Below are 57,671 nucleotides of genomic sequence, written 5' to 3' on the forward strand. Positions count from 1 at the left end.
AGGTATTGGTGCCCGTGAGCGTGATCAAGCCACTGCCGCTCTGGGCGAATTTACCGATGCCACTGATGTCGTTGTCTACCACCAAAGCATCGCTGCGATTGAAGACCAACGCTGCATTGTTGATGACCTTGCCGCTACCCAGCGTGCCCGTGGTGCCGCCGCCGCCCACCTGCAGCGTGCCGGAGCTGATGGTGGTGTCGGTGTAGGTGTTGTCGGCGGTGAGCATCACAAGACCGCCCGTCTTGGTCAGTGCGTGACCCGATATCACACCACCCAGGTTGAGGAGAACGCCTGGGGTCACGTCGACCGTTCCGCCGCGCGTCCCCAGGTTCACGGCACGGGCGCTGCTGATGCCTGCGGTGTTTGCCAAAGTGCCGCCATCGAGCGTCAGGGTGCCGGTGACCGCCCCGAGGTTGTCATCTGAAGAAATCACCAACGTGCCACCGCTCACCGTGGTACCTCCGGTGTAGCTGTTGGCACCGGTCAGCAGGGTGGTGCCCGCTGCCTGGTTGACCGCACCGGCGCCGGTGATCTGGGTGCCGAAGATGTACGCCGGATCGGTGTGGTTGAAATTCAAACTACCGCTGCCCGCACCGAAGCGCAGTTCGCTGGCTTCCAGCGTGCCAGCTGCTACCGCTGCGTTACCCATCGGGGCACCGATGTTCACCGCGCCTGCGGCCATAGCATTCCGTGCGACTTCAACCAAACCGCTGCCATTTCTGGCTGACACCTTGCCGCCATGCTGCACGGTCAAGGTACCCGTGCCAGCCAAGCCGATGTAAAGCTGATCGTCGTTGTTCCAAGTGGAGCCCATACCACTCACAGAGACACTGCCATTGGAGCCTTCGCGATAGCCGATCATCACGTTGCCACTGTTGCTGACGGTGCCTCCGTTGGCGACGGACACGGTTCCACTGCCGGATACGCCGACTTGGAGGTGATCATTAATCCATGTGGCTCCGTTACCCGTTACCGCGACGCTGCCGGTGGAGTTGGCGGCATTGCCAATAAACCCCACGGTACTGCTGACCATGCCGCCGTCTTTCACGATCAAGGTGCCGGTGCCAGACTCTCCGATAGCTAATTGGCTGCTGTTGGTCCAGATGGCGCCTTTGCCGCTCACCGTGGCACTGCCGATGGAGTTGGTATATGAACCGAGGATCCCGTGACTATTACTGACCACACCGCCATCGGCCACGGTCAGGGTGCCCTTACCGCGCAAGCCGACGTAAAGGTAGCCGCTGTTGACCCAGGTGGCGTCTTTGCCGCTCACCGTGGCGCTGCCGATGGAGTTGGGGTTTGTACCGACGAGCCCGCGGCTGCTACTGACCTTACCGCCGTCGGTTACGACCAAGGTGCCGTTGGCTGATTGGGCAACACGGAGTTCGCCGCTGTTGGTCCAGAAGGAGCCCAGACCGCTTACCGTGGCCTTGGTGTCGGCGGCGCCGTCGATCGTTCCAGTGCCGGTATTGCTGACCGAACCGCCGCTCTGAATGGCCAGCGTGCCGCCGTTAACGTTGGTGTTGCCGTAGTTGCTGCTGCCTGTCAGCGTCAAAGCGCCGCCGCCCACCTTGATGAGCCCGCCCGGGCCGCTGATGGCGCCCGCGTACTGGGTCGAGCGATTGTCTCCGCCGGCGCTCAGGGAGCTCGCGCCCAAGGTGACAGTACTGCCGGCAACGCCCGCCAGGCTGCCAATGGTTTGATCGACCGTTGCGGCGGAGATGTCGAAGCCGGCATCGACGCCAGTGAGATTCACCGCATTCGTAGCCGCCAGTCTGCCCCCAGCAGTCAGCGCGAGGGTGCCGCTACTGATGGTGGTGCTGCCGTTGTATGTGTTGAAGCCACTCAAAGTCAGCGTGCCGTTGCCGCGCTTCTCAACTCCGCCGGCGCCCACGATAACCCCGTCGAACGTACCGTCCTTGATGCCGACAATGGTGTCAGTCAACGAACCTGTTCTAAGAGTTCCGGCACCATGAAGGTTGCTGATTGCGTTTTCGGCCCGGGTACTGTCGTTGAAATCCAGTATCGCGCCGCCAGCGATGTTCGTGGATGTCATGAAAGGATACAAAATTGATGCGGCGACAATGCGCAGCGTGCCGTAATTGACGTTGAGTGCTATGGGCGTGCCTGGCGATCCAATCGCTGAATAGTTGGCGACCACGGTGCCTGTATTGCCGGCAGAGCCGAAGGAAAGCCCGGCGTCGGTCCCTATGGTGAGGAAGCCTGTCAGGGTGAGCATGGTGCCGGTAGCAGCGGAAATCGTCGGCGTTGTCGCCTCGATATAGAAACTATTTGTAAGGGTGACATCGGCGGTGCCACGCAGTTCGCCATTGCTGCCCAGTGTCACGTCACCGGTGAGATCAGCAGGATTGTCGATCTCCAGCACCCGGTTCTCAATCACGGTCTGTGCGCCCACCGTTGCCGCCATCGTCATCCCCAGCGCGAGCAGACAGGCATTGGCCAGCAGCGACGGACGCGGGGCCAGGCACATTGCTTTCGCGGCGCGGCCGCCATGCACGGAAGCCAGTTCGGAAACCACTTGGCACAGACCAAGGGCGCGATTGAAGACGATGCGGTAGACGTGATTCATGATGAGCTCTTGGAAGTTGCGCAAACGGGTAAGCAAGGTCGCAACCGGATGCGGCGGCGGCCGATATGTCGAGTGAAGTGCAGGACCATCCCCGGTCCAGCGGGCGCTACTGGATGCCTTAAGGCACCCGTGTCGGATGGGGAAGCAGGTGTGGACGGCAGGTGTCCTGCCATGCGATGTGAGGCCGCAGAGAAAAGGTGAAGAGCCAACAAGGGAAACCGTCAGGCGCGGCAGCAGCTGCCTCACGCTTTGTGTCACTTGAGGCAGGTTTCATCACGGCGAGTCAGCAGTTCCGGGCCGGTACGATCCGTGCTGACAATCCATCTTCGTTCATCCGCTCCAAGGGGCAGGGTGGTGCCGAAGTTCACAGGGGAAGGCAATGGCGCCGTTTGGCAGTGGCAGCATGTTTGAAATCTATGACCAGCTGCCTGATGCGGTCTTCATGGTTGATGCAAACCATCGCATTGCCTACGCCAGCGCCGCCTGCGAAGACATCTTCGGGTATGTTCCCGGCGAGTTGACCGGCGTGCCGTTGCTCGATCTTGTGGTGCGTCGCGAACAGGACCGGACCCTGCGCGAGGCACGCAATGTCGTGCGCAATGGCGCCCGGGTCGGCTTCGAGAACCGATACCTGCACAAGGTGGGCAATGAAGTGCAGGTCATGTGGTCGGCACGTTGGCTGAAGGCGCAGCAGTTGCGCATCGGTATTGCCCGCGATGTGACTTCCTTGCGGCAACCGGTTTCTACAAAGATCGAGGAACTGCTTGGCGTAGCCCGCCTTGCACCTCACGAGAAGAAGGTGCTGCAGCTGCTGCTCACCGAAGCCACCGAAAAACAGATCGCCGAGCAGCTCTGCCTTGCGGTCTCCACCACGCATTCATACGTCACCCATATTTTCCGGAAGTTTGGTGTGCGTAGCCGCGCCGGGCTGATGGCACTGTGGCTCAAGGCAATGAAGATCGACGGCGTGTTCTGATTCGTCATACAGCTTCCGGGGCCCGCAGCGGGTCGGTGGCATATAGCAGAGGTTGCCGAACGGTTACGCGTTGCGACCACTGGGTTGGGGCAAGGTCCATCCATGGCGGGTCTATACCGCGCTCGACAGCTGTTCGTGCAAGACCTGATTGAGCGTCATATCCACGCAAGCCGCCGCAATTGTTTTGCATGTCGTCGATGGCTGGAGCCAATGCCCAGGACAAGCACGCCGAGCCGTCGTGTACCTGCATCACCGAGCAGGGCAACAATTACGTGATCGATGAACTTACGTATTGCTTTGTCGCACGACGCGGCCAGCACCAGCCTTTGCGTGATGATCGCGATGACCGCTTTGACGACGGACCGACACAAATAGAGCGGGGCAGGGAAGCGCTGGCTGATCGGGCTTCGCAGGGCGGGGCAGTGATCAATCGGGGGCGGCGTGGCCAAGGCACATTCCCCGGATCGCAGGGATACAGCACCGGCACCTTCACCCCAGCTACGGATTACCCGCTATGACCAGCGCCGGAAGGGAAATTCTCTGCTGTTGATGACCGGTGACCACGTCGTAAAGCTGCCCTACATCGGCTACGTTCCAGTGGTCAGCGAGCTGGGCCGCATCGCGTTCCCTGTGTTCGCTCTGGTTATGTGTGTTTCTACAACGGCAACGCATGGGCATTGCTGTGGCGCTGGGGTAGGTCGACATGCAGGTGCCGCGAATGCGCGGGGCGTTCTATGGCTATTACGTGGCTCACATCGCGCTACTCGCTACGATCTCGTGAATCATCACGAGATCGCTTGGCGCATCAATGGTTCTAGTTGGAGTCCTGCAACGACCACGCTCGTCCACCAAGCCGGCTTCCAAAAATCAGCCCACAGTTCCGACATTTCCGCCTCAGCAGTATTTTCGTGACGTGTCACTAAATTAGCAGCTTTCACCCGGTACATTCTCCCAGCCTCCCGGAATCTGCCGGAATGGAATGTGGTTGATGCAGCGCCAGGCCTTCCGATCACGCTCGTACTTCTCACTGGCGCGCTGCATTTCGCCAAGCCTGCGCAGTCGTTCGGCTGCATCATCGGCTTCAATTTCAGCGCTCCGCCTCGCTAGGGCAATCATCGCGTCCTTGGTTGGTGAATGACGTGACTGTGCGAACCGCTGATTCCACGCTACCTGCGTAGCAAGGTGCTGCTTGATGCCGAAGATGGCCAGCGCCAGCACTGCGATACCAATTACGGTCATCCAAGGAAAGCTCCAGCGCGGCTTCTCGTTCTCGCTCCATGAATCCCCCAGATTTCATCCTGAGCGGATTCTAACCGGGGTGCAGGGGCATTGCCCCTGCAGTGTCACCGCGCCCGGATCGCCTCAGCGTCGATATCAGCGGGACTACAGGGCATGGTTCCGCGTTCCGAGTCGGCAACTGACGAATGCCGCTTTTCATCGGTTTGAGGCTCGGTGTGATCAGGCCTCGGGCGTGCCTGTCAGCTTCAAGAAGTCGCCGATATTCCTGCGCAAGTTGTGCAGTCAGACTAATCCAAGCTAGATCCTCCGGAAAAAGTTCTCGGCCTTCGGGCGTCACCAATCGGCCTCCCTTAAATGCGAAACCGGCCCAAGAGCCGGTCAACTTCCTGTCTTTCATATTTCCTCTGGTCACGCGGGAGATGTTGGGGGGCGTGATGGCGCTGGAATCGGCAGAGCCAAAGCTGGCCTTTAGTTTACATAATATACATTATGCGAAATGGCTTATCAGACTGTTCTTCGCCGGATTAGCTGGATCTGGCTCTGGATCTGTCGGTTTTTTTAGTTCGTGTCCTTTTTGCGTTGGATCGCGCCCCTCATTGATTTCATTAGGTATTTTCCACCGTTCATGGACACGATCCTAAGTAAATGCTAGTGGGCATCGCACTCTTCAGTGTCCCGCGCCCGCACTTAACATGTACATTTGACGCACTAAAGCGTGTACACCGAGATTCCTACCGCACACAGGTATGTACATTTACGCGAGCCCTGCAGCTTCGTGTGCCCACTTGTCCTGGTATGTTCCGTTGGACGCGTCAGATGGAAACCAACCACCGCAGCGACCCTCTTCAAAGTCTGCAGCCGTCGATCCTGCGGGTGCTGATGTCCTTCGTAGACGAAATTGCCCTCTGTAGGTAGAAACTCTGCACTTAGGACGCAGAGATTTCTATCTGCTGCAAACATAGGTAAAGAATTCTTCCTTTAGGGGTACACGATGTGGTCCAGGGTCTTCTGCGGCCCTTGATCGCGTGTTTTTCGTGTCAGGCAGCCGACGGCGGTGAGGTGTCGCTACTCGGCCTCGGAGCCCACAATGTTTGGGCTTTGGTGCGGATCAATGAGATTCGAGGGCCAGCGTTGGCCTTCATCTGGGTGACACAGAAAACACGCGCATCCGATCGCTGGGTGGCTACGTGCGCCTTGCGATGTTCACGACTGAGCGCAAGGCTATTTCCCGTGCGAGAGTCTAGCGAGTCGTTCGTGAATTCGGAGCCTTGCTAGGTCTAGGCCGATGTCGTCATCGGCGTAGGGCGAACCAAACAATGGAATCTCCACCCATTGGCTTTCCTGACCCGGATGCACGTATGGGGCATAGTCATCCAGGAGAATCGCATCGCAGGGGTCCGATGTGACAAATCGTAGGTCCTTGGTCGGCCCCTCCCAAAAGATGTAGGGAAGTTGTGCAAACCACGTGGGAGCTGCACTCTCCGCCACCAGCAGACTGCAAATCCTTCTTGCCAGAGGTTCAGGAACAGTCGTGAAAATCACCAGTTGGCTGAACTGGGCCCGCATGTACTGCAAGAACGGAAAAAGGCCTGGGCGTGGAATCTGACTCACGGCGTTGGAGATCAGTGTCCCTTCCAGGTCCATTGCGAGAATGGTCGGCTTCATCACATTGTTCCTTTCGCTAGCAGGCGGCATGCAGAAAAGTTCAGCGCGGTTTCTCCGTCTTCTTGTTGGAGCCTGGCAGTTTACGTTTACCGCGCAAGGCCGCCTCGATAGCCGCAGGAATCCTGGTCAACTGTTCTTCCAAGATCTCTGATCTTGCACGTTGCCGGTCCGCTTCTTTAGAGGAAACCGCCGCTGCGTTCTGGGCAGCCTTCAAAGCAGCGGTCAGTGACTGCTCGGTTGTGGCGTGGAGCTTCCCTGCAGATGCCAACTTGACCTGTGCTTCCTTGGCCAGCTGGCGGGCTTGGTCGACCTCCCGTGCTGCACGATCTTCTACATATCTGGTGTGTTCCATCAGATTATCGCGCTCAGATCTGGCCAACTCCTGCGTCTCGTGCAGCCTGGCTTCCAGTCCCAGTCTGGCGTTATCTAGTTGCTCCTGCCGCAGATCCGCAGAGGTACGTTGTTGGGCTGACACTGCGAGCTGTGACTGAAGCTGCTCCACGAGTTGCCGGAGCTCCGCCACCTGGGTCAGTGCGAGGCGTTCTGCGTGGGCGGAAGCTGTCGCTTTAGCATGGAGTTCGGACGCTTCCTCGGCAAAGTTCTGCTGCTGCCCTCGCAGCTCATCGTGCCCAGTCGCAAGTGTCTGCCTGGCATCCGCGAACTCTTCCAAAACCGACTCGCGGGCATGCTGCAACGCCAATGCCCACCACTGCCCGGCCAACTCGGCCAGTGCTGCCGGCGCGTCCTTCAAATATGGACGCTTGGGCTGCAGTCGAAGGCCCAGATTTTTCCACCAGGTGTCCAACCACCGAGTAACGGTGTTGGGTGATCCCGTGCCCAGGTGCGCGCGAATGCGTTCTACCGTCGGGCGTTCGCTGTTGGCCACCAGCTCGTCGGCAGCGGTGTGCACATCGGATTCGGTGATGCCGCGGGCCATGCTGACGTCTCCTGTATCGGCGCCCTACTCTATTGATTTCATACTCACGATAAGTGATGATTATCGCGGGTATAAGCTCTATTTCGTAGTATACATTACATAGTATGAAAGATAATTCCACGATTCCCATGCTCGCCGCGACGACTACCAGCCTGGTGCTGCCCGAACAGCTGGCCCGCGAGGCGGCCGATGCGGTGCGCGAATTGCTGGCCGAAGCGGCAGCCGAGAACACCACGCGCAGCTACACCAGTGCCCTGCGCTACTGGGCTGGCTGGCATGCAGCGCGCTACGGCATCGAGCTGGCCTTGCCGGTGCCCGAAGCCACCGTGCTGCAGTTCGTGGTCGATCACGTGCAGCGCCGCTCGGCCGACGGAGATCTGACGTGGGAGCTGCCGCCGGCCGTAGATCAGGCCTTGGTGGCCGCTGGCCTCAAGGCCAAGCTCGGCCCGTGGACCTTGGCCACCGTGCGCCATCGCGTTGCCGTCCTGTCCACCGCGCACCGACTCAAGCAAGTGGCCAATCCCTGCGAGCAGCCGGCGATCCGCACCGTGCTCAGTCGTGCCGCGCGGGCGGCCGTCAAGCGCGGCGAACGGCCGCGCAAGAAGACCGCTATCACCCTGCCCGAACTGGAGGCGATGCTGACCACCTGCGACGGCAGCCTGGAAGGCATTCGTGACCGTGCCCTGCTCTGCTTTGGGTTTGCCAGCGGCGGCCGTCGGCGCAGCGAGATCGCTGCGGCCGACCTGCGTGACCTGCGCCGCATCGGCGATCAGGGTTATATCTACCGGTTGGAGCACAGCAAGACCCAGCAGGCCGGTGTCACTGCGACCTCGACGCCGGACAAGCCGGTACTGGATCGGGCCGCCCTCGCTCTGCAGGACTGGCTGGACGCAGCCGGGATCACCGAAGGGGCGATTTTCCGGCGGCTCTGGAAGCAACGCGTCGGCCCTGCCCTGTCCCCGGCCGCCGTCGGCGAGATCGTGCAGCGACGGGCGCGCCTGGCCGGGCTGGAGGGGGATTTTGGTGGGCACAGCCTGCGGTCCGGGTTCGTGACCGAAGCCAGCCGCCAAGGGGTGGCACTGCCGGCCATCATGCAACTGACCGAGCACCGGTCGGTGTCGAGTGTGGTGGGGTATTTTCAGTCGGGCGGCGCCACTTCGAATCCCGCGGCCCGCCTTCTGGAAGACTGATCCATCCCGAATGGTGAATTCCATTCAATAGTGTAAAGACAATCGCTCACCGTGCTCCGAGCCAGCCAACGGTGTTGACCTCGACGTGATGCCTCACCTGAAAGAGCCGCCGCACAGTCTCAACAAGTAACTTGATAGGCATCGAAACCGCATATGAGATCAATCGGCAGAGGAAGCTAACCTATTCCGCGCAGCAGTCACTCGCTCTTCTAGTGCCAGCGCCATTGGGCCTGCGCACTGCAACAAGACGTCAAGGATCGAAGCAAGTTCATCGCTTTCAAGAACGCTTGCGTCCGTGCCGACAGCCAGCACACTTTTGGCAATCCAGTCGCGCACACGTTGCGCGATGCCGTAGTTGATCCAAAAGTCTGCATCCGCGCCACGTGCCGCCCACCATGCCCTCACGAGTCTAGATAGCACGCCAAGCCGATGCGGCTGCGGATCTACGTCGAGAAGCCTCATGATCGTCAGCGCAACAAACGTCGAGCCGGCAGCCTGTACAGCGGCGTCTTCGAGGAATGGCAGGCAGCGGTCGACTTGGGGCATGCCAATCGGGGTAATGTAACAACTGACTTCTCCCAAAACGTAATTGCACATATATATCGCCGCGACCGCATCGACCGCATCGCTATCGATGCCTGTAGTGAGTTCGCCGCACAATCGACGCCAGGACCAAGTGGCGAAGATCTTCCCGGCGATCGACTCGCGTAGTGGCAGGGCGACGTCGTCGTCAATGACACGGTCACCGAGCCACAATTGATCCAAGGCCTGCAACGTTATCCCCGCTGCGATGAGGAATCGTTGCTCGGGCAGCTGTGCCAACAGACCAGTCATGTGGGACTGAAGGGTTCCAGGGTCGAGTGCAGCAGCCGCGAGGGCTGCCGGAAAGTACGCGTGGTTCCATTCGAACGCACGCTCGCCTGGCTCAAACTCCGGATCCGCGCCCACGCCATTGGCTGCTGCCGTCCATGGCCAAGCATGCCTGACAAGACTTTCCAGAAGGGCGGGATGAGACACGCGCCACAGGTCGACCGCGACGCTGAGTACCGTTGCTGCGCTGGATTCGGCCAATGCAAGCACTCTGGGGGCGACGGGTACTTCGAGTTCCATTGACGCATGGCCAATGCGAAGGCCGCGGCGTGGCCGCGGGTCATGGGGCGCTGGCAATTCGGGCCAACTGGGTTCCGACGCGTCGCCAGCATGCCATGCCAATTCCGCTTCAACGGCTGCTTGCCGTCGTTCCCGATCTGCGACGGCTCTAGCGGCTTCCAAGGCTTGATAGTTCGAAGCACCACCAACCCAATCTTCTGGTTGCCGCACTGCGTAGATAGAACCGGAAAAGGCGAGACGAACCAGGGACCTACCGATGGCGTCTGCAATGTGTCGATGCGCCTTCAGTTCTAAACGCATTACCTCGACGATGCCAGTTGGGAGTTGCGTCGCCAGCCGAAACAGGCGCGGAAAGTCGGAAGCGGACGGGACGTTCCGAGAATCCGCCAACAATCCGATGGCCGCAATCGCGTGCGTGTTATATGGCAGTCGCTGATGCCGGTATTCATTGATCTCGCTATCAGCCGCAGCGGTCAATTGTTCTGTCGCCCACGCACGATGCGCGGCTTGAAGTTCAGTAGCACTATCCCGCAATACCAGTGCTGCAACGACGAGCCGAGCTCGCTCGATGATCTCGCGATCAGTCTCGTCTTCGGGCGATTCGTCTGCTGGCGTAGGGCGTGTTGCCCATGCCAGGCCTTGATCCAAGAGCGCACTTGGACACGACGGCTCCATGATCTCCTGTGTCAATTGGAGACATAGACTCGTTTGTGAAGTCCTCGAAGCCGATTGCTGCTGAAGTCGCGCAAAGTGCGCTTCTTCCTCCGCTGGCGAAACATATTCATACCCTTCTGCACCCGGTGGTTCACCCACACCCCGGTAGTTCGCGGGATTAAGCAAATTCAGCGCATGTGTGGCCATTACCTTTGGATCGTTCAGATCAGCGTTCTCATCCGGCGGACCCAAACGGGCAATCGCATCCTGCAAGGCACGCTCCATAGACGCACGAATCGGCTCCGGACCATTTATTGCAGTAAGCCCAAGCACTCGTTCCAAGGAGACGCGTCGAGAGGCGCGCTGCATCAGGTCGTTTAGTCGAACACTGCCGGTCGGTTCTGGGTGGATCCAAGGTTGGTGATGCTGATTGAATGCCTCATGCACAGGCCTGATGTGATCCAGGGTCAACAGTTCGGGTGATGAAGCGAATGGCCCGATGAATGATAGGCTTTTGGGCCAATGCGACAGCAAAAGATCGACGGCTACCAGAAGGTATGCAGCTGGCGAACTCTCGGGTCCCAAGATGTCGTTCAAGACATCTGCGAAGTCGTCTCCTGCTTCGATTCTCTGATGCCCCCATGCCTCAAGTGCCATGAGTGCTGATTGGACAATGTAGCTATTGTCAGAACGAGACATCATGTACGAGCGTTGCCACGGATAACTCCGAAGAGAGTCCCCATCGTCGATGGCAACTTGATCTTGTCCCGCAGCACGACCGCGCGTTCGTCTCGTGACGACGTAGTCGACAACGCTTCGAATGAGGCGTAGTCCGTGATGCTTTTCGGCTTGCAACAACGCCAAAAATGGGGGGCGCGCTGGTGACGCAGGTAGATAGTTCAAATCCCAGCGTGGGAATAGCTCACTGTGGTGTCGGTCGTCATCGTCTCCTTCCGGCAACGCGAGGATGAAGAGGTCGGCCAAGGCCTCAGGTGCTGCATTCGCCGCCGAACCGATGAAGGCCAGCAATCCTTCAAATGCCTCGTCTCGTCGCGGATCCATGCCCAGCTGCGACAGGTAGCTGGCGGTTTCAGCTGGGCATAGCTGGCACCAGGCCAAGAAAGTCCGACGAAGGTCCTCGCGTCGTGCGCGAGGCAACCACAGGCGTGGACTCTCTCCTGGATCATGGGCAGATCCTCGCCTGAAATCGGAACGGGTTGCCTCGACCACGACCAGCCAGTCGTAAAGGTGCCTGACCAGACGCGGCGAAATTGCATCCTTTCCCAGATAAGCCGCGCACCAGCGTCCGTACAGATCAATCCATTCCGGGATCGTGCTCTCCGGCAGACGCTGGAGACTCACCAACGACCATTGGATCAGGTTAAGCCAACCTGGGCCGCGTGGCAGGACGAAGTCGTCCGTGAAGTTGGTTGTGTCAATCCCAACCGCAGCCCAAATCGGTGCGGCGGGACGCGAGTCGAGGACGACGGTGGCACGAATGATGTCACTCAACAGGCGAGCATCGTCCTCGCCCGCAAGATCTGGCAAGCAATTGTCGAGGGCTTCCGTGGAGCGTTCGGAGCGCACCGGCGCCAGCAGCACGGCGCGCCGCCATGAACCATGCGAGCCGCTCGCGCTGGCTTGCGCTAGCAGATCGCGCCATCCTAGGGAGTTCGTGCCCTGTTCCGCATGCAGCCTAGCCGCCATCTCCAATCCACGCACCAAGCGCGCGGGCGCCGCACGGGACAGCGGGAGGGATGCGACACGACTGGGCTCGCTATGGAGAAGGCACCCAATAGCCCAATCTCCCAGCACATCATGCTTTGGCAGACCACGCGCTGCGGATAGTAGCCTGAGTGATCCGCTTTCTACCAAGTCCTCAATCGCTGAGGCGGACAACGTACCGAGATCCATGGGCTCAGACGAAACCAGCAGATGTTCGGCCAATGCGTACAGCACCCGCTGACGATAGATGCGGTTGGAGCGCTCGCCACGATCACCAGTGTCCCACCACTGCTTGGCCATCTGGGCTTCGGTCAACGCCGTGGTGTCGGATCCGGCAGCACGGGAGAGCCGGTCAAGCCGATACAAATTGCGCACTAAGGCTTCAGCAGGCTGCCCCGGTCGAAGCAATTCTGAAAGCGTTGCATCGGCTTGTCTGAGGTGCGCCACATGCTCTTCGGTGAGATCGCCCAAAAGAACGGTGGCCACCTCGCCCAGCTGCTGGATGGCGTCCATTGGCAACCACGAGCGATCATCTGTATCAAAATCAGAGCGTGTGGTAGCCACCACGCGAAAACCAGCCACGCTGGCTGCTGCCCTGAGCAGGTCCGCGATGGTGTTGCGTTGCCCGGGTTCGTCGAATCGATCGATCCCATCGATCAGCAGCATTCCGCCGCCATCGCCGGCAAGGTCGGAGAGCAACTGACTGGCGCTAGCATCGCAGCCAAGTTGCGACCGGAATGCCTCCCAGCCACCCGCGGGAACTCGATTGGGGGCGAGCACCAAGACGCGGGATTCCATCAGCACACGGATTGCGATGTCCTTCAGGACTGCAGACTTACCAACACCGCCTTCGCCACGAATCTCTAGGTACCGACCGTTCCCCAGGGCTAGTAGGGCTTCGTCAACCGTGCTGGATCGATCCACATGGACGCCACGCACGGTGGTCTTGATGTCGTCCAAGGCATGGTGCGCAATTGCGGCAAGCCGTTCCCTCGCATGAAAGAGTCGCCGATCGCCAACCAGACGGTACCCACGTTCAACGACGCGGGCTCGTAAAGACAGGGCATCCAGATCGCCACCGGATGCATCGATTTCGAGTGCAATTCGCGCGAGGGAATCCCAGAGTTCACCTGCCCGTGCGCTGTCGGTTGACGCGAGCGCGGCAGCGCACCGATCTCGAGCAAGGGCCATGCATATCGAACCGGGGTGCTCCAGATCGAAGACCAGGACCTGAAAGCGGGAAAGCAAGCGCCACACCGCCTCATCGTCGTGGTCCGCGCCCGCTGCCTGCATCTTGCCTCGGAAAGCGCTCACGAAATCGCGCATGGCTTGATGGCCTACGCCGGTCTGATTCAAGCGTGCAAAAAAGGGGGCAGCAGTTTGGTTGTCACGCGCCCATCGCAGTACGGTTTGCACGTGCATTTCGATCTTGGTGGTTGTCCGAGCGGTCACCACCGCAAGCTCGTGCCGACCATCAAAAAAGCCTGGTGCTGCCGCAGCTTGGCAGGCGAGCGCAACGACTTCGCCAAAGATGGCGTCATTCGCCGCGAAGGTGATAGTCCGTTTTGCCTGCAACTCAAGGGTCGCGGCATGGCCTCGCGTATCCACGCCGGTTACGACGATATCGTCCATCGGGTGACCTAATCCGCCACGTTGAAACGCGACACTGGTCACCACGACCCCGGGAAGGCCGCGCGCCTCCCCACCGGTGAGAAGAGGCAGCAGGTACTGGGCACCTACGTGTCCCTCCAGATTTGCACCCGCAGGGCCGGAGGCCGCTGGAGCTGTCGCAGGCGGTGGATCGTCGACTCGTCGTTGCCGTCGTCCACGACGACCCTGGCCCGTCTCAGCAATGACGCCGGTGGTGTCCGCTACCGAATCATTATTGTCTGTGCCGTTGTCTGGCGTTTCGTGCATATCAGGGCCTCGTTGGCGAGTCCGAATCGTGGCTACCTATCAGAACTGGCGATCCAAAATAGCGCCCCGCGACCATACGGTGACCTTCATTCGTCGCGCCAAGGCCATACTTTGTCCTCAGTCTTGCGCCCGAGGAAGTTGCGTTCCAGGTTGCGACTGGACTTATCCGCACCCTGCTTCCATTGCTGCCGGTTGGCCTGCCAGTGCCGGTATTTGGCTGCTTTGAGCTCTGGGCCATTCGGTGAGTTGGCGGCCTCGGTGGCCATCCAGGCCGCCGAGCGCCGATCAGCACAATGGCAGAACAATACCCAAGCTGCATAGGCCTCCTCAAGGTCTTCGCACCGCCAATACTCCTTCCACCAGTGCCGGGCGCAGGCTTCGAAGTATTCCAATCGGGCCGCGCGGAGACGCACATCCTGGGCCCAAGATGTCGAAAATCCCTCTGGCCAGGCGTCCGGCACTGGCAACGCGTTGCCGACGCGAAACCCTTTCAGGGTTTGCGCACGCAGTTGTTGCCACGGTCGGCTGGACGCAGTGTCCTGAGCGATGAGCGAGTCCAACCACTCGCTCTGCCCGTTGAGTTCGGCTGCCAACGCCAATTGGTAGAGGTCCGCATCTGTCTTCGTCGACTCTAGCGCCAGCAGTTTGACTCGTGCTGCATCGACCTCAGCCGAATGCGGGGCCCGGAACAGCATGTGCAGTAACTCCGGCAATTCGGCTGCCCCCGTAATACGGGTGCGCAAGGCTCGGTTTAAGGTGTGCCACACGCTCACCCCTCGGAGTGGATCGAGAGCGAGCAATGCTTCGCACAATGCCAGGAACAACCCTTCGGCCAGCTGCACTCGACGCACAAAATCCGGCGCCAACGTTTCATGCCCGGCGATCCAACGTTCGACCAATTCTGGCGCATACCGACACAGCGTGACGGCATCCTCACGACCCACGAACTCCAGGAACAGGCTGGCACCGTCACGGCGTGCCCTTCTAATGCTCGCTTCCGCAATTTCACTGGCACGTTCTTGAGCAACCCGCTGTGCATCCTCATCAAAAGCGTCACGAAGCGCCTCGGCGGAATGTGGCTGTGCCGGCGCAAGCGGGCTGACCGAATACCAAGAGGGTCGCGTCGAATCGTCATCGCGTCGAATGGAAAGTTGTGCGCCTACGTCCAACGGTTGCGATGGTCCGCCAGTCAGCACCATATCTAGCAACTCTGCAGCAATACGCACTTCGGACGGATCGCCCCCACGCTGGCGCACGGCCTCAAGCAAACGCCATGGGGCAAGCCGTTGGGCGACCTGGTCAAATGGAGTTGATGTTGTGGCTGCCATCAAGGCCCCGGAGGCATCATGTGCCAGGAACGCATCGGTTCCGACAGTGAATCGCCAGCCCCGTTGGTTCAGCTCCCGGCCTAGTCGAATGCGGTCGGCTGCAGCCAAGGCCATGTAGGCCAAACGCTGATCGATTTCGTCCTCCGAAACGGCGTAGGCCGAAATCCACTCCCATGCGAAGTCGCTGAGCGAGGGCGGTTCCGTGACAAGAAGCACTAAAACGTCACGCCGCTGCTTGTCGGTGCCGCTCTGAAAATGCGCTATCAATTCGTCGGCTTGCACCGTGGATAGCGGGAGTAGGTTGTCGGTGATCGAAGTCGGGATGTGGGGAAGGTTTGCCTCTACCACGACGATTGCTTGTGCCAATGCATCGAGCCCCTTGAATTCGGGCACCAGCAACTCTGAGGCCACGTGCAACTCATCTCCATCGCGGATCTCTCGCGCAAGGGTGCGGATGGTTCGCGCAGCTGAGGCCTCCGCAGGGCCATATAACAACAGCGCCTCATTGATTCGCCACGAGCGGGCAGCACGTGATTGCGGTGTGACCGGTGCTTGTGCAAGACGCCGACGGAGCGCCGCCAGCTGCCGTGGTGCACATCGCGCAAGGACCGGCTGTAGCTCTTCGAAAATGTGAGATTCGCTCGAGAGATGGCGGCTGGTGTACAGGGCTTCGACTGCTAGTTCATCCGCAGCCGCAGCGACCTCGTCACACACCGATGCCCGTGGTCCGAAAGTAGGATCCAACCACAGGTCTCCCACACGCTGCACGCGAAAGCCCAGTCGGTATTCATCGTCCAACAAAGCCGCCGCTGCATGGCGCCGCTCCAGCGTAAAGATGCTTTTAGTGGGATTTGCAAGGTAGTCTGCTTCGTACGAGAAGCTCGATCCGATCTTCGCGTCGATCTCGATGGCTGCCTCCTCATCGGCACGCTCGCCGGTCAGGTGGAGCAGGAGTTGGGCCACCCGAGCCCCTAGCTTGGGGTGCAGCCCGGACTCAGGTGGACGAGTCTGCATGGCCTTCGATTCCGTGCGCACCGCCTCCGCCACGGCCTCCGGGTCGAGCGGGTTGAGCAGGCACAGCCAACGCAATTGGTTCCAACCGGTGTGATTGAACACTACAGACGCAGCGATCGCGCCAGTTCGCAACGCCGGCAGCGCCAAGGATAGGGGGTAGCCTTCCAGAAGCGCGGCGGTGTGCTCTGCCCACATCGTGTCATCGCGGTCGACCAGATGCATGGTTTCGCCCAGGATGGTCAGCGGTCCGGAGGTATCCACACCCAACCTGGCGAGTACGCGCTCGTGACGATGCCTCTCGGCCTCGGGTTCGGCCTTGGTGCGAGGATCCACATCCCGCGACACGACGCGCAGCCAGTCGGCAAGTCGTTCCAGGATCACATCGCGCACCTTCGTGTTGCCGCGATCGACGGCTCGAAGCGCGGAAATCGCGGCTTGCTGGCTCGAGGCATGCGTATGTCGAGGTGAAAGCTCGATCGTGTCCAGCAACGCCTCGGGTATCTCTGGCGCCAACAGGTGAACGTCGTGTTGATGGGCAGGCGCCAGGTTCTGTGTCTGGAGCCAGGCTGCAGTCAGCACGCTCAACAACGGACGAGGTGGCCCTGATTCCAGTGCGATTGCCACAGCGGCCTGCAAGATGTCGCCACGCTGGTCCAGTCCAGCGATCGGATCGAGCCACTGCGCCAACGTGCTCTCGAGCGAATCACGATCATGCGATTCATTGCTGGCAAGCAGAAAGACAGCGGATGCGCCAAGCGCATGCGCGACGAACTGCGCGGTAAGTTCCAGAGTGCGGTCGGCTCGCGCATTTACGAATGGTGTATCGATAATATCGCTCAAACGTCGGTAGACCCCCTTCTCGTCTGTATAACCGGGTGCAGCCAAGGCGCTCAGATCTCTGGTCGAGTAGCTGCGTATACCCTCGATCAGCGAACCCGCGACGGCCTGCAACCAGTCATCCCATTCCGGCGTGGAAAAGGCACGTTGCAACGATTCTCCGGCGGCTTCGCGTCCATACTCCCAGAGCAAGCGATGAAGCGTCACGGCATTGCCGTCGGACAAGCGATCGCGGAAGCGAATCACAAGGTCGAATAAGCGTGGATTGCGCGCCAACTCGTGCAAATCGGGGTGTAAATCCGATCGTGAGAGGGAGTGCAGCGCCAACATCTGGTCGAGTTCGCCACCGGGCTTCGAGTCGTACTCATCTACTTCAATTACGCTCGCGCGATCTTCAAGACCGACCAGCCGTCGCAGGTGGTTTTCAAAATGATGCGACCGTGTTGTGGTGATTACGCGCACCCGTCCGCGCAACTCATCGGCTTGCAAAGCGCTCAGCAAGGCAATCCAGTTAACATCTGGTCGTTGGTTCATACCATCGAGAACTAGTACCAGCACGCAGCCTTCGTCGACAGGACGCTTTAGCATCCGATCCATGCGCTCTCGCCAATGGTCGACGTCGCGTACTTGCGTCAATTCCTGCAGTCGCTGGGCGAGAAACGTCTTGACAGCGTACACCGAGCCAAAACCTTGGCCTGCACCCGGAACTGCCGATGCGGGAACGAGCAGAACGGTTGGAAAATCGGTGGATTGCTGCTGCAACCAGTCGACAACCGCCCATGTCTTGCCGACGCCGAACAAGCCGTTGGTGCACACCGGTGAACCCGGTTTGGCGGGGTTGATCCACCAGTCGTCGAGCTTATTCAATACCGGCATACGGTGGATCAAGGGCTTGACTCCGCCCGATACGACTTGGCCGAAATGCGCTCGCGATTGGCGCGGGTTCCCCCAGATATCAAGTAGACGAGACTTTGCTAGCTGTTGCAGCTTCCGCGTGCCCAACTGCCAAGCTGATAAATCACGGCGCAACAGCTCGATGGTCGCTCCCATCTCCGGCTGAAGGCGAGTGGCGATCTTGTTTGCCTCCCTGCCGATAACGCTATTGACTAGATCCGGACCAGAGGCCAGCAACGCTGCCAGCATCGGCGTTGCAACCGTGCTCCAATCGAGGATCAGCACTGCCACGCCTTGGCTGTTGCCCTTGCTCGAAAGTGCTTTGTCGAGCTGTTCACTAACTTCGCGAGTGGCGGCCAAGATCCAGGCTTCCAGCGCAGGGTCCCGGGCGAAGGCATGATCCATTTCGCCGAGCAACTCACGCTCGTTAAGGGCGGTATCGTCGCGATAGCGTTTGCACTCTACGCGCAGGTATCGCTCTTGCCGACCGGAAGTGCCGCCATCAGCACCGTGTTGAAAACCCGATTTCGCCACCGTGACCCGGGTTCCGATCAGATCGCCGAGCAACGCAGCAACAAGGTGCTCGAGTTTGGTCGGCGGATCGAGTGCCTGTACCAGGTCTTTGAGACGGGCAAGATCCTTCGGATCAATGGCCATAGAACACATTCCGATGGTGATGGTTAATCATCGGGTATCGAGCGGAAAAAGGGTATGCCTTGCGCCTTAACGCGAAAAGCCGGGTAGTCGAGGAGTCTAGGAAAGTCCACAGCGCTTCCTTATTACTTTCCTCCGACACGACAGGCTGCTATTGATCAGAAGCCCTTCCCTACCCCCGATAAATCTTCCTAATCCTCCTGATCTGCCCGGCCATTCTCTCTGCCAGAAGCCGTCTGTTCCTCCCGAAAACCGGACGGGCGTTCGGGCTCTGCTCTACTCTTACGATAGACCTCGCTTAAGTCAGCTTCGATAGATGTTTGTAGATCTCTCTGAGCCTTGAGAGCAACAGCGGGAAGAGGTTCCTTTAACTTCATTTGATCGATATAGCGTCGATCAAATAATTCGCGACTCATGAGGCGGAATGACGTGTTCTCGATCGACGGACCTCGGACGAGGTTCGCCGAGCCGGAGTAGACCTCGCCCAGTCTTCAGCAATGCCGGCATAGGGATTGCTCCATGCCGTTGTCAGCGGAGGCTTTGCCTCCGCTGACTTGAGGGCGGTTAACCGACCGGCACCTCTTTTTGCGGACCGGTAGATCCAACGAACATCAGAGCGGCGAGCGCCGCCAAACCGGCCGTAGCGCCCGCTCCCAGGAAAGCGACCTGGAAACCCGCCAGCATGCCTTCGGCGGTCTGGCCTTGGCCGGAACCGAAAGTCGAGAGCGCAACCATGACGGCTAGACCAATGGCAGAGCCGATCTGGTAGGTAGTATTGATCAGGCCCGAAGCTAGGCCGGTTTCCTCAGGCTTGGCGCCAGCCATGCCAGTCATCGTCGTTGGGATATACGCCAGCGCCATACCGAAGGCGGCGAGGAGGGAGGCCGGGAGAACGTTCACCGCGAATGAACCGTCCAGCGGCAGATTTCCGAACATCAGAAGTGCGCCCCCCATCAGTAGCAATCCGAGCACAAGGTTGGGTTTGACGCCAAGCCTTCCGATCAGCTTGCCCGAGAACCCGACCATCACAATCATGATCGTTGCGGTCATCGGCAGGAGCGCGAAACCGCTGGCCAGCGCGGAGAGGCCAAGAATCTGCTGAAGATAGAGATTCAGGAAAAACCAAAGCGGGATCCAGGCGGCACCGAGCAGTGCCATCACAAGATTGCCCGCTGCCAGGTTCGGCGCCTTGAAGATAGCCAAGGGAAGAAGCGGCTCGCGTCGCACGAACTGGACAATCAGGAAGACAACGAACAGGGCGACCGAAATCCCCAGCAATGTCAGAATCTGCGGAGAACCAAGCCCAGCCGACTCGATGGTGACGATGGCATAGACCAGGCTCACAAGAGCACCTGTCACGCTGATCGCCCCAAACCAGTCGACGGCGCCGTTGCTGCGCGGAGACTTGCGGAGCACGGCCGGAATCAGTGTCAGCACGAGCAAGCCGAGCGGCACGTTCACCAAGAAAGTCCAGGGCCAAGTCATCCATTCGGTGATGACGCCCCCCAAGAACACCCCTGCCGAGCCACCGGCGGCAGCGGCGGCGCCCCAAAAACCGAATGCCTTGCCAAGTTCGGCGCCATCGTGCCCGAAAAGGCGCATGACGATCGTCAGTGCGGACGGGGCAATCAATGCGGCACCTACGCCCTGCAGTGCACGGCCAGCAAGCAGCATTTCTTGGTTTTGCGCCAGCCCTGCCAGCAGCGAAGCCGCGGTAAGGATGACAAATCCGCTCGCAAAAATGCGGCGGGCACCGAGCAAGTCGCCCAACCGTCCCCCAAGCAGCAACAGGCCACCAAAGGCGATCACATAGGCATTGAAGATCCAGCTGAGCCCGCTGGCGCTGAAACCCAGATCAGTCTGCATGGCAGGCAATGCCACACCGATGATGGACGTATCAAGGATCACGATGAACTGAGCCGCGCAAAGCAGAGCCAGGGCGGCCCATCTCTTCGGATCAGGTTTGTTTTTCTGCATTGGAGTTCCCCAATATCAATTGTTCGCTTATTGCGATTGATATCGAGTGTTCGGCTTACAACGCTGGCATGGTCAATAGATAAACCCAAAGCTTTTGCGCAGCACGCCTGGGCAAAACCTTAATGGACTGCTCCGCAGTCAACGGCTACCAATGCCATGGCAAGTGGAACGTGCAGGCCATCGCGTCTGTCCGCTGCATTCTTTGTCTCCTTTCTCAAACGGTAACGCACAAGACCCGGACGATGCCGGGCCCTGTGCGTTTACTTGTTGATGAAATCAATCGTTGGACTTGCGACCGCACTGTTCGGGGCGGGTTTCCATGTACATCGAAATTCGCGAATCACTGAATCTATGCGGATCCCTATCGAAGTCTTTCACAGCGGGGTCATCCGGCAAGGCAGATGTACCGGAAGCTCGATTCCCGGGCTATCCGCCCAAGCATGCCGTAGCTGGGGGTTTACCCCAGCCATGGCTACAGCGAGGTGGGAATCTGCAGCTTACGAGCCCTTAGCGACATCAACGACGAACGGAACTGTACGAATTTCATCATTGCCCATGAACTGAATCCAAAGTGCATATTTACCTGCATGAGGCGGCTTTGCGTGGAGCATCATCTGTGCGGACACCGGGCCGGACTGGCCATGCTCTGAACCGTGTTTGCCATGTCCGCCGTGTGCAGTTTCGGCCGCATCTGCCGACATCGCATGCGCGTGAACATACGCAAGGTCATCGGTGCCTACGAACACCGCGTGGGCCGGCACACCAAGGTAGAGGTCCAGATCTTGCGCCGGCTGGCCGTTCTTCAGAACCGTCAAGGTCAACATGTTTTCTTTTCCGGCCTGCAGTCCCATCTGATCCAACTGGATCGTATAAGGGCCATCCTTCCCTTCCTGGTGAGACGGGATTGCCTGCGCTACGGCATCGACAGGCGCATCCACGGGAACTTCGAATCGAACAACCTGCTGACCGAGACCGGCGGGGACTGCGTCAGCGAAGACATGGTAGACGCCTGGCTTGGGAAAGTTCATCGCGACCCGGAACCGGCCATCTGCCCCAACCTTGCCAGGATGCTCGTGCAGGAAGCTGGAGAAATTGCTGTCGGTTGCCAGAACGTGCAGCTCCTGACTCAGTTCCTCGTCAAAATGCGCTATGCGCTTGCCGGTGGTCTTGTCGGTGAAGGTGATCAGCAGCTCGCGAGAAAGCGGGCCGGTTTCTTCGACGGAAAGTTCGGCAGTGACTTTTTCGGCAGTGCCCGAAAGTGCGAAGGTTCCGTTGAGGACATCATTCGAAGCCGACGAAGGTAATGCGGCTGTACCGATTGCGGCCACGCCGAAAGTGAGCAGTTGTTTGATCAACATGGAATTTTTCTCCGAATGAGGAAATCAGCGGCCTAGCTGCGGGTGATGTGGATATCCGGCCTCTGCCAACGTGGCGAGGAAGGTCGCTTCCTCCAGCGCCGTTTCTATGCGCACCAGGCGCGCCGGAACATCGGTTTCGATCTGCGCCAACGGGTCGACGCTCAGCAACGCGTTCTCCAACGGCTTGGCGCACGAACTGCAGGTCATGTTGGGAATATGGAACTGAAGCATCTTGATCTCCTGAGTGATTGTCGCGCCGACCACCTTGGGTGTTGACTGCGTGGCAATGTCAATCAGCAATCCAGCGAGATCGGCGCGTCCATTTCTTTCAGTTCAGATTGGCGGAACGCGCGACGCGGGTGATGACCATCTGCGGGTGTCGTACTTACTGGAACAGCACGGATCTACGCAAATGCGTTACCCCTTGCAGTCTCAAGAGGAAGGTTCCGCTGTTCTACGCCCGCGCGACGAGGCAGATGTTTCCATGCCGAAGTCCGCCAAGCCCTCAATGATCGGGCAGTCGGGACGGTTGTTTCCGTGGCAGCTGTTGGCGAGCGTGTGAAGCGTATGCGCCAATGCTTGCAGTACGGTGATCTTCTTCTCAAGGTCGGCGACATAGAACAGCGCCGCCTTCTTGATATCGCCACTGGGCCGCTCGCGATCACGCCACAACAGGAGCAGCTCGGAGATCTGCTTGACGGTCCAACCGAGATCACGCGAGCGGCGTATGAAACGCAGGCTATTCGCATCCTGCACGGTGTAGTTCCGATAGCCCGCCTCGGAGCGCGTTGCACGTGGAATCAGGCCGGTTTTCTCGTAGTACCGGATCATCTTGGCCGAAACGCCCGAGAATGCGGCAGCTTGCCCGATATTCATGGTTTCCCTCTTTTGGGTCTGCTCGGTTGGCGTGGGTGCGTTGCGGGATTGCTTGCCAGGAGCTTCCCCTCACCCCAACCCCTCTCCCGTAAACGGGAGAGGGGCTTAGTGCGCTCCGGCGTTTGTGGGGGCGGCGATGCGCGCGTGGACGTTGCCAAGATGCAGGCGAGCGTCTTCGCAGACGCGTATGGCTGCTTCAACCATCAGGGCATATCGGCATCGCGCGATACGCATGGAACACGTTTGTCCCTGACCGTCGCTCAGACGCCTTTGGACAGACCGAGTGCGACGGTCAAGAGCGGTTTCTGCGTGAGAAACGTGCCCTGAAAGAACGCATCACCAATGACAGTGATCGGCGCCAGACGCGCACCCGTGCGCGCCCTCGCCTCCTCCATGACGTCGCGCCTGGAGAGATCGCGCTCTTCGAAGTCGATGCCCTCGTGACCAAGCCAGGCTTTCAGCGTGTCGCAATCGGAGCAGCTCGGCGCCGTGTAGAGAATGATGGGCTGATGGGATGAGCTAACCATGGTGGTCTCCTGCAGGCGGCTATCAAGCTATCCCTTTGAGATGAGCTTGAGGATTGCAACGGTGGAAAGGTCAAGCGCCCGGCAGGAGACCGGTGAATCGCGTATCCGACGCACCGCTGGCACCACCGCAGTCAATGTCTGCCCGCGTGCATGGCACCCAGCCGCCGCCCAGTGATTTGTAGATGCTGACGATGGCCAACCGCTGATTGGTGCGGGCCACGACCAAGGCCCGTCGGCTGGCAAAGTCGGCACGTTCTGCATCGAGGACTTCCAGATAGATGCCTTCCCCGTGCGAAAACTGTGCCCGCGCAAGGCTCGCGGCCTGCTCCGTGACAGAGGCTTCCTGGAGACGAAGCTGCAGGGCGGTGCCGGCCGCGCTGAAAGCACCGAATGCGTTGTCGGTTTCTTCCAGCGCACGCAGCACGGCCTGGTCGTAGCGAATCAGCGCCTCGCGGGCACGCGCCTCACTGGCCGCGATCCTGGCGCGAACCCGCCCGGTATCAAGGAAGGACCAGCGAAGCAGCGGTGCAAAGAGGCTGGACAACGCGGAGCTGCCGCCGGTGGAGCCCAGGCTGCCGGCAACCACGCCAATCGAACCCTGGATCTCAAGCTGCGGATACAGACCTGCCGTTTCCACTCCGATGCGCGCGGTGGCCGCAGCGAGGCTCAGCTCGGCGGCGGCGATGTCCGGGCGCCGCACCAGCAGCGTGGCGGGATCGCCTACGGTGATCGTTTTCACCGCCAATATCGGCCGTGCGGTTGACGATGAGGGCACAACGAACGTCTGTGGCGTCTCACCCAGCAGGATGGCCAGCGCGTTGGAGGCAACCGTGCGGCGACGCTCCAACTCAGGCGCTTCCACTTCCACGCTGCGCAGCGCCGCTTCTGCACGAAGGCGGTCGAGCTCATTGGCCGAACCGGCTTCCACCAATCCTTCGACCAGACGCAGGCTGTCGCGCTGGCTTTGGGTGATGTCGGCAACCACGCCCAACTCCGCTTCGATGCCGCTCAGCTCGAACCAGCTGGCAGCCACGGCCGCCGCCACACTCGCCTGCACGCCCCGCAGCAGCGCCTCGCGGGAACCGGCGTCAGCGTGAGCCGCTTCAGCCGAGCGGCGGACGCGGCCGAACAGGTCAATTTCCCATGACGCATCAATCGCAGCCCGATAGGTCTCGCTACGGCGTGCCTGCCCCGGCGCCGTTTCCACTTCACTGCGCCGGAAGTTGTCATGGCTCACCCCTACACCGCCCTGCGGCAGATAGCCTTGCCGGCTCTCGCGCAGCATGGCCCGGGCCTCATCCAGGCGTGCGGTGGCAATCCCGATGTCGTGGTTGGCCGCCCACGCACGCTGGATGAGCGAGGTCAGCTCCGGATCGTCGAAGGACTGCCACCATTCCGCATCCACTGCGCCCGGCACCAGCGCCGCAGAGGTCGCACCGAAGTCGGTCGGAAATGCCGCCGACGGCAAGGGCGGCGGCGAAACCCACGAGAAGTCGGGGCCCACCGATGCACACGCGGTCAACAGGGCGCCTGCACCAAGCGGAAGCAGGTTCAACAAACGGTGACCATTGATCACGATGCGATCTCCTCTGGACGACCACCCGAGCCGGACTTTCGCTTCTCGAAACGAGAAGAGATGCGACGGATCAACACATAGAACACCGGCGTCAGGAACAGACCGAACACGGTGACTCCCAACATGCCCGCAAAGACGGCGATGCCCATCGCGTGACGCATTTCCGCGCCAGCGCCGGTGGCCAATACCAGCGGCACGACACCGGCAATGAAGGCAAGCGAGGTCATCACGATGGGGCGAAGCCGTAGTCGACAGGCTTCCACCACCGCATCGACGGCGCTCATTCCGTCCGCTTCCAGTGTCCGGGCAAACTCGACGATCAAGATCGCGTTCTTGGCTGCCAGCCCGACCAGGACAATCAGGCCAATCTGCACGAACACATTGTTGTCGCCCCCCATCAGCCAGACACCACCAATCGCGCTGAGCAGACACATGGGCACGATCAGCAGCACCGACAGTGGCAGCAGCCAGCTGTTGTACTGCGCAGCGAGGATCAAATAAGCGAGCAGCACACACAGCGGGAAGATGTACAGCGCCGCATCGCCGGCCAGCTTCTGCTGGTAGGTCAGCTCGGTCCATTCGAAGCTCACGCCTTCAGGCAGCACTTCCTTTGCCAGGCGTTCCATCACCGCCACCACCTGCCCCGAACTGACGCCCGGCGGTGCCCCACCGGAGATATCGGCGGATGGATAGCCGTTGTAATGAATCACACGGTCCGGCCCCGAGCTTGGCGTCACCGTCACGAATGACGACAGCGGCAGCATCTGTCCAGCGTTGTTGCGTACCTGCAGCTGACCAATCGCCTCGGCCTGCATGCGATGCGCTGCGTCGCCCTGTGCGGTGACCTTGTAGGTGCGACCGAAGCGGTTGAAGTCATTGATGTACAGCGAACCAAGGTAGACCTGCAGTGACTCGAACACATCCGCCAACGGCACGCCCTGACTCTTGGCCTTGGTACGGTCGATCACGACATCAAGCTGCGGCGCGTTGACGTCCAGGCTGGTCATCAGCCCTGCGACCTGGCCGGATTCGGTCGCCTTCATCATCAGAATCTGGGTCTGCTGGACCAACGCATCCAGCCCTACCCCGCCACGATCCTCTATCTGCATCTTGAATCCCCCTGTTGCACCCAGGCCCGGCACGGGCGGCGGCGGAAAGACACCAAGGAAACCATCCTGGATGCCGGCGAACTTCGCCTGCAGCCGTCCTGCGATTGCCGTCGCCGCAAGATCGGGCGATGCACGATCCTTGAACGGATCAAGCATGACGAACATCACAGCCGCGTTGGGCACGTTGACGAAGCCATTGATCGAAAGTCCCGGGAACGCGACCACGCTTTCGACACCCGGCTCGGCAAGCGCGATCTTCGACATCTGCTTGACGACCTCGTCGGTGCGGTCCAGCGACGCGGAGTTGGGCAGCTGTGCGATGCCGACCAGGTAGTACTTGTCCTGCATGGGCACAAACCCGGGCGGCACGACCTTGAAGCCGAACAGGGTCAACGCCAGCAGTCCGCCGTAGACAAACAAGGCCACACCACTGACGCGCACGAGCTTGCGCACGCCGTTGCCATAGGCCTCGGGCGCACGCTCGAACGGACGACTGACCCACTGCAGCGCACGCTCGGCACGGCCACGCAGGCTGCGCGGATCACGCGGGCTTGCGATCTTGCGCGGCTTCAACAACATCGCGGCCAGTGCCGGGCTGAGGGTGAGCGAGTTGACCGCCGACAGAATCGTCGAGATCGCAATCGTGAGTGCGAACTGACGATAGAACTCGCCCTGCAGGCCAGTCAGGAACGCCGTCGGGATGAACACCGCAGCAAGCACCGACGTGATGGCGATGATGGGGCCGGTCACCTCCCGCATCGCACGCCTTGCCGCTTCTATCGGCTCCTGGCCGTCCTCGATATGCCGCTCGACGTTTTCAACCACCACGATCGCATCGTCCACGACGATACCGATGGAAAGCACCAGGCCGAACAATGACAACGTGTTGAGTGAGAACCCCATCAAGTGCATGACCGCAAACGTGCCGATCAATGACACCGGCACCGCCAGCAGCGGAATCAGGGACGCGCGCCAGTTGCGCAGGAACAACACCACGACGATGACGACCAGGAAGATCGCTTCCAACAACGTGGTAGCCACCGACTCAAGCGAGGCCCGCACGAAGACCGTCGGGTCATATGCAATGCGCGAGCTCAGCCCTTCCGGGAAGCCTTTCTCAAGCCGCTGCATGGTCTCGCGCACGGCGGCGGAGACATCGAGTGCATTGGCGCCCGGGCTTTGAATGATCTGCAGCGCCACCGCTGGCTCGCCATCAAGCAGGCTGCGCAGTGCATACGCATCGGCGCCCATCTCAATCCGTGCCACGTCGCGCAGTCGCGTGACTTGTCCATTGTCGCCGGTGCGGATGATGATGTCGCCGAACTGTTCTTCGTCGGTCAACCGTCCCAGTGTGTTCACCGTCACCTGGAAGGCGGCGGTTGAATCGGGTGCCTGTCCCACCGAGCCGGCGGCAACCTGCACGTTCTGCTCGCGCACGGCGGCAATGACGTCGCCGGCGGTCAGACCACGCGCCGCAATGAGGCTGGGGTCCAGCCACAGTCGCATGCTGTACTCGCCCGCGCCCCAGACCAGCACGTCGCTGATGCCGGGAATGCGCGACAGTTCATCGCGGACCTGCAGGTACGCGTAGTTGGAGATGTAGAGCGGGTCGTAGCGTTTGTCCGGCGACAGCAGGTGGACCACCATCAGGATGTCCGGCGAAGTCTTCTGGGTGACGACGCCCTGGCGCTGCACTTCCGCCGGCAGACGCGGCAACGCACGCGACACCCGGTTCTGCACCTGCACCTGCGCCATGTCCGGATTGGTGCCGTCGGCAAAGGTGACGGTGAGGATCATCCGGCCGTCGGTCGCCGATTGCGACGACATGTACATCATGCCCTCGACACCGGTGATGGCCTGTTCCAGAGGCGCGGCCACCGTCTCGGCGATGACCTTGGGATTGGCACCGGGATACGACGCCGTGACCTGCACGGTCGGCGGCGTGACCGCGGGATATTCGCTCAGCGGAAGCTGGAAGAACGCGACGATGCCGGCGATCACCATCAGCACCGAAAGCACGATGGCGAAGATCGGTCGATCAATGAAGAAACGCGGGAAATTCACTGCGCTGCTCCCTGTTTTGCAGGCGCTTTAACCGGCGCGCCATCAATTGCGCTCGCCTGCGGCGTCACCTTCATGCCCGGGCGCACCAAGCCCTTTACGACAATGCGTTCGCCAGGCTGCAGCCCCTGCTCGATGACCCGCAGTCCATCCACCACTGGGCCCAGTTCCACAGGCCGGTATTCGGTCGTGTCGCCCTTCCCCACCACCAGCACGTAGCGGTGGCCTTGATCGGTGCTGATCGATTGATCCGAAATCAGGACGCTGCTCTTTGATGCCCCAGCCTCCAGCCTGACCTTGGCGAACAGACCCGGTGTCAGTTGACCATCCGGGTTGTCGATCACCGCGCGCACGCGCACCGTACCCGTCCCGCGATCCGCCGCGTTGGACAGGAAATCGAGCCGCCCTTCGCGGGTGTAGTCCTTGTCGGTGACCAGCGCGACCGCAACCTTGGACGAGCCCGAACTACCAGCAGAACCGTCCGACCGTCCCGCCGCCAGCGAACGCAGATAGGTGCGCTCATCCACATCAAAGTAGACGTGAAGTGGATTGATCGAGACGATCGTGGTGAGCGGCGTTGCGCCACTTGCGACGTAGTTGCCTTCGGTGACCAGTACCTGCCCCACCCGACCGCTGATCGGGGCGGTAACACGGGTGAAGCTCAGATCCAGCTGCGCCGCGTCCAGCGCCGCCTTGGCGGCGTCCACCTGTGCCTTGCCCGAATTCAGCGCGGCCGTGGCGGAATCGAGCCGGTTGCGGGCGACAATTTTCTGGGCGAACAACTGTTCGGTACGCGCGTGGTCTGCATGGGCGAGTGCCGACGCCGCTTCTGCTTCGCGCAAACGCGCGGCGGCGGCATTCCGTTCTGCCTGGAAGGGCCTGGGGTCGATGTGGAAGAGCTCCCTGCCCTTCTCCACGAAGCTCCCTTCCGGAACGCTGACTGCCTGAATATAGCCGGCGACCCGTGGGCGCAGTTCCACCTGTTTTACGGCGGTCAGCGAGCCGGTGAACTCGGCGAAGGGCGTTACCGGTCGCACGATGACTTCCGCTACGGGCACACTGGGCGGCTGCGCGGATCCAGCGCCGGACGCGGACTCCTTGCAACCTGTTAAAGCAAGTGCGGCGCTGATCGCCACTGTCATCAAGGTGGTGCGCGTGATTGTCATCGTTGTGCCTTTCGCGACTGCGGTTGGGTATCTGGTTTGCTGAACCGAAGTGGCTCCGGCGGGATTTGTCGGGCATGCCACGCTTGGAAGGTCAAGCACTTTCTTTACTGGTGGCCGTTTGCGCGGATGTGCTGACCAATCTGCGGGCGCATCGATACAGCCCGCCGCGCGATGACGGGCAAGCCGGCCGCAGAGGATCCGTTGCATATGGAAGACGCCTACTCATGTGCCAGCGCAAGGCTTTTACCGACGACCGAGCCTGCGCAACGCCGACACCTGTGGGTACTAAGCGCTACCGTGGTCAGAGGACGGCGCTTTTTTTTAAGCGCCCTTGAAGCGAAACAGCTGGAGCGCGTTGAGTGTTGCCAATGCAGTGGCACCGGTGTCCGCCAGAGCCGCCACTCAAAGGCTTGGAGTTCCCAGGATTTCCTGGACAGAGCTGAACCCTGTCAGGGATAACCTCGGGAGACAGCCATGTCTAGAGGCAAGGTCACCAGCAAAACCCGGTGAGCTTACAAGTTCATCGATCCGCATCGAGATGAGTTCAGCATACAGACGGTGTGTCATCTGCTAGGTGTTGCTCGGGTTGGTTGCTACGCTTGGTGTGAACATGCGGCTTCTGATCGAGCCTAGGAAAATGCCCGGTTGCTTCGACTGATACGTGCATCGACTATCGCTAGCCACCGCATTTATGGCGCACCCAAGGTATTTCTCGACCTGCGGGAGAGCTGGGAGACATGCAGCAAGAACCGGGTTGCTCGCTTGATGCGAGAGAACGGGTCGCAGGCGTTGCACGGCTATCGCATACAGCATCCTGCGGTGCTAATGCCGCACGTCCATATGCCCAATCCACTCCGGCGTTAGTTCACCGTATCGCAGCCGAACGAGGTAAGGGCTACGGATATCACCTGCATCCGCACTTGAGAGGGCTGGCTGTACTGAGCGTCGGCTTGGCTCTGTTCTCAGGCAGAACTGTTGGCCGGGCGGTCAGGCCGCCGATTCATCGAAAACTTGTTCCGGAGGCCGACAAGAAAGCCGTATGCAGGAGACGCCCACGTGCTGCCTTGATCCACTCGGATCAAGATTCCCAGTATCAGAGCGATGCATGGCAGCGCTTCTGCAAAGGCAAACAACTTGGGGGTGATGCTCGACATCCAATCAAAACGAGGATCTATCGACCTGTGCTTCGCTCTGCAACCAACTCAGAAACGAGGCAACTGCAGGTTTCTCATCCACGCGAGGCAAGGTGACAGCATAGTAGGCAAACTCCGTCGGCCACGCATGATCGAAGGCAATCGACAGCCGCCCGCTTGCCACCTCGGCCTGTACGTATACGTCACGTACCATGGCGATCCCTTGGCCCGCCTCTGCCGCACGGATCAGCAGCACGTCATCATCGAAGGCAGGTCCTCGCTCGATGCGCGGATCGTATGCCATCCCCAATGCCTTGAACCAGAGACGCCAATCGCTTCGATCCGAATCCTGCAGCAGCGGATACTTCAGGCAGTCCTTTGGCGTGCGGATACGCGGCCCATCGGCCAATAACCGAGGGCACGCTACCGGCAGGAATACCGGCGATGCCAGATGTCGCGACACTAGCCCGGGATACTGGCCAAGCCCGTGACGAATCGCGACGTCGATGCGGTCACGACGCAGATCGACCAGCGCCGAAGATGCCTCCACACGTATCTCGATATCCGGATGCTTTTCGGTAAAGTGGCCCAGACGCGGAACCAGCCACGATGCAGCGAAGCTCGGCACAGTGCTTATCGTAAGTGTTTGTCGCCCGTTGATCGCCTCTAGTACCGCCATGCTGTCCTGAATTGTGTCGAAGGCGCGGAGCAAGGCTGGATACACCTGTGCACCGGCCGGGCTGAGCGAAACACCATGGCGATTGCGTACGAACAAGTTCACGCCTGTTCGTTCTACCAACAACTTCAACTGCTGACTGACCGCCCCCGGGGTAACCCCCATAGCCTCGGCTGCCGCCTTGAGGCTGCCGCACCGGCCCGTCTCGACGAATGCGCGCAACGCCAGCAACGGAAGGACTGCACCCATGATGTTAGTTATCCTGAATTTTTACTTTAGAAAAAATGATGCCGGCGCAACGCGCCTGTCTTAAGCATGGGCCATGCATAAAAGTAAGGAAAGCTAAATATAGGGGATCTAGAATTCGGTTCATCAGCACGCGCGATTGGCCGCATCAGTGAACCCAATCCGATCCCCATCGAACACCCCCTCTCATCGGATTATCGCCAGCTCTGGCGCCCTGGCCGCCTATAGCGACGGATTGGAACGCAAGACAGCCCTGCAAGGCTCACTCCGCCAGACCTCGTTGTGTAGCATCAATTTAGACAATCTATTTTTCACTTGAAGATAAGATCGTTTTTTGCGGCAACCGGCGACGCCTAGACTGCAGCCATTCTCCAGTCTCGGGACATTAGCTGAAATGATTTTCTCAACAACTCCGCGGGCGAGGCGATGAGCCCCGTCGCCAATAGCCGTCCTCTGCGTCGCTCCGTCCTGATAGGCATTGCGCTGGGCGTGATCACCCTGCTTGTCGCCCTTACGCTATTCGACATGTACCGCAAACGCGGCGCAGCCGCCGCAGCGTCGGCTGCGGGCACACCAACGGCAGTGCCGGTGGTGGTCGAAGCCGCACGACGCGAAGCACTGCCCAAACAAATCGAAGCTATCGGCACGGTGGTGGCTGATCAGCAGGTGCTGGTAGCGGCCGAAGTTGCCGGCCGGATCACCGCCCTGCATTTCAGCAGCGGTCAGTCCGTCAAAGCAGGCACGCCATTGGCACAGCTCAATGACGCCCCCATGCAGCGTGAGCTGGAGCGCCACCGCGCTGCAGCGACGCTGGCGGATGCGAGCCTGGCTCGTGCGCACCGATTGAAGGATCTGGTCCTATCGCGTGCCGAGTACGAGCAGCATCAAGCCAGCCACGCTCAGCAGCATGCACAGGTGGCGCAGATACTGGCGGAGATTGCACAACGCCGTGTGCGTGCGCCGTTCGATGGTGTGCTGGGCGTACGCCAGGTCAACCTTGGGCAATTCGTAGAAGCGGGTACACCAATCGCCACGCTGACCGACCTTCGTCATCTGCACGTGGACTTCCGGGTGCCCGAACGATTCCTCCCGCTGCTGAGCGAGGGCCTCGCAGTGCAGCTGAGCGTTGACGGTGTTTCCGACAGCGGCGTGGTAGGCAGGATCAGTGCCATCGACCCACGCGTGAACCAGGACGACCGCATGGTCAATGTACGCTCCACTCTTACCGCACCAGGCAAGGGCAACTTGTGGCCCGGTGCTTTCGCCCGTGTACTGGTAACGCTACCGCCCGATCCCCCTGCAGTGACCGTGCCGGCGATCGCTATCAGCGCGTCACTGGCCGGCGACTCGCTCTATGTCGTACGTGAGAATGCCGGCAAGCCACAGGCACGTCTGCTGCCGGTTCAAACCGACATGCGCCATGGCGACCGCATAGCGCTGCGGAACAGTGACCTGCAGGCTGGTGAGCTGGTGGTGGTCTCCGGCCAGATCAACCTGCAGGACGGCGCATGGGTAAGCATACCTGCGAGCGCGGCCGCGCCTAGCTCCATTGCCGCACGCAAGGAGCAGTGACGATGGCCTTTACCGACTTCTTTATCAGACGACCCGTACTCACCACCGCCTTCGCGTTGTTGATCGTGCTGGTTGGTCTTAGCGCCCTGCTCGATCTGCCACTGCGCCAGTATCCGCGCATCGAAAGTGCTGTGGTCACCGTCACAACCGAGTACCCGGGCGCCCCTGCTGATTTGATGCAGGGCTTTGTCACGACCACACTGGCACAGGCTGTAGCAACCACACAGGGCGTTGAATACCTCACCTCTTCATCCGAGCAGGGTCGCAGCACCATCACCGCTCACCTGCGCCTGAACGCGAATTCCGATGCCGCGCTGACCGAAGTACTGGCAAAGGTCAATGAGGTTCGTTACCTGCTGCCCGAAGACGCCTACGACCCGGTTGTCGTGCGTCAGGCACCCGGCGCAATTGGCGTGGTGTACGCAGGTTTCACAGCCCCCAGCGGGCAGGCTGCCACCGCCATCACCGATTACCTGATGCGGGTGGCGCGTCCACGCCTGACCACCGTGGAAGGTGTCGCTGCGGTGAACGTACTCGGCGGCCAGGCACTTTCGATGCGTATATGGCTCGACCCATTGCGCATGGCTGCCCACGGCATCACCAGTGCCGACATCGACGCGGCCATCGCCGACAACAATTACCAAGCAGCACCTGGCCAGGTGAAGGGTTCGTTGGTGGTGTCCAACGTGCGCACCGATACCCAATTAGACAGCGTGGAAGGCTTCCGCCAACTGGTGGTGAAATCCAGCGACGGATTGGTGCGGCTGCAAGATTTAGCCTCGGTTGAGATCGGCGCGCAAAGCCGCAACCAAACGGCTGGCATGAATGGCGAGGCTGCGGTCTATCTGGAAGTGATGGCCACACCGGGCGGCAACCCGCTGACCATCTCGCGTGAAGTGCGGGCCGTGCTGGACCAGCTTGACCTGCCTGCGGGCACAACCATGGCGACTCCTTACGACGTCACGGTGTTCATCGACGCGGCAGTCGGCAACGTCAAGGCCAAACTGATCATTGCCAGCCTGGAAGTCGTGCTGGTCATCTTCCTGTTCCTCGGCTCCGTACGTGCGGTGGCTGTGCCGATGCTGAGCATTCCACTATCGCTGCTGGGTGCGGCAGCCATCATGTTCGCGCTGGGATTCAGCCTCAACCTGCTGACACTGCTGGCCATGGTGCTGGCGATCGGATTGGTGGTGGACGACGCCATCGTGGTAGTGGAGAACGTGCATCGCCGCATTGAAGATGGCGAAACACCACGACATGCCGCCATCAATGGCGCACGCGAGATCGCAGGGCCTGTATTGACCATGGCAGCCACACTGGTCGCGGTGTACGCACCACTGGGCTTGGTCGGCGGCCTCACCGGCGCACTGTTCCGCGAGTTTGCATTCACCCTTGCCGCGGCGGTTGTGGTTTCGGCCATCGTCGCACTGACCATTTCACCGATGGTGGCATCCAAGCTGCTACGCAAGGAGCACCCTGGCCGTTTCGGCCAGATCGTGGAGCGGACGACTAACCGCGTGGTAACCGCGTATCACGGTCTGCTTTCGCGGCTGTTGCGGGACACCCGTCCGATCCTGCTACTCGGTGTAGGCGCATTGCTGTGCCTGCCGGTGCTATTCAATGGATTGCAATCCGAGCTAGCACCCACTGAAGACCAAGGTGAAATCGTGGTCGATATGAAAGCCCCGCAATCCGCAAATTTGGAGTTTCTCGAAAGCCAGGCAGCCCGGGTTGCAACCGCGCTGAACGACATTCCGGAGGCCCAGAACACCTACATGGTGCAAGGCGTTGGTAGTGCCCTCAACTTGGGCTGGGGCGGCGTCATGCTGGCACCCTGGAATGAGCGCGAGCGCACTTCCAGCGAGATCATGAACGCACTGCAGGAGCGCTTGGCAGGCATCGAAGGTATTGCTGGCTCCGCGTATCTGCCTGCTCCCCTGCCCGGCTCCGCCGGCGGCTTCCCGGTACAGATGGTGCTGACATCATCGTCCGGACATGAAACGGTGCATGCTGCGATGCAGACGCTTGAGTCCACGGCTATGGCCAGTGGCAAGTTCGCCTTCGTCGATTCCAACCTCAGCTTTGCCAGCCCCACCGTCAACGTGCGCATCGACCGCTCACGTGCGCATGACCTTGGACTTAGCATGAAGGAGATCGGCGATACGCTGGCGCGTCTGGTAGGCGAATCGTACGTCAACCGCTTCGGTGCCCAGGGCCGTGCTTACGACGTGATCCCGCAATCACCCCGTGATCAGCGCTTGACCCCGGAAGCCTTGGCGCTCTACCACGTACGCAGCGCCGCCGGCACTCAGGTACCGCTGTCGACCGTGGTCAGCCTAGAGCATGGTGTGGAGGCAAATGCACTGACCCAGCACAATCAGATGAACAGCGCCACGCTGGTGGCCGTGCCGGGGCCTGGTGTCACCCTTGGGCAAGCCGTGCAGGTGCTGCAGCTTGCTGCGGACAAACTGCCAGGCGGTTACCAGGTGGACTTCCTTGGCGAGTCACGCCAGTACCTGCAGGAGAAAGGCGGCTTTGCGGTCACCTTCGCTTTCGCGTTGGTATTCATTTTCCTGGTGCTTGCAGCGCAGTTTGAAAGTATTCGCGACCCCTTGCTGATTCTGACCACGGTACCACTGGCCGCGTTCGGTGCCTTGATCTCGCTGTTCTTCGGCTTCGGTACTTTGAACATCTATACGCAGATTGGTCTAGTGACGTTGATCGGCCTCATCGCCAAACACGGCATCCTGATCGTTGAGTTCGCCAACGCGCAGCAACGCAGCCAAGGGCTGGACCGTACCGCTGCCGTACTCGCCGCTGCACGTACCCGTGTGCGCCCGATTCTGATGACCACAGCCGCCATGGTCGGGGGTCTATTGCCATTGTTGTTCGCTAGCGGTGCGGGTGCAGGTAGCCAGCGCGCCATTGCCGTGGTGTTGGTGTCAGGCCTGATCGTCGGAACGGCCTTCACATTGTTCGTGTTGCCAGCGGTGTACGCACGCTTCGGCCGCAAACTTACGCCAGCACCCATCACCACTGGAGAACTGACATGAAGCAGATCATCGCGACAACGGCTCCCACTTCTGTACAAACCACCTCACTCGTAGTGTTGCTGATGAGTGCAGCCACAGGCTGTACAAGCGTTCCACAGCCTGCCTCGTCACTCGTTTCCATCACCGATCGCTACAGCCATGCGTCCCAACCGTCCGCAAGCTCTACCCCAAACGTCCTTGCCGCGCCGATGGATTGGTCGAACGCAGCAGCCGTGCAGCCACACTGGTGGAGACTGTTCAATGAGCTCATGCTGGATGGCAATCAAGCAAGGGCACAGCATGCCAGTCCCAACCCGCAGGCTGTCTTGACTGGCCTGCAGCACCCGTCCGTGATTTCGGGGTAGAACCCGGACGGCAATTCAGATTGCCTTAGACAAGCTGAGCGCCAAAGCCAACAGCGACTTCTGCCTTATGAAGGTGCCGCAAAAGGCAGTATCACCAACTAGGGTGATCGGCGCGATGTCCGCTATGGGCCGCATGGGCTCACCCTCAGCCAACAAACGCGCAAACATCCGCTTGGGGTTGGGATCTGCCCTTCCCTACCCCCGATAAATCTCCCTAGTCCCTAGCGGGCCCGGCTTCCGTTCTCAGCCAAGAGCAAGCGGCATTAGCCAGCCGGCATTCTCTCGAAACTTTGTATCGAAGGATCAATATCGTCCCAAGTGTGGCCACGGCTGACCAGCACCAGGCGCTTGGCATCACTTCATCACCAAATCCTCTTGGATTTGGTTTGGCTAAGAATTACCGAAGAGAGCAAGCGCGGCGTTCGCAGTGGTGTCGCACCTTATTCGATATTCGATCAGTACTTCTTCTCAAGGTTCAGCAGCACGCCATGGTCGCTATCGTCGTCATTGCCAAACAGGCCGCGGTACTCGAACCGCAAGGTGAAATCGCGCTCGGTCTGTAGCACCGCACCCAGACCGAAAACGAATCGGTTGCGCTTGAGACCGTCGATGTGACCGCGGTAGAAAGGACCACCCGGCAGATCGGCGTAGCTCATGACCACCGAGCTGTCGTCTTGGAAGTCGTGCTGATATTCGAAGCGCGCCTGCGGCGAAAACGTGCCAAAGCTAACCGGGAAGCGATAGTCCATGCGCAGGCCGAGGCTGGTGGTGGTGGTATCGACCTCCTGATCCTGATAGCGCAGCGCATAGATCGCATCGCCGCGTTCGATGTAGCCGTTCAGCGTGGCACGCGCCACGTCCAAGCGCGCGTACGGAACCAGTGACAGCCTGTCACGCCGGTAGTCGCCCCCCAGCGACAGCGAGGTGAACCATTGCTTGCCGTCACGGTCGCCGCTCACCATTGCGCCGTTGGCGGTGACATAGCGGCGCGAATTGAACGACAGCAACTGGTACCCGAGCAGGCCGTCGATGAAGAAGTACTCGCCCGGGTGGTAGCTGCCGTACATGGCCAAGGTGTAGCTCTCACCGCGGCTGCGGGTGTCATTGCGGCCAACATCGGTGGTGTCGCGGCCGTAGCCGATACCGGCACCGAAAGCGAAGTCCTGGTTCACGCGTGTGTCGGCACCAGCGCTGATGCCGCTGGTCTGGAAGTCAAAGCCCGCGCTGCTCGAACGGCCGTCGCGATCGCCGCTGTTGATCGAACCGTTGGTCCAGAGGGTCAAGCTGCCACCATCACCGGCACCCTTGCCGTTGTTGGGTGCAGCGGCAGCGTTGTCGCCCGGTGCCGAGTCGTCCAACAAGTCCACCTGGCGGCAGTCGCTGCCCGGCATGCGTAGTGCCTCGCCCTGGCAGCGGCGTTCGACGCCGAAGCTCAGTCCGTTTTCGAAGCGCGTACCGTTGCCACCGTTGTGCATGCCCTCCATACGGCGCTGGAAGTTGCCGATCTGGGTGGTGGCGAAGCGCCGCGCGGTGGCGGTCTGTGCCCCCAACAGTCCCATCACTTCTGCGTCCTGGGTCGGGTCCGGGCGGCTGATGACGTCGAAGTCGATGGCTGCCGGCGTCGAGGTCGCGAACGCGTTGCTCAGGGTAAAGGTGACCGTGGCGGTGCCGGAGAACGTGGCCGCCGGGGTGAAGGTCAGGCGATGGCTCGCACTGGCACCGCTGCCCGAGGACGCGATCGTGGCGGTGCCCGCATCGGCCGGCGACAGCGACACCAGGTTGGCCGCAGTGAACGGGCCGCCAGTGGCATCGGTGGTCAGTTCGACCACCGCCGGGACACCTGCATTCGCGCTGACCCGTCGCGAGACCGCGACCGGCACCGGATTGACGGTGATCGTCGAGGTGATCGGAGCCGAGGCGCCGTAGACGTTGTTCAAGGTGTAGACAATGCTCACCGTGCCCGAGGCGGTGGCCAGCGGGGTGTAGGTGATGTTGGTACCGGTCACCGTTGTAGTGCCTGCGGCCGGCGGCGTCACCAGGGTCACCCCGGTGAACGGACCGCCGGTGGCGCTCTCTGTGGTGTCGATGACAACCGGCTGGCCCGCCAGGGTGGTGGCGGTGCGCGGCTGTCCCATCGGCACCGGCAGCGCGGTGACGGTGATCGAAACCGTGGCCGGGGCCGAAGTGCCGCCCGGGCCGATCGCGGCGTAGGTGAAGCTGTCGGCGCCGAAATAAGTGCCGGCCGATGTGTAGACCACGTTCGAACCGCTGACCGTAGCAGTACCGTGCGCAGGAGCGCTGGCTACCGCGATCGAGGTGATCACACCGCTATCGTTGGCGGTGACCGGGATGATCACCGCTTGCTGTGACAGCGTGGTCGCGCTGTCGTCTACTGCCACCGGCACTGCGTCGGCGATCACGATGGTGTAGCTCTGCGTGCTGTTGTAGCCGGCGGCGTCGGTGGAGCGCACCACGGAGGTGTAGCTACCGGAGGCGGCCGGCGTCCCACTGAACATACCCGCCGAACTGAAGGTGATGCCGGTCGGCAGGACGCCGGAGGTGATCGCGTAACTGTATGGCGCAATGCCACCGCTGCTGCTCAGGCTCTGCGAGTAAGCCGTACCCATCACGCCGCCGGGCAGGCTGGCTGGGGTGATGGCCACCGTCGCCGCGGCAATGGTGAAGGTGTACACACGACTGGTGTTCTGCCCGTTGGCATCAGTGGAGCCCACGGTGATGCTGAAATTACCGTCCGAACGCGGGATGCCGATCAAGGCACCGACCGAATTAAAGGACATGCCGATCGGCAGCGCGCCGGAGGACAGCGAATAACTGTACGGCGCTATACCGCCACTGGAGCTGAGCTGCGCGTTATAGGCGATACCCGCGGTGCCGTTGGCCAGGCTGGCTGGATCGATGGTGATCGCCGGTGTGCCCACCACGATGGTGTAGTTCTGCTGCAACGAGAACGGTGCGCCAACTCCGGTGCTGGCATCGGTGACACGCACGCTGATGTTGTAGTTGCCCGGCACGGTCGGGGTACCGCTGAGCACACCGGCCGAACTGAGGCTTACGCCCACCGGTAGCGAGCCGGCGACCAACGAATAGCTGTACGGCGCGGTGCCGCCGCTGCCGGCGAAGTTGATGGTCGTAGCCACGCCGTAGTTCATCGGCAGGTTGCCCGGCGCCGGAGTCATGCTCAGGGTCGCCGCGCCCACGGTCAACACAAAGGTCTGCCCGGTAGTGAACGGCCCGTTGCCGGTGCTGCCATCGGTGGCACTGGCATTGAGGTTGAAGCTGCCTGTCGCGGTCGGCGTACCGCTCACCGTCACACTGTTGGTGGTGGTGCCGCTGAGGGTCACACCCGCTGGCAAACCGCTGACGGCAAAGTTGCTGTAGGGCGCGACGCCGCCAGCCCAGCTGAAGGTCTGGCTGTAGCTGGTGCCAACCTGGGCACTGAACGTACCAGCGGCGCTCACGGTGATGGTCGGATTACCGACAGTGATGCTGACCGTGGCCCCCCCTGAGGTCCCGGCGCTGTTGGTCGCGGTGTAGGTGAAGCTGTCCGTCCCCGCATAACCGGCAGCCGGCGTGTAAGTGATGTTGGTGCCACTGGCCGTCGCCGTGCCGTGCGCCGCATTCGTCGCCACCGCCACCGAGGCCGGAATACCACCGGTGATGTTCAGCGTGATCGGGTTGGCGCTGCTGCCATAAGCGACCGTGGCCGCCACTGGGTTGGCCAGCGGCACGATGTCACCGATCTGAAGGCTGTAGCTCTGCGGTGCGGACGAGTATGGGCCGCTGCCGGTGCTGCTGTCGGTCGCCGTCAGGCTGAAGCTGTAGCTGCCCGGCGTGGTCGGCGTGCCGGTGATGGCGCCGGCACCGCCGATCGACAGACCAGGCGGTAGGCTGCCGCTGCTAACCGCATAGTTGTATGGCGCTATACCGCCCGTGGCCGGATCGATCGTCACCCCATAGACGCTGCTGACCGTGCCGTTGGGCAGGACCGACGGCGGCAGCACCACGTTCGCGGCGGTGATCAGCACGCTGTAGGACTGCGAGCCGGTATACGGACCGCTGCCGGTGCTGTTGTCGGTGGCGGTGATGGTGAAATTGAAGCTGCCACCTGCGGTTGGCGTACCGGTGATAGTGCCGTTGGCGGCCAGGCTCAGACCGGTCGGCAAGGCGCCCGCGCTGACGGCAAAGCTGTAGCCGGCGCTGCCGCCTGAAGCAGTCACGGCCTGACTGTAGGCCTGGGCAACGCCGCCATTGGACAACGTGGCCGGAGCGAGGGTGATCATCGCCGCGTCCACGTTTAGGCTATAAGCAAGCGAGCCGCTCTGGCCGTGATTGTCAGTGGCAGTGACAGTCAAGTTGAACGTGCCACCCGAAGTCGGTGTGCCACTGAGCGTTCCCGAGCTCAGCGTGATACCGGCCGGCAGCGCGCCGGCGGTGACCGCGAAGCTGTACGGCGCGCTGCCGCCGTTGCCGGTCAGAACCTGATTGTAGACAGTACCGATCTGCGCATTGCTCAGCGTGGGCGGTGTGAGCGTGATGGTCGGCGCGGCCACTTGCAGCACGTAGTTCTGAGTGCGCGCGAACGGCGCGCCGGTGCCGGTGGAGGTGTCGGTCACGCGCACCGAGAAGGTGAACAAACCGGTCGCCGTCGGCGTGCCGGAAAGCACACCAGTATCGGTGTCCAGACTTAGGCCGGCCGGCAAGGCGCCAGCGCTAACTGTGTAGTTGTAGGGCGCGGTGCCGCCGCCGGCGACGTAGGTCTGGCTGTAAGCGGCACCATAGGTCGCGGTTAGCGTGCCCGCTGCCGGGGCCAGGGTAAGAGTTGGCGCCGACACAGAGAGGGTGGAGGCCTGACCGACGGTGAACGGACCGTTGCCGGTGCTCGAATCGGCGGCGCTGACAGTGAGCGCGAACGAACCAGCCGCGATCGGCGTACCGGACACGGTGACGCTGTTGGGAGTCTGCGCGGTGATGCTGAGGCCACCCGGCAGACCTGTGACAGCGTAGCCGGTGAAAGGCTGGGCGCCACCGTTCCAGCTGAAGGTCTGGGTGTAGGGCACGCCGATCTGCGCGGTCAGCGGACCACCCGCGCTTACGGTGATGGTCGGGTTATTGATCGTAATTGTCGCCGTCGCAGGCGTCGAGGTACCAGCGCCGTTGGTCGCGGTGTAGGTAAACGTATCCGTGCCCGCATAACCGGCGGTCGGGGTGTAGGTGATGCTGGTGCCGCTGGCCGTCGCTATGCCGTGTGCCGCGTTCGTCGCCACCGCCACCGAGGCCGGAATGCCGCCGGTGATGTTCAGCGTGATCGGATTGGCGCTGCTGCCGTAAGCGACTGTGGCCGATACCGCGTTGGCCGTCGGCGGGATATTGACGATCTGCAGCGTATAACTGCGTGGCACTGAACTATAGGGCCCGCTGCCGGTGCTGGAGTCGGTCGCGGTGACGGAGAAGTTGAAGGTACCCGAGGCACTGGGCGTACCGCTCAGCGTGCCGTTGGCGCCGTTCAACGTTACCCCCGCCGGCAAGGAGCCGGCGGTCACCGCATAGGTGTATGGCGAAATACCGCCGCTGGCCGGATTGAGCGTGGCGCTGTAAGCCGCGCCCTGCGTGCCGTTGGCCAGGCCGGTAGCAGGCAGGTTCACCGTGGGCGGCGCGATCACCAGCGCATAGGCCTGTGAACCGGTGTGCGGTAAACCTGCGCCGGTGCTGCTTCCGGTGGCGGTGACAGTGAAGTTGAAGGTGCCGCCTGCAGTCGGCGTACCGCTGATGATGCCAGTGCTCAGGGTCAAGCCGGTCGGCAACGCACCGGCAGTGACCGCATAGGTGTACGGCGAGATGCCGCCGCTGGCGATGACGAGCTGACTGTAAGCCGCCGCAACCGTGCCGCTGGGCAGCGTGGTTGGTGCGATCACGATAACCGGCGGCGCCACCACCAAGGTGTAGGTGCGGGTACCGGAGAAGCTGTTGGCGTCGGTCGCGCGCGCAGTGAAGTTGAAGGTGCCGGCCGCGGTCGGCGTACCGGTCAACGCGCCAGTGGTGGCGTTGAGGCTCAGCCCCGCCGGCATGGTGCCTGCGCTGATGGCGAAGGTGTACGGCGCGGTACCACCGCTGCCGGTGAGGGTCTGGCTGTATGCCACGCCAACGGTGGCACCCGGAATCGTGGCCGGGTTGACCACGATGGTGGGCGGCGGAATCACCTGCAGGGTCACCGTTTCGATCTCGGCGTAGCTACCGGTGCCGGTGCTGCTGTCGGTGACACGGATGCCAAAAGTGAAGCTGCCCAACGTGGTCGGTATGCCGCTCAGGGTAGCGCCACTCAGGCTCAAGCCAGGCGGCAGCGCGCCGGAGACCACCTCGTGCGCGTAGACGTAATTAGGGATGCCGCCACTAGCGGAGAAGGTCACGCTGTACGGCAGATTCTGCGCGGCGTTGGACGGCGACGACGGCGCGATGGTCAGCGTTGGGTTGGCCGCATTACCGCTGAAGGTACGCACGCCGCTGTCGCCGATACTGTCGGCAGCGCGAATGGTGAACGTGTAGGCGCCGCGCTGGCTCGGCGTGCCGCTAATGGTGCTGCCGCTCAGGCTCAGGCCCGGCGGTAGCGCGGTGTCCAGACTGAAGGTATACGGTCCGGTGCCACCGCTGGCACTGAGGGTGGTACTGAAGGGGACGCCTACGGTCAGCGCGACCGTCGGCGTGGCGCCAATGGTGATGCTCGAAGCCAGCCCAATGGTGACGGTGGCCGTGATGTCGTTGTTGTAGTCGTCCTTGATGATGAACGTATCAGTGGTCGCGTTGTCACCGTTGTGGGTATAAGTCAACGGAATGTTCGCGCCCGACTGCACGCCGACCGTCCGGGTGCCGTGCAATGTGGATGCGCTGCCCGCGGCAATGCCGAAGCCGCCATGGCAGTGGTTGATGTTTATCGTCTGCGAGCCGCTATTAGCCACCGACATGCTCAGCGTCGGGCAGTACGTTGAGGGCGCCGCGGTTGCCAATTGTGGCCACAGGCTGCCCACGCACAACAGCGCTATGGCGAACCAGGAGAAGAACGAAGAAAAGAAAATGTGCGAAGACGCACGCGGCGTCCTCACGCTGTGCGTTGACTCTTGATGCATGTTCTACCCCTGTTGGCACCGCATGGTCACGAACGCCCCCAGGCTTTCGAGCCACTACGGCGAGACCCTATCCCCGTCTGCGGATACCGGGTCTAGACCCGACCGCACCCCTTGCGAACAGCAATTTGCGGATCATTCAAACAGGATTTTTAATATAAAGGAAGTTCTGCGTAGCTCTTACGTTTATAAAGAAAATTCTGCATAACTCTTACGTTTTCAGAGCGAAAATTTCGCTTGTACGATGTGCAGGGTGTGAGCGAGAGTAGCGCCCACACCGGACATAACGTCCGTGCCACCAACCTTTCGGGGGAAAAGGTATGACCGAAGTCTTCCTCGGGCAGATCATGCTCACGGGGTTCTCATTCGCGCCCAAGGGGTTCGCCCTTTGCAATGGACAGCTCCTTCCCGTCGCCCAGAACCAAGCCCTATTTTCACTGCTGGGCACCATGTACGGCGGCAACGGCACTACCAACTTCGCCCTGCCCAACATGCAGTCGCGCACTCCGGTGGGCGCAGGCAATTCGGCGGATTCGAGTTGGAACCCTGAGCCTTACAACCAGGGGGGAATCGGCGGCGTGGAAAGCGTAACCCTGTTGAACACCCAGATTCCGCCCCACAACCATCAGGTCAACGGCACCACGACTGCGGGCACGGCCCGCAACCCCACTGGGGGCCTGTACGGTACCAACGGCAGTTCGATCTTCGGACCCGCCAACGGCACCCCGGTCCCGCTGCAGGGTGTGGGTCCGGGCGGCGGCAACCAGCCGCACCCAAATCTGCAGCCCTACACCGTGATCAATTTCGTGATCGCGCTGTCTGGCATCTATCCGTCGCGCGACTGACGCTTCCGGTATCCACTATAGGAGTTCCTCATGAGCACCCCTTACGTCGGAGAAATCCGGATGTTTGGTTTTTCACGTGTGCCTAACGGTTGGTTCGCATGCGACGGTTCGCTTAAGCCGATCGCCGAGTACGAAGTGCTGTACACCCTGCTCGGCACCACCTACGGCGGCGACGGCATGAACACCTTTGCCGTGCCCGACCTACGCGGCCGCGTGCCTATCCACCAGGGCCACGGCCCGGGACTGGGCACCTACGTGATCGGGCAGATGGCCGGCAGCGAAAGCGTCACCCTGAGTCAGGCCGAGCTGCCCAATCACAACCACCCGCTGATGGCCACCACGACCTTGGCGACCACCGGCGCGGTCGGCAATACGGTGCTGCTGGCGGCGCTTTCGGGCGAGACCATGTACGTCACCGACATCACCGGCGCTATAGGCGCGCCCTTGGCGGCCAACGCGACCACCAGCAACGGCGACAACCTGCCGCACGACAACAGGATGCCCACGCTCACGGTGCAGTTCTGCGTCGCCTGGGCAGGCATTTACCCGTCGCAAGGCTAAGCCGCCACTCGCGCCTACTCGTTTTGAGGACAAGACCATGACCGAACCTTTCATCGGCGAAATCCAGTTGTTCGGCTTCAACTTCCCGCCGCGTGGCTGGGCTTTCTGCAATGGAGCCACCTTGGGGATCCAGCAGAACACTGCCCTGTTCTCACTGCTGGGTACCAACTACGGCGGCAACGGCACGACCAACTTCCAACTACCCAACTTCGTCACCCGCGCGGCCATCGAGCAGGGCCAGGGCCCGGGCCTGACCCAGCACAGCATCGGCGAGTCCTACGGCAGCAATTCAGTGACACTGACCCAGAACACGATGCCGTCGCACAACCACCTCCTGACCGTCTACAACCAGCCCGATGAAACCAAGCGCACCAGCATCCCGGCGCAGAACAACTATCCGGGCCTACCGACCACAGGCACTCCGTTCGTGTCCAGCGCCACCGCCAACGTCCAGTTCAGCCCCAACATGGTCGGGCCGTCCGGCGGCGGCCAGCCGCACGAAAACCGCCAGCCCTACCTCGCCACGAACTTCTGTATCGCGTTGCAGGGCGCCTTCCCCAGCTTCGGTTGAGGACATGCAGGCGGCATCGCGGTTCATTTCGTTTCCGGCGGGGCGCGGTGACCACCTGAGCACCCCGGCGCTACTGAGCGCGCGCGGGTACGCCCTGAGACCGCTGCGCGACGATGACCTGCCCTGGCTGCGCGAACTCTATGCCAGCACCCGCGCCGAGGAACTGGCTCCGGTGCCCTGGCCCAAAGCGGCCAAGCGTACGTTTCTCGACAGTCAGTTCGCGCTACAGCACCAGCACTACCAAGCGCACTACGGCAACTCCGATTTTCTGGCCATCGAACGCGACGGCGTGCCAGTGGGCCGCTACTATCTGCAGCGCAGCACACCGGATCACCTGATCGTCGACATCTGCCTGCTCCCCGACGAACGCGGCCGCGGCGTGGCCGCGGCGCTGATCGCCTACAGCCAAGGCCAAGCCGCCGCCCGAGGCTGCGGCGTGGAACTGCATGTGCAAGCCGACAACGTCGCCGCGCAGCGCCTGTACCGGCGCCTGGGTTTTGCCGTGATCAAGGACCAGCGCTCGCACCTGCTGTTGCGCTGGGCGCGGGACTGAGTCCACGGAGGGGCGGCGCGAACCGCTGCCTCCCACCCCCGTGAGTGCAATCGCGGTTCACGGCACTCCCACAACAAACCGCCGCCCATCTACGCGTGCGGGCGCAACCTCAGTTGAAGATCGCCTGATACAAAAACCCCGCCTGCTCGCGCGCTACGGGTACCAGCAAAATCCCCACCTCACCAATTTCGGAGTGGCGCATCAAATAGGTTTGCTGCGGAAATAAGAAGGCCGAACCATTGCGGAACAACAGCGAAAACGGTGCCCGTGCCGCGCCCGGACGCAACTGCGATGGATTCAGTGCGCGCGCCTCCACCAGTACGAACGGGATCTCGCCGTCGTTAATGATCGCAGAGAAGGTCTCGTCGATGTGGTGGGCGAAATTGTCGAGCGTCAGCAGTTCCATGCAAGGTTCCCCTAAACCGAATCGCATGGTCGCCGTGTGGCTTGCCCGATGCAAGCGTGACGTTCGGCGTAGCGGGTGCGCAGTCAGCTGCGCAGCGTTGATGTGCTGGCACGTCTAGGAGGTGGTCACCTGGCGCAACTGCGCGTAATCGAAGCCAAGGTACTGCTGAGACAGCCCCCGCCGAAGCCCCTAGAAATTATGGCTGAGGAAGCCGGCTTCCAATCCATGTCGACCTTCCACAGCGCTTTCAAAAAGCTGGAAGGCATCACGCCTGCGGCGTTCCGCGCAACCCGAGCCGACTCCTAGAAGCGATTCCAGCACTCCTGAAAGATATTGCAATACATTGATTTGAAAGGCATCGAATAGTGTGCGGGCTTCTTCCACCGAGCCAGCGCCTATGCACCCACCTCGCTTCCTACAGTCCCTGCTGCTAATCCTGCTATCGGTCTGGATGGGCTGTGTTTCCAGCGCCGACGCGGCCCAACAGATCGCCGGGTACGTCGGTGTCGACCGTGCACTGACTGCCTCGCCCGCAGAACGGGTTGGCCCGGTGCAGTTCGCCGCAACGGCCGATACCGCGCAGCCCACACGCGGCAGCCAGGAACGCATGCTGTTCATCCTTGCCAGCAGCAAGGTCCACGGCAACTCGACGATCCCGGCCAGCATCAGCTCCGGCGAAGTCGTGCATGCGTGGGATATCTTCCGGGCAGCAGGCTATACCGTGGACTTCGTGTCCCCCCATGGCGGTGACCTGCCGATCCTCGACGCCTATGTCAGCGACGATGTGGAGGCGCGCCTGAAGGACGATCCCCTCATGGGTGGGTTGCGCAACACCCTCACGCCCGCGCAGATCGACGCCAGCCGATACCGTGCTGTGTACTACGTCGGTGGCAGCAATGCCATGTGTGGCGTGGCGGAGCCCCCGGTCCTGCAGGACATCGCCATGCAGGTGTACGAGCGCAATGGAGGGGTGGTCTCGGGCGTCTGTCATGGCACCGCTGGCATCGTGAATCTCAAGCTCGCCAATGGCCAACACTTGGTGTCGGGCAAGCGCATCAGTGGCTACCCCGAATAGCACGACGCTGCCTACTTCAAGGAATTTCCTTTCCTGATCCGCAAGACGGTCGAGTCGCGTGGCGGTCTGTTCTCTGCCATCAACAGCGACGACCCGTATATCGCAGTCGATGGCCGCGTGGTTACGGGGCAGAACTACGCCTCCGCAAAGCCAGTGGCAGAAGCCGTGGTCGAAGTGCTTCGCAAGCTTGCCGAACAATAGCCTGCGCAGGTTACGAAAAAAGGCTGAGCTGCGCGACTAATGCTTATTTCCAAACCTCCATTCATCCAACAACACTCAAGGACACCAATGAAAAATTCAATCCAATCCATTGCTTTCGTCGCCGCCCTGTTGCTCCTTCCCACCTCCGCCATGGCCCAGAGCAGCGATCGCGAAGCCGTAGATCAAGTCATGCAGAAATTCCTGAGCGCTTATCCGAGCGCCGATGGCGCGCTGGTGTCTGACGTCTTTCGCAAGGATGGCGTGATGATCGGTTACTCGCCCGCCAGGGGCAGTGCGCTGCTGCAGCGCACTGGCGAACAACTTGCGGAAGGCTTCAACGGCACGCCGGCCGCCAACGAGGCCAAGCGAAAACGCACTTACGAAATCGTCGACATGGCAGAAAACCTCGCAGCCGTCAGGATCAACCTGGACTATCCCGGCTGGAGGGGCGTGGACTATATCGTGCTGCTCAAGACTGACGGGAAGTGGCAAATGATCAGCAAGACGTGGACCGGCGTACTGACATCAAACACGCCGTAACGGCCCTCCGCCTTCCGCGCAGACCTCGCGATCAAAAGCCGGAACAGGCGAAATCAATGTCGAACCTACGGTGCGTACTGGTCTCAAAGTGAGTCATGCCCACTATCCCAACCCCATCAGGAAATCCCATGAAAATATTATCCGATCGGTTGTTGTCGCAGGCGTACTCACGCTGCTTCCGCTCTGCGCCATGGCGCAGAGCGGCGAGCATGATGCCGTGGATCGGACCATGCAGAAAGTGATGCACGCGTTCGAGGCGGGCGACGCCAACCTGGCTTTTGAAGTGCTCAGGAAAGACGGGGTGGTGATTGGATACTCACCCGCCAGGGGCGGCATGGTCATCCAGACGGCGGAAGAATGGGTGAAGGGATTTACTGGGCCACCTGCCGACGAGGCCCAACGCCATCGCAGCTACGAAATTCTGGATGTGACGGGGAATGCGGCAGTTGTAAAAGTATTGCTGGATTATCCCGGCTGGGAGGGGGTGGACCACCTTGCGTTGTCGAAGGTCGAGGGCAGTGGATGATCGTGAGCAGATCGTGGAGCGGTAAAACCAAGTCGTAAGCACCATGGGAGTGCTCGATCCCACCGCTTCGCACGCGGGCAGCGCGCCAGATCGAATGTTGCTGGCGTGCTCTTTCTGAGACGGCGGGCGGAATGCCTACCCCAAATGAAACGAAATCAGGTTCACTCGGCCAACGTCCGCTTTGGGTCGAGGCTGTGTAAAAAATCGTCGAAGCGGAACTGCCGACGACAATGCGGTCAGTTCGAGCAACCAGCACGAGGGTAAACAGAGCGAGATGCTCAAGGCGCTATGGCCCTCACCATGCCCTGCGCACCTGTGATCTTGATCATCCGCTTCATGTTGTAGGCCAGAACCGCCAAGCTGATTTCTGTTCGGACCTCCGGAAGCGTCTTCGTCAGCAATGGCGTGGTGCCGAGCCAAGATTTCAGCGTACCGAAGACATGCTCTACCGTCTGTTTTCGCACCACGGCAGCCTGGGGCCTGGCATCGAGAAGCATCTGCATCCTTTCCAGCCCGTCCTCGTGCTCCCAGCGGGTGATTCGCTATAGCTGGTGGTCGTGCACCTCGCCCGCATCGGGCAGCGGGGACAGGCGGAAGCCCAGTACTTGTGCAACGTCAGCCCGTTCTCTTCGGTCGAAAAGCGATGGATCGCCCGCTCGCCTGCCGGACACTCGTACTCATCTTTGGCTTCGTCGTAGACGAAGTCCCGCTTGTCGAACCGACCTTCAGCCTTGCTGTTTGATGTGAGCGGCTTGGGCACCAGCGGGATGATGCCGGCCTCCTCGCACGCGAGGATTTCCGGCGCGTTGAAGTGGCCACGGTATGCCAACGCCGTTATTCGCTCGGTACCAACAGCTTCCTTGGCTTTCATTGCCATGTGCGAGAGCTGAGCACGGTTGTGACCATGGTTGGTGACATAGTGGGCAACGATCAGGTGGTGTTCGGCATCCACGGCCGCCTGGATGTGTAGCCCACCACGCCTGTCCCACCGCCACTTGTGGCCATCAAGCGTGCATCCGTATCCGTCAGTGAGATCTGGCGATCCGGTATGGCCTCAACTGCCTCTAGATGCTGTCCAACTTTTCCATCTGCACGCGCAGCTTTGCCAGCCTGTCCTGCAGGTGGGAAACGCGACCCTCTGGCAACAAGCTTGGATCGCGATCCGCACGGTCCAACTCAGCCAGATAGCGCGCAACGCACTCCTCTAGCTGCTTCCGACACCCCTTGACCTTGCCTACCGTGAAGTTGCGATCCCGGCTGTTCACGGCATTGAGCTTGCTGCCGTCGATCGCGACGATCGCATGCGAGAAGACCTTCATCGTCCGGCGCGGCTGCGCATCGCGGTGATCGCGCCGCCGTTGTCCTTGCGGAAGTCGGCGATGGTCTTGAAGTCCGGCGCCAGCCGGCCAGCCAGCCAGATCAGTTCCAGATTCCGTTGTGCTTCCCGCTCCAAACGACGGCTGGATTGGATGCGATTGAGATAGCCGTATATGTAGATCTTGAGCAAGGCGGCCGGATGGTAGGCAGGCCTCCCGCCCGCGACGCGATTGACAGCCTCAAAGCCCAGCTGGCTCAGATCGAGTGCTTCGGCGAAAGCATCGACAACACGCACGGGGTTTTCTTCGTGAACGTAATCTTCCCGCCGATCAGGGAGCAGAAGGCCCTGGGAACGATCAACCCCATCCACGAATCGCTTCATGTAAAGCACCCGTCGACCGGTGCTCAGATCTTGCCAGCAGAGGCAGGGTTTTCACACAGCCTCGACCCATTGCGGACATCCAGTGTCTGTGGAAGGCAGGACCATTCAGTATCTCAGCTTCTTGCAACACCAATTACTCAACGGAAGGCTAGAGAAAATACGCGTAATGCTTCGCGCGTCCGTCGGTCGGTCAGGTTGCTATAGAGCATCACTTCTTGCGAACGAATGCGGGGCAGCGAAAGCACTCCCGTCATGTCGACCACACCGGACGGCGCCGCGCGACACGCTAGTACCGCAACCGCGAGACCCGCAACTGCGGCGGCCTCCAGGATTGCAGCACCTTTTCCGACAAAAACTTCGCGCCATTCAATGCCGGCCCGGTCAAGCGCACGCACTGCCTCGGTTCGAATGCTACACGCCTCGCCTTGGGTCGCCAGCGGCAGCGGCTGGCCAGCTGGCCGTTTCCAGTCATGCGCGCCGAACCATGAGAAGGTTTCCGTAAATGCCAACTTCCCGCGCTTTTCATTACCCTCTGGACGCAGCACCAACGCAGCGTCGAGATGTCCTTGTTCAAGGCTTTGCAAGAGCTCCTTGGTACCGGCAATACGCATCTCTACCAAGAGACCAGGATCATGATCCCGCATCTGCCGCAATAGGGCTGGTAACTCGCCGCCGACCAGTAGTTGGTTGATACCGATCGCCAACCGGCGCTGTTCTATGGTGAAGGCAGCCGCTGCGCGATCGTGTGACGATACCAATTCGCGAGCTGCACACTGAAAGACCAAGCCCTCAGCGGATAAGCGCACGTGGCGCGGCGTGCGTTCCAGCAGCCGACGCCCGAGTTGATCTTCCAGGCGCCGCAATTTGATACTTACTGCGGACTGTGTGGTCCCCAGCACATTAGCTGCCTGGGTGAAGCTTTTTAAGTCTGCCGCGAGCAGGAATGCCCTGACAGCATCTATATCAATGGCCTTCATCTGGGGAAGATTCGATTTCGAAATGGCAGATATATTTGTAGATGTATTTTTCGAATCATTCAAGCGCCTTAGGATGGGCAGGCAAGACACCAACCATAAGGAATTCCATTGTGAGCAAAATGACCTGCGCGCTTGCCGCAATGCTGGCAGGGCTCGCTGCGCGAGATGTGCAAGCAGCTACGCATGTATTTCCACTTCAAGGCGTCTGGACTTTGGTTGCCGCCGATAAAGTTTTACAGACGGGAGAGACAACACGGGACTATGGAGAAAGACCCAAGGGCAGACTCATGGTCGATGTCATGGGGCGGTACTCGTTGCAGATCTTCAAATCCGAGCGCGTGCGTTTCGCCAGTGGAAACAAATCCGATGGCAGCGCCGACGAAATGAGGTCTGTAGTCATGGGCAGCAGTACTCACTATGGCACTATGACAATCGACGACATCGAAGGCTCGTCATTTCCCAATTGGGAAGGGACGATTCAGAGACGTCAGTACACTCTGGATGGCAGGGAGCTGCGGTACAAAGTTCCACCCCGACAGGATGGGAGCATTCCAATTTCTGTCTGGCACAGGGTCGAGTAGTCTGAATCGCTCAGTAGCTCGCCGGCCAAAACGGTCTGCTTCGCGCCGCATGCATCCCTACAGTCGGTTGAGGTTGTTCGGAGCCTACTGACCCCAAGGCAAATCACAGCGCCTAAGTTGCATTAACCATCCATCAGGTCACCTAGTGGCGGTAACTAGGAATTGTGCCGGACGAGAGTTCGGCTGTGCACTTGAAACCAGAGTGGGAAACATCAGAGGAGTGACTGAATAATGGCTACGATCTGCAGTGAGCAAACGCTGGACGTGCCGGCGAAAGTGGCTTGGGATGCGCTGCGTCGGTTGGGCCAGGCACATGAGCTGTTTGCGCCTGTGCTAGTTGATGGGCAACTGGACGGAGATGTTCGGCAGTTGCAGTTCAGCAATGGCATGACGGTCCGCGAGCGGATCATATGCATTGATGAGCGCCTTCGTCGCGTTGCATACACGGTGTTGGATGAGATGTTCGAGCATCACTCCGCGTCGATGCAGATTGTTGCAGAGGACTCATCAACATGTCGCTTTGTGTGGATCAGTGACTTCCTGCCGGATGCGATGGAGGAGGCCATTTCACCGTTGATCTCGGAAGGGACCAAGGCGTTTGTGGCCAATATTACCCGCGCGAAAGCGTAGGGGTTTTCACACAACCTCAGTCGACAGCCGCCCTCCCCTAACTCCGATAAACATCCCTAATCCCCTGCCTCGCCAGTGCCTGCTCTCGCCATATGCGGAAACACCAGCGACTGGTGCACCTGGGCCCCGGCCCATGCGCCATCACCGACGGCCAGCGATATCGAATGTGGCACGCGGGCGGCGTCGCCACATGCATACACACCTTGGATGCTGGTTTCCTTGGTCTCGGTGGTGCGTATCTGCGTACCCATTGGAGTCTCCATGAGCTCGCACCCGATCTTTTGGGCTATGTCGGAAACAGGTGCATTGCGTGGCGCTGTGAACAGGCCGGCGAAGGCCAGGCATCGGCCGTCGGCGAGTACGACGTCCGCGTGCCCTTCGATGCGTGCGATTGCCGCATGCTTGATCGCGACGCCCCGTGTGGCCAACGCGGCCTTCGCGTCTTCCTCCAGCTCCAGCACGCCATTGGTCAACAGTGTCACATGCCCCCATTCGGCCAGCAGGCTTGCTTGGTGCACCGACATTGGATTGGCTGCGATGACGCCGACGTCGCCGCGGTTGAGCTCGTAGCCGTGGCAGTAGGGGCAGTGGAAAACACTCACCCCCCATCGTTCCGCCAGGCCTTCAACTTCAGGCAGCGAATCCGAGACACCCAGCGCCAGCAGGAGCCGCCGCCCGTGATGATTGACACCTTCGCTCGTCCTGACGGTGAAGCCATCCCTGGCGCCAGATGCCGCAACGGCGACACCCTCGATCCACGTCAGCGTGGAGTAACGTTCGAGCTGCGACCGCGCGACCCGGGCGATCTCCGCAGGGTTACTCCCGTCCTGGCCCAGGAAACCGTGTGATTCGGCCGTCATCCGGTTCCTGCGCTGCCCGGCGTCGATGACCAGCACGGTGCGACGGGCCCGGAGCAACTGCAGTGCAGCCGCCATGCCGGCATAGCTCCCGCCGATGATGATCACGTCGTACATCATTGTCATGCCACGGCACTCCTCTTGCAGGCTTTGTGGCGCCTTGCAAACTCCTTCGCCAATTGCGCCAGCGACACCGAAGCAAACCGCTCCATCAGCAGCGCCTCAGCTTCATCGAATGCATCGTCCAGTGCCGCGTTGACCACCTGTTCGACTAGGCACGCCGGATTCTCGCTGCGATGGCCGACGGCAAAGAGCGCCGGCTCACCGAGCGCCTCGTGCAGGTCCCGGAGGGTCACAGAAGCCAGGTCCGCCTTGATGATCCAACCCCCTGCGTGGCCACGACCGGCGGCGACCAGCCCCGCCTCGCGCAGGAGCCCCATGGTCCGCCTGACAACGACGGGGTTCGTACCCAGGCATCGACCCAGTTCGGCGGACGTCATCGGCCCACAGTGCTGGGCCATGTGCAGCAATGCGTGCAGGACTGCAGAAAGACGGCTGTCTCGTTTCATGTAACTAACCATGTTACATATGAACTCCCTCGTCAACCCCGAATGGTTCGCCATGTCCTTGTTCAACGATCCCAGCACTGTCGCCAACTACCTCGATGGAACGATCAAGAGGGTACCGGGCCTCCTGGCGCTCCATCGGATGTCGGAGATCCTGCTCGCCGAGGTCGTCCCCGAGTACGGCCGCGTGCTGGTGCTTGGCGCGGGAGGTGGAATGGAACTGAAAGCAATCGCCGAAGCGCACCCTGGTTGGCGAATGGTGGGAGTGGACCCCTCGGCCCCGATGCTCGCGCTGGCGGCAGAGACGCTCGGTGCACTGGCACCCCGTGTTGAACTCATCGAAGGCTATATCGATGCCGCACCGGAAACAGCATTCGATGGAGCGGCCTGCCTCCTGACCCTGCACTTCCTGACGCCGGGAGAACGGCTGCGCACGCTGCGGGAAGTGTGGCGGCGACTGAAGCCCGGCGCTCCGTTGGTCGTGGCGCATCACAGCTTTGATACAACCGCCGAAGGGAAGGCGCGCTGGTTCAACCGCCTTGTCGCATTCGCGTCACCATCCAGCGTGCCGGATTCAAGCCGGAATGCAGCCATTGCCGCGATGAGCGAACGACTTCCGGTGCTGGCACCTGATGCGGAAGTGGAATTGCTCGAGCAAGCGGGATTCGAGGGAATCGAGCTGTTCTATGCTGCGTTTACGTTCCGGGGATGGGTGGCATACCGGTCGTAACGCGGTACGTTCGCTTTCGGCCCAGGCAGTGTAAAAACCCCTGCGCTGACCACCTCCCAGCTTTTTGAGCCATTCAAAAGTAGAGAGATTCGGCGAAACTAACCCCAAGCAGAAAGGTGGTTTTTCCATGAAGAAGTCGAAGTTCACCGAAGAGCAGATTGCGTTTTCCCTCCGTCAGGCCGAGGGCGGGACATCGGCCGTCACAAGCATTTGATTGTTCGACCTCAACCCCGAATCTGCCCATTGGGGAAACACATGATCCCTCGCATTGCCCTATGTAGTTGTGGTCAGCTCGTGGCCCATGTCGTTGGCGATCCGGTTCGCGTCTCGATCTGTCACTGTTTTGCTTGCCAGCGGCGAGTAGGTGGCCCGTTTAGCCACCAAGCCCGATTCCTCCGTACGAATGTTTCGGTGTCCGGCGTGTCGTCGGAACACGTGCTCGTCGGTGATGAAGGCCCTGGCGCCAGGTTCCACTTCTGCCCGAATTGTGGCTCAACGGTCTACTACGAGCCGTTGGCTATACCCGACTACATCAGCATTCCAGTGGGCGCATTCACGGACCCAACTTTCTCCCCCCCCACAGTCTCTGTCTATGAGAAGCGCATGCACAGCTGGGTCATGCTGCCGGCGGGCGTAGAGCACATCCCGTGAACCTCAGGCAGGGGCCTAGATCTGCCGACCTTGCGCCTTGGATGCCGAGCAGTGCTCGTAGATTCAGCACTGGTTGCGGGCGTCGCTGCCGATGCGATTGATGGGGAAGGCGGCGTTCACACAAGCCGATCTATAGTCCGCGCCGTGAAGCCGCGTGGGGCGGCTTAGTTAGGAGAACGCCTTATGAAAGCCGGAAATCTGCTTGGCGTAACACTGGCGACAGCCATGGCGCTGGTCACTGCACCAGCTTTAGCCGACCCGCCTCACCACGCGCGGGGCAATGGTCCACCGCCGCATGCGGGTGGTCCTCACAAACGTGATGCACCTCCGCCGGGTTGGCGGAAGAAAGCGTGGCACCGTGGCGACCGTTTGCCTTGGGCTGAGGTCGATCGTCGCTACTGGGTGGATGACTATGCGCATTACGACCTGCGCGACCCGGGGCGTGGCCACCGTTGGGTTCGACAGTCTGATGCCGAGTATCTTCTTGTCGAGATTGCCACTGGTCTGATCATCGATGCTTTGCATCGCTGAGCGGCTCCCTGAGGTGGCTTGATGTCTAGGTCATGCCTAAGCACCTCCGGCATTTTGAAGTGAAAAAGCCCGGCTCTTGGCCGGGCTTTCCTCGCGTGATGGTAGGACCATGGCGGCGATAGTGGCCCGCGATCTTGATTGTCCCGAACCGCTCGATCTCTCGCAGATGGCAAGCGTCTGCTTTGGGTCGAGGCTGCATAAAAACTCGTCGAAGCGGAACTGCCGACGACAATGCGGCCAGTTCGAGCAACCAGCGCGATGGTAAACAGAGCGAGATGCTCAAGCCGCTATGGCCCTCACCACGCCCTGCGCACCCGTGATCCTGATCATTCGCTTCATGTTGTAGGCCAGAACCGCCAAGCTGATTTCTGTTCGGACCTTCGGAAGCGTCTTCGTCAGCAATGGCGTGGTGCCGAGCCAAGATTTCAGAGTACCGAAGACATGCTCCACCGTCTGTTTTCGCACCACGGCAGCCTGGGGCGTGGCATTCAGAAGCATCTGCATCCTTTCCAGCACGTCCTGGTGCTCCCAGCGCGTGATTCGTCTATAGCTGGTGGTGGTGCACCTCGTCCGCATCGGGCATCGTCCGGCATAACGTCACAAAGCGGCTGCACACCGCGATGATCGCGCCGCCGTTGTCCTTGCGGAAGTCGGCGATGGTCTTGAAGTCCGGCGCCAGCCGGCCGGCCAACCAGATCAGTTCCCGATTCCGTTGTGCTTCCCGCTCCAAACGACCGCTGGATTAGATGCGATTGAGATAGCCGTATATGTAGATCTTGAGCAAGGCGGCCGGATGGTAGGCAGGCCTCCCGCCCGCGACGCGATTGACAGCCTCAAAGCCCAGCTGGCTCAGATCGAGTGCTTCGACGAAAGCATCGACAACACGCACGGGGTTTTCTTCGTGAACGTAATCTTCCAGCCGATCAGGGAGCAGAAGGCCTTGGGAACGATCAATTCCATCCACTAATCGCTTCATGTAAAGCACCCATCGAGCGGTGCTCAGATCTTGCCAGCAGAGGCAGGGTTTTCACACAGCCTCGGTCCAAGCTGGCCCCACCGTACCCCCGATAACGCGCCCTAATCGTGCGCAAAGCGTTGCTCGTCACGGGTAATATCCCAATGGATGCCGTAATGCAGACCAAAAGAGGTGCCACACCCGGGCAGATGCTTCCTTCATCTGTTCCGCCTGCAAGTGATAATCAGGACAGCCGACCCACAATTCGCCTGCGTTCGAGTCCGCCAATGGAAGCATGGACAACGACAGCGTCCAGCCCATTACCGCCATTAACTTGTTCAGCGGTTTTTCTCTCTCTAGTTGACAGGGATAGATCCCACTAGCGCGTGGTCTTGCAGACATCTCGCACGAGGGAACGCAGCCAGCGATGCGCCGGGTCGGCTTCGAGCCGTGGGTGCCAGAACAGCGAGATGGTGAAATCCTCAACCGGCACAGGCAGTTTGAAGCGGTGCATGCCATCGCTCAGGCCGGCGGTGTGCTTCTCCGGCACCGTCGCGACGATGTCGGAGCCACGGGCAAGCGCGATCGCAGGCCCGAAACCACTGACCGTCGCCACCGCATTGCGCACCAGTCCCATCCGTTCCAGTGCCTCGTCGACCACCGCCGCACGCAGACC

General features: G+C 60.8%; 42 protein-coding genes and 3 pseudogenes (1 of these 45 running past the window's edge). 19 read left to right on the forward strand and 26 right to left on the reverse strand.

Annotated features, from left to right (window positions below):
- Positions 1–2,590 (reverse strand): autotransporter-associated beta strand repeat-containing protein (locus PAN08_RS17695; RefSeq protein ID WP_269792839.1); only part of this gene is annotated, 2,590 nt, incomplete at its 3' end.
- A 403-nt stretch (positions 2,591–2,993) separates the two neighbouring features.
- Here PAN08_RS17695 and PAN08_RS17700 point away from each other — a divergent pair.
- On the forward strand, positions 2,994–3,566 hold the full coding sequence (locus PAN08_RS17700; protein WP_269792840.1) for a PAS domain S-box protein: 573 nt from the start codon (positions 2,994–2,996) through the stop codon (positions 3,564–3,566).
- A 155-nt stretch (positions 3,567–3,721) separates the two neighbouring features.
- On the opposite strand, the gene PAN08_RS17705 is transcribed toward PAN08_RS17700, so the two are convergent.
- The gene (locus PAN08_RS17705) at positions 3,722–4,015 is read right to left on the reverse strand and encodes a hypothetical protein (protein WP_269792841.1); all 294 of its coding nucleotides are present in this window, start codon (positions 4,013–4,015) and stop codon (positions 3,722–3,724) included.
- A gap of 65 nt (positions 4,016–4,080) precedes the next feature.
- Between PAN08_RS17705 and PAN08_RS17710 the strand changes: the two are divergent.
- Positions 4,081–4,214: pseudogene (locus PAN08_RS17710) on the forward strand (TraX family protein); the annotation flags it as partial.
- A 276-nt stretch (positions 4,215–4,490) separates the two neighbouring features.
- On the opposite strand, the gene PAN08_RS17715 reads toward PAN08_RS17710, so the two are convergent.
- From PAN08_RS17715 to PAN08_RS17730, 4 genes are all read right to left on the reverse strand, one after another.
- Positions 4,491–4,805, reverse strand: coding sequence for a hypothetical protein (locus PAN08_RS17715; RefSeq protein WP_269792842.1), 315 nt, complete (start codon positions 4,803–4,805; stop codon positions 4,491–4,493).
- A gap of 70 nt (positions 4,806–4,875) precedes the next feature.
- On the reverse strand, positions 4,876–5,202 hold the full coding sequence (locus PAN08_RS17720; protein ID WP_269792843.1) for a DUF3653 domain-containing protein: 327 nt from the start codon (positions 5,200–5,202) through the stop codon (positions 4,876–4,878).
- Between the two features lie 824 nt (positions 5,203–6,026).
- Positions 6,027–6,470, reverse strand: coding sequence for an NIF family HAD-type phosphatase (locus PAN08_RS17725; RefSeq protein ID WP_269792844.1), 444 nt, complete (start codon positions 6,468–6,470; stop codon positions 6,027–6,029).
- A 40-nt stretch (positions 6,471–6,510) separates the two neighbouring features.
- The gene (locus PAN08_RS17730; RefSeq protein ID WP_269792845.1) at positions 6,511–7,407 is read right to left on the reverse strand and encodes a DNA-binding protein; all 897 of its coding nucleotides are present in this window, start codon (positions 7,405–7,407) and stop codon (positions 6,511–6,513) included.
- 104 nt (positions 7,408–7,511) lie between these two features.
- Between PAN08_RS17730 and PAN08_RS17735 the strand changes: the two genes are divergently transcribed.
- The gene (locus tag PAN08_RS17735) at positions 7,512–8,597 is read left to right on the forward strand and encodes a site-specific integrase (RefSeq protein ID WP_269792846.1); all 1,086 of its coding nucleotides are present in this window, start codon (positions 7,512–7,514) and stop codon (positions 8,595–8,597) included.
- A 159-nt stretch (positions 8,598–8,756) separates the two neighbouring features.
- Here PAN08_RS17735 and PAN08_RS17740 read toward each other — a convergent pair whose 3' ends face one another.
- The 11 genes from PAN08_RS17740 to PAN08_RS17790 all read right to left on the reverse strand — a co-directional run bounded on the left by PAN08_RS17740 (position 8,757) and on the right by PAN08_RS17790 (position 31,438).
- On the reverse strand, positions 8,757–13,718 hold the full coding sequence (locus PAN08_RS17740) for a hypothetical protein (protein ID WP_269792847.1): 4,962 nt from the start codon (positions 13,716–13,718) through the stop codon (positions 8,757–8,759).
- A gap of 371 nt (positions 13,719–14,089) precedes the next feature.
- Entirely contained in the window at positions 14,090–18,733 is a 4,644-nt protein-coding gene (locus PAN08_RS17745; protein WP_269792848.1) for a hypothetical protein, read from the reverse strand.
- 561 nt (positions 18,734–19,294) lie between these two features.
- A complete protein-coding gene (locus PAN08_RS17750) occupies positions 19,295–20,707 on the reverse strand; it encodes an MFS transporter (RefSeq protein WP_057633302.1) in 1,413 nt (470 codons plus the stop codon).
- Between the two features lie 497 nt (positions 20,708–21,204).
- A complete protein-coding gene (locus PAN08_RS17755; RefSeq protein WP_057633303.1) occupies positions 21,205–22,065 on the reverse strand; it encodes a hypothetical protein in 861 nt (286 codons plus the stop codon).
- A gap of 24 nt (positions 22,066–22,089) precedes the next feature.
- Positions 22,090–22,296: a heavy-metal-associated domain-containing protein gene (locus PAN08_RS17760; RefSeq protein WP_057633327.1), complete on the reverse strand. Its 207-nt coding sequence runs from the start codon at positions 22,294–22,296 to the stop codon at positions 22,090–22,092.
- 201 nt (positions 22,297–22,497) lie between these two features.
- Positions 22,498–22,941: a Cu(I)-responsive transcriptional regulator gene (cueR, locus tag PAN08_RS17765; RefSeq protein ID WP_057633304.1), complete on the reverse strand. Its 444-nt coding sequence runs from the start codon at positions 22,939–22,941 to the stop codon at positions 22,498–22,500.
- 260 nt (positions 22,942–23,201) lie between these two features.
- Entirely contained in the window at positions 23,202–23,468 is a 267-nt protein-coding gene (locus tag PAN08_RS17770; protein WP_057633305.1) for a glutaredoxin family protein, read from the reverse strand.
- Positions 23,469–23,538: 70 nt separating this feature from the next.
- Entirely contained in the window at positions 23,539–25,044 is a 1,506-nt protein-coding gene (locus tag PAN08_RS17775; RefSeq protein WP_269792849.1) for a TolC family protein, read from the reverse strand.
- On the reverse strand, positions 25,041–28,217 hold the full coding sequence (locus tag PAN08_RS17780; protein WP_269792850.1) for an efflux RND transporter permease subunit: 3,177 nt from the start codon (positions 28,215–28,217) through the stop codon (positions 25,041–25,043). Before PAN08_RS17780 ends, PAN08_RS17775 begins: the two co-directional genes overlap by 4 nt.
- Complete coding sequence (locus tag PAN08_RS17785; RefSeq protein WP_269792851.1) at positions 28,214–29,380, reverse strand: efflux RND transporter periplasmic adaptor subunit; 1,167 nt, start codon at positions 29,378–29,380, stop codon at positions 28,214–28,216. Before PAN08_RS17785 ends, PAN08_RS17780 begins: the two co-directional genes overlap by 4 nt.
- Positions 29,381–30,538: 1,158 nt before the next feature.
- The gene (locus PAN08_RS17790) at positions 30,539–31,438 is read right to left on the reverse strand and encodes a LysR substrate-binding domain-containing protein (RefSeq protein ID WP_057633308.1); all 900 of its coding nucleotides are present in this window, start codon (positions 31,436–31,438) and stop codon (positions 30,539–30,541) included.
- 423 nt (positions 31,439–31,861) lie between these two features.
- Here PAN08_RS17790 and PAN08_RS17795 point away from each other — a divergent pair, with 423 nt between their 5' ends.
- The 3 genes from PAN08_RS17795 to PAN08_RS17805 are packed head-to-tail and all read left to right on the forward strand — an operon-like array spanning position 31,862 to position 36,404.
- Entirely contained in the window at positions 31,862–33,007 is a 1,146-nt protein-coding gene (locus tag PAN08_RS17795) for an efflux RND transporter periplasmic adaptor subunit (protein WP_057633309.1), read from the forward strand.
- A gap of 2 nt (positions 33,008–33,009) precedes the next feature.
- Positions 33,010–36,060: an efflux RND transporter permease subunit gene (locus PAN08_RS17800; protein ID WP_057633310.1), complete on the forward strand. Its 3,051-nt coding sequence runs from the start codon at positions 33,010–33,012 to the stop codon at positions 36,058–36,060.
- Complete coding sequence (locus PAN08_RS17805; protein WP_152982608.1) at positions 36,057–36,404, forward strand: hypothetical protein; 348 nt, start codon at positions 36,057–36,059, stop codon at positions 36,402–36,404. Before PAN08_RS17800 ends, PAN08_RS17805 begins: the two co-directional genes overlap by 4 nt.
- Positions 36,405–36,859: 455 nt before the next feature.
- Here PAN08_RS17805 and PAN08_RS17810 read toward each other — a convergent pair whose 3' ends face one another.
- A complete protein-coding gene (locus PAN08_RS17810; RefSeq protein ID WP_269792852.1) occupies positions 36,860–43,246 on the reverse strand; it encodes a putative Ig domain-containing protein in 6,387 nt (2,128 codons plus the stop codon).
- A gap of 4 nt (positions 43,247–43,250) precedes the next feature.
- Between PAN08_RS17810 and PAN08_RS17815 the strand changes: the two genes are divergently transcribed.
- From PAN08_RS17815 to PAN08_RS17835, 5 genes are all read left to right on the forward strand, one after another.
- Complete coding sequence (locus PAN08_RS17815) at positions 43,251–43,538, forward strand: hypothetical protein (protein ID WP_057633312.1); 288 nt, start codon at positions 43,251–43,253, stop codon at positions 43,536–43,538.
- Between the two features lie 322 nt (positions 43,539–43,860).
- Entirely contained in the window at positions 43,861–44,385 is a 525-nt protein-coding gene (locus PAN08_RS17820) for a tail fiber protein (RefSeq protein ID WP_057633313.1), read from the forward strand.
- 30 nt (positions 44,386–44,415) lie between these two features.
- The gene (locus tag PAN08_RS17825; RefSeq protein WP_057633314.1) at positions 44,416–44,946 is read left to right on the forward strand and encodes a tail fiber protein; all 531 of its coding nucleotides are present in this window, start codon (positions 44,416–44,418) and stop codon (positions 44,944–44,946) included.
- 37 nt (positions 44,947–44,983) lie between these two features.
- Positions 44,984–45,517: a tail fiber protein gene (locus PAN08_RS17830; RefSeq protein WP_057633315.1), complete on the forward strand. Its 534-nt coding sequence runs from the start codon at positions 44,984–44,986 to the stop codon at positions 45,515–45,517.
- 4 nt (positions 45,518–45,521) lie between these two features.
- A complete protein-coding gene (locus tag PAN08_RS17835) occupies positions 45,522–46,070 on the forward strand; it encodes a GNAT family N-acetyltransferase (RefSeq protein WP_083490750.1) in 549 nt (182 codons plus the stop codon).
- Between the two features lie 109 nt (positions 46,071–46,179).
- Here the strand turns inward: PAN08_RS17835 and PAN08_RS17840 are convergent, their stop codons facing one another.
- Both PAN08_RS17840 and PAN08_RS17845 read right to left on the reverse strand, forming a co-directional pair.
- Entirely contained in the window at positions 46,180–46,476 is a 297-nt protein-coding gene (locus tag PAN08_RS17840; protein WP_057633316.1) for a hypothetical protein, read from the reverse strand.
- A gap of 189 nt (positions 46,477–46,665) precedes the next feature.
- Positions 46,666–46,860, reverse strand: coding sequence for a hypothetical protein (locus PAN08_RS17845; RefSeq protein WP_245626177.1), 195 nt, complete (start codon positions 46,858–46,860; stop codon positions 46,666–46,668).
- A gap of 67 nt (positions 46,861–46,927) precedes the next feature.
- Between PAN08_RS17845 and PAN08_RS17850 the strand changes: the two genes are divergently transcribed.
- From PAN08_RS17850 to PAN08_RS17860, 3 genes are all read left to right on the forward strand, one after another.
- A complete protein-coding gene (locus PAN08_RS17850) occupies positions 46,928–47,551 on the forward strand; it encodes a DJ-1/PfpI family protein (RefSeq protein ID WP_057633318.1) in 624 nt (207 codons plus the stop codon).
- A 288-nt stretch (positions 47,552–47,839) separates the two neighbouring features.
- Positions 47,840–48,292, forward strand: a complete 453-nt coding sequence (locus tag PAN08_RS17855; RefSeq protein ID WP_057633319.1) for a nuclear transport factor 2 family protein — start codon at positions 47,840–47,842, stop codon at positions 48,290–48,292.
- Between the two features lie 70 nt (positions 48,293–48,362).
- Positions 48,363–48,818: a nuclear transport factor 2 family protein gene (locus PAN08_RS17860; RefSeq protein ID WP_269792853.1), complete on the forward strand. Its 456-nt coding sequence runs from the start codon at positions 48,363–48,365 to the stop codon at positions 48,816–48,818.
- 278 nt (positions 48,819–49,096) lie between these two features.
- Here the strand turns inward: PAN08_RS17860 and PAN08_RS17865 are convergent.
- A pseudogene (locus tag PAN08_RS17865) lies at positions 49,097–50,517 on the reverse strand (IS1182 family transposase).
- A 137-nt stretch (positions 50,518–50,654) separates the two neighbouring features.
- A complete protein-coding gene (locus PAN08_RS17870) occupies positions 50,655–51,494 on the reverse strand; it encodes a LysR family transcriptional regulator (protein ID WP_269792854.1) in 840 nt (279 codons plus the stop codon).
- Positions 51,495–51,613: 119 nt separating this feature from the next.
- Between PAN08_RS17870 and PAN08_RS17875 the strand changes: the two genes are divergently transcribed.
- Both PAN08_RS17875 and PAN08_RS17880 read left to right on the forward strand, forming a co-directional pair.
- The gene (locus PAN08_RS17875) at positions 51,614–52,075 is read left to right on the forward strand and encodes a lipocalin-like domain-containing protein (protein WP_269792866.1); all 462 of its coding nucleotides are present in this window, start codon (positions 51,614–51,616) and stop codon (positions 52,073–52,075) included.
- Between the two features lie 231 nt (positions 52,076–52,306).
- Positions 52,307–52,705, forward strand: coding sequence for an SRPBCC family protein (locus tag PAN08_RS17880; RefSeq protein WP_269792855.1), 399 nt, complete (start codon positions 52,307–52,309; stop codon positions 52,703–52,705).
- Between the two features lie 56 nt (positions 52,706–52,761).
- Here the strand turns inward: PAN08_RS17880 and PAN08_RS17885 are convergent, their stop codons facing one another.
- Both PAN08_RS17885 and PAN08_RS17890 read right to left on the reverse strand, forming a co-directional pair.
- Complete coding sequence (locus PAN08_RS17885; RefSeq protein WP_269792867.1) at positions 52,762–53,682, reverse strand: NAD(P)/FAD-dependent oxidoreductase; 921 nt, start codon at positions 53,680–53,682, stop codon at positions 52,762–52,764.
- Between the two features lie 2 nt (positions 53,683–53,684).
- Positions 53,685–54,131 carry an Rrf2 family transcriptional regulator gene (locus tag PAN08_RS17890; protein WP_269792856.1) on the reverse strand — a complete coding sequence of 149 codons (447 nt, stop codon included), beginning with the start codon at positions 54,129–54,131 and terminating at the stop codon, positions 53,685–53,687.
- 52 nt (positions 54,132–54,183) lie between these two features.
- Between PAN08_RS17890 and PAN08_RS17895 the strand changes: the two genes are divergently transcribed.
- The 3 genes from PAN08_RS17895 (at position 54,184) to PAN08_RS18065 (ending at position 56,040) form a co-directional block, all read left to right on the forward strand.
- Positions 54,184–54,858 (forward strand): class I SAM-dependent methyltransferase, encoded by a 675-nt coding sequence (locus PAN08_RS17895; RefSeq protein WP_269792868.1) that lies wholly within the window; start codon positions 54,184–54,186, stop codon positions 54,856–54,858.
- Positions 54,859–55,113: 255 nt separating this feature from the next.
- Entirely contained in the window at positions 55,114–55,509 is a 396-nt protein-coding gene (locus PAN08_RS17900; RefSeq protein ID WP_269792857.1) for a GFA family protein, read from the forward strand.
- A gap of 183 nt (positions 55,510–55,692) precedes the next feature.
- Positions 55,693–56,040, forward strand: a complete 348-nt coding sequence (locus PAN08_RS18065; protein WP_332840117.1) for an RcnB family protein — start codon at positions 55,693–55,695, stop codon at positions 56,038–56,040.
- 279 nt (positions 56,041–56,319) lie between these two features.
- On the opposite strand, the pseudogene PAN08_RS17910 reads toward PAN08_RS18065, so the two are convergent.
- Positions 56,320–57,016 (reverse strand): annotated as a pseudogene (locus PAN08_RS17910) (transposase).
- A gap of 358 nt (positions 57,017–57,374) precedes the next feature.
- Positions 57,375–57,671, reverse strand: partial view of a LysR family transcriptional regulator gene (locus PAN08_RS17915; RefSeq protein WP_269792859.1) — the final stretch only. 600 nt of this gene lie beyond the right edge of the window; only the last 297 of its 897 coding nucleotides appear in the window; its start codon lies beyond the right edge, outside the window; its stop codon occupies positions 57,375–57,377.

The sequence above is a fragment of the Stenotrophomonas sp. Iso1 genome (assembly GCF_027497995.1).
GTDB lineage: Bacteria > Pseudomonadota > Gammaproteobacteria > Xanthomonadales > Xanthomonadaceae > Stenotrophomonas.

Bases quoted from the DNA above. Each gene is read 5' to 3' on its own strand.
- PAN08_RS17830 (WP_057633315.1), top strand. From the start codon at position 44,984: ATGACCGAACCTTTCATCGGCGAAATCCAGTTGTTCGGCTTCAACTTC.
- PAN08_RS17895 (WP_269792868.1), top strand. From the start codon at position 54,184: ATGTCCTTGTTCAACGATCCCAGCACTGTCGCCAACTACCTCGATGGA.
- PAN08_RS17880 (WP_269792855.1), top strand. From the start codon at position 52,307: ATGGCTACGATCTGCAGTGAGCAAACGCTGGACGTGCCGGCGAAAGTG.
- PAN08_RS18065 (WP_332840117.1), top strand. From the start codon at position 55,693: ATGAAAGCCGGAAATCTGCTTGGCGTAACACTGGCGACAGCCATGGCG.
- PAN08_RS17900 (WP_269792857.1), top strand. From the start codon at position 55,114: ATGATCCCTCGCATTGCCCTATGTAGTTGTGGTCAGCTCGTGGCCCAT.
- PAN08_RS17730 (WP_269792845.1), bottom strand. From the start codon at position 7,407: ATGGCCCGCGGCATCACCGAATCCGATGTGCACACCGCTGCCGACGAG.
- PAN08_RS17700 (WP_269792840.1), top strand. From the start codon at position 2,994: ATGTTTGAAATCTATGACCAGCTGCCTGATGCGGTCTTCATGGTTGAT.
- PAN08_RS17785 (WP_269792851.1), bottom strand. From the start codon at position 29,380: ATGACAATCACGCGCACCACCTTGATGACAGTGGCGATCAGCGCCGCA.
- PAN08_RS17800 (WP_057633310.1), top strand. From the start codon at position 33,010: ATGGCCTTTACCGACTTCTTTATCAGACGACCCGTACTCACCACCGCC.
- PAN08_RS17740 (WP_269792847.1), bottom strand. From the start codon at position 13,718: ATGGACGATATCGTCGTAACCGGCGTGGATACGCGAGGCCATGCCGCG.
- PAN08_RS17790 (WP_057633308.1), bottom strand. From the start codon at position 31,438: ATGGGTGCAGTCCTTCCGTTGCTGGCGTTGCGCGCATTCGTCGAGACG.
- PAN08_RS17855 (WP_057633319.1), top strand. From the start codon at position 47,840: ATGAAAAATTCAATCCAATCCATTGCTTTCGTCGCCGCCCTGTTGCTC.
- PAN08_RS17735 (WP_269792846.1), top strand. From the start codon at position 7,512: ATGAAAGATAATTCCACGATTCCCATGCTCGCCGCGACGACTACCAGC.
- PAN08_RS17795 (WP_057633309.1), top strand. From the start codon at position 31,862: ATGAGCCCCGTCGCCAATAGCCGTCCTCTGCGTCGCTCCGTCCTGATA.
- PAN08_RS17850 (WP_057633318.1), top strand. From the start codon at position 46,928: ATGGGCTGTGTTTCCAGCGCCGACGCGGCCCAACAGATCGCCGGGTAC.
- PAN08_RS17770 (WP_057633305.1), bottom strand. From the start codon at position 23,468: ATGGTTAGCTCATCCCATCAGCCCATCATTCTCTACACGGCGCCGAGC.
- PAN08_RS17820 (WP_057633313.1), top strand. From the start codon at position 43,861: ATGACCGAAGTCTTCCTCGGGCAGATCATGCTCACGGGGTTCTCATTC.
- PAN08_RS17720 (WP_269792843.1), bottom strand. From the start codon at position 5,202: ATGAAAGACAGGAAGTTGACCGGCTCTTGGGCCGGTTTCGCATTTAAG.
- PAN08_RS17885 (WP_269792867.1), bottom strand. From the start codon at position 53,682: ATGATGTACGACGTGATCATCATCGGCGGGAGCTATGCCGGCATGGCG.
- PAN08_RS17760 (WP_057633327.1), bottom strand. From the start codon at position 22,296: ATGCTTCAGTTCCATATTCCCAACATGACCTGCAGTTCGTGCGCCAAG.
- PAN08_RS17840 (WP_057633316.1), bottom strand. From the start codon at position 46,476: ATGGAACTGCTGACGCTCGACAATTTCGCCCACCACATCGACGAGACC.
- PAN08_RS17870 (WP_269792854.1), bottom strand. From the start codon at position 51,494: ATGAAGGCCATTGATATAGATGCTGTCAGGGCATTCCTGCTCGCGGCA.
- PAN08_RS17890 (WP_269792856.1), bottom strand. From the start codon at position 54,131: ATGAAACGAGACAGCCGTCTTTCTGCAGTCCTGCACGCATTGCTGCAC.
- PAN08_RS17835 (WP_083490750.1), top strand. From the start codon at position 45,522: ATGCAGGCGGCATCGCGGTTCATTTCGTTTCCGGCGGGGCGCGGTGAC.
- PAN08_RS17805 (WP_152982608.1), top strand. From the start codon at position 36,057: ATGAAGCAGATCATCGCGACAACGGCTCCCACTTCTGTACAAACCACC.
- cueR (WP_057633304.1), bottom strand. From the start codon at position 22,941: ATGAATATCGGGCAAGCTGCCGCATTCTCGGGCGTTTCGGCCAAGATG.
- PAN08_RS17750 (WP_057633302.1), bottom strand. From the start codon at position 20,707: ATGCAGAAAAACAAACCTGATCCGAAGAGATGGGCCGCCCTGGCTCTG.
- PAN08_RS17745 (WP_269792848.1), bottom strand. From the start codon at position 18,733: ATGGCCATTGATCCGAAGGATCTTGCCCGTCTCAAAGACCTGGTACAG.
- PAN08_RS17815 (WP_057633312.1), top strand. From the start codon at position 43,251: ATGTTCGCGCCCGACTGCACGCCGACCGTCCGGGTGCCGTGCAATGTG.
- PAN08_RS17825 (WP_057633314.1), top strand. From the start codon at position 44,416: ATGAGCACCCCTTACGTCGGAGAAATCCGGATGTTTGGTTTTTCACGT.
- PAN08_RS17755 (WP_057633303.1), bottom strand. From the start codon at position 22,065: ATGTTGATCAAACAACTGCTCACTTTCGGCGTGGCCGCAATCGGTACA.
- PAN08_RS17715 (WP_269792842.1), bottom strand. From the start codon at position 4,805: ATGACCGTAATTGGTATCGCAGTGCTGGCGCTGGCCATCTTCGGCATC.
- PAN08_RS17725 (WP_269792844.1), bottom strand. From the start codon at position 6,470: ATGAAGCCGACCATTCTCGCAATGGACCTGGAAGGGACACTGATCTCC.
- PAN08_RS17875 (WP_269792866.1), top strand. From the start codon at position 51,614: ATGACCTGCGCGCTTGCCGCAATGCTGGCAGGGCTCGCTGCGCGAGAT.